The 51,890-nt window shown below is 59.0% G+C and carries 39 protein-coding genes (1 of these 39 only partly in view); 24 read left to right on the top strand and 15 right to left on the bottom strand.

What is annotated here, in order from left to right; all coding sequences use genetic code 11:
* Positions 1-284 precede the first annotated feature (284 nt).
* Positions 285-2,177 carry a penicillin-binding protein 2 gene (mrdA, locus tag ACP7BN_RS11495; RefSeq protein ID WP_426204145.1) on the top strand — a complete coding sequence of 631 codons (1,893 nt, stop codon included), beginning with the start codon at positions 285-287 and terminating at the stop codon, positions 2,175-2,177.
* Between the two features lie 59 nt (positions 2,178-2,236).
* Here the strand turns inward: mrdA and ACP7BN_RS11490 are convergent, their stop codons facing one another.
* Both ACP7BN_RS11490 and ACP7BN_RS11485 read right to left on the bottom strand, forming a co-directional pair.
* Positions 2,237-2,641, bottom strand: coding sequence for a lysozyme inhibitor LprI family protein (locus ACP7BN_RS11490; protein ID WP_426204143.1), 405 nt, complete (start codon positions 2,639-2,641; stop codon positions 2,237-2,239).
* A 151-nt stretch (positions 2,642-2,792) separates the two neighbouring features.
* Complete coding sequence (locus ACP7BN_RS11485) at positions 2,793-3,713, bottom strand: ADP-ribosylglycohydrolase family protein (RefSeq protein ID WP_426204140.1); 921 nt, start codon at positions 3,711-3,713, stop codon at positions 2,793-2,795.
* 197 nt (positions 3,714-3,910) lie between these two features.
* Between ACP7BN_RS11485 and ACP7BN_RS11480 the strand changes: the two genes are divergently transcribed.
* The gene (locus ACP7BN_RS11480) at positions 3,911-4,393 is read left to right on the top strand and encodes an SRPBCC family protein (protein ID WP_426204138.1); all 483 of its coding nucleotides are present in this window, start codon (positions 3,911-3,913) and stop codon (positions 4,391-4,393) included.
* Between the two features lie 7 nt (positions 4,394-4,400).
* Positions 4,401-5,201, top strand: a complete 801-nt coding sequence (locus tag ACP7BN_RS11475; protein ID WP_426204158.1) for an aminoglycoside phosphotransferase family protein — start codon at positions 4,401-4,403, stop codon at positions 5,199-5,201.
* A 289-nt stretch (positions 5,202-5,490) separates the two neighbouring features.
* Here the strand turns inward: ACP7BN_RS11475 and acnA are convergent, their stop codons facing one another.
* Positions 5,491-8,232, bottom strand: coding sequence for an aconitate hydratase AcnA (gene acnA, locus ACP7BN_RS11470; protein WP_426204136.1), 2,742 nt, complete (start codon positions 8,230-8,232; stop codon positions 5,491-5,493).
* Positions 8,233-8,454: 222 nt separating this feature from the next.
* Between acnA and rlmM the strand changes: the two genes are divergently transcribed.
* Both rlmM and tusA read left to right on the top strand, forming a co-directional pair.
* A complete protein-coding gene (gene rlmM, locus ACP7BN_RS11465; protein ID WP_426204134.1) occupies positions 8,455-9,528 on the top strand; it encodes a 23S rRNA (cytidine(2498)-2'-O)-methyltransferase RlmM in 1,074 nt (357 codons plus the stop codon).
* A 65-nt stretch (positions 9,529-9,593) separates the two neighbouring features.
* Entirely contained in the window at positions 9,594-9,845 is a 252-nt protein-coding gene (gene tusA / locus ACP7BN_RS11460; RefSeq protein ID WP_426204132.1) for a sulfurtransferase TusA, read from the top strand.
* Positions 9,846-9,895: 50 nt separating this feature from the next.
* Here the strand turns inward: tusA and ACP7BN_RS11455 are convergent, their stop codons facing one another.
* Positions 9,896-11,302, bottom strand: a complete 1,407-nt coding sequence (locus ACP7BN_RS11455; protein WP_426204130.1) for an MATE family efflux transporter — start codon at positions 11,300-11,302, stop codon at positions 9,896-9,898.
* A 161-nt stretch (positions 11,303-11,463) separates the two neighbouring features.
* Here ACP7BN_RS11455 and pdxB point away from each other — a divergent pair, with 161 nt between their 5' ends.
* Complete coding sequence (gene pdxB / locus ACP7BN_RS11450) at positions 11,464-12,606, top strand: 4-phosphoerythronate dehydrogenase PdxB (RefSeq protein WP_426204128.1); 1,143 nt, start codon at positions 11,464-11,466, stop codon at positions 12,604-12,606.
* A 58-nt stretch (positions 12,607-12,664) separates the two neighbouring features.
* Here pdxB and ACP7BN_RS11445 read toward each other — a convergent pair whose 3' ends face one another.
* Positions 12,665-12,844 (bottom strand): PA1571 family protein, encoded by a 180-nt coding sequence (locus ACP7BN_RS11445; RefSeq protein WP_420650636.1) that lies wholly within the window; start codon positions 12,842-12,844, stop codon positions 12,665-12,667.
* A gap of 257 nt (positions 12,845-13,101) precedes the next feature.
* Here ACP7BN_RS11445 and ACP7BN_RS11440 point away from each other — a divergent pair, with 257 nt between their 5' ends.
* Both ACP7BN_RS11440 and ACP7BN_RS11435 read left to right on the top strand, forming a co-directional pair.
* Positions 13,102-14,877, top strand: coding sequence for an ABC transporter transmembrane domain-containing protein (locus tag ACP7BN_RS11440; protein WP_426204127.1), 1,776 nt, complete (start codon positions 13,102-13,104; stop codon positions 14,875-14,877).
* A gap of 66 nt (positions 14,878-14,943) precedes the next feature.
* Positions 14,944-15,969: a Fic family protein gene (locus ACP7BN_RS11435; RefSeq protein ID WP_426204125.1), complete on the top strand. Its 1,026-nt coding sequence runs from the start codon at positions 14,944-14,946 to the stop codon at positions 15,967-15,969.
* A gap of 84 nt (positions 15,970-16,053) precedes the next feature.
* Here ACP7BN_RS11435 and ACP7BN_RS11430 read toward each other — a convergent pair whose 3' ends face one another.
* Positions 16,054-17,982: a transglycosylase SLT domain-containing protein gene (locus ACP7BN_RS11430; RefSeq protein WP_426204124.1), complete on the bottom strand. Its 1,929-nt coding sequence runs from the start codon at positions 17,980-17,982 to the stop codon at positions 16,054-16,056.
* Between the two features lie 216 nt (positions 17,983-18,198).
* Here ACP7BN_RS11430 and ACP7BN_RS11425 point away from each other — a divergent pair, with 216 nt between their 5' ends.
* On the top strand, positions 18,199-20,112 hold the full coding sequence (locus ACP7BN_RS11425) for an ATP-binding cassette domain-containing protein (RefSeq protein WP_420650639.1): 1,914 nt from the start codon (positions 18,199-18,201) through the stop codon (positions 20,110-20,112).
* 70 nt (positions 20,113-20,182) lie between these two features.
* Here ACP7BN_RS11425 and ACP7BN_RS11420 read toward each other — a convergent pair whose 3' ends face one another.
* The gene (locus ACP7BN_RS11420) at positions 20,183-20,620 is read right to left on the bottom strand and encodes a universal stress protein (RefSeq protein WP_426204122.1); all 438 of its coding nucleotides are present in this window, start codon (positions 20,618-20,620) and stop codon (positions 20,183-20,185) included.
* 105 nt (positions 20,621-20,725) lie between these two features.
* Between ACP7BN_RS11420 and ACP7BN_RS11415 the strand changes: the two genes are divergently transcribed.
* From ACP7BN_RS11415 to ACP7BN_RS11385, 7 genes are all read left to right on the top strand, one after another.
* Entirely contained in the window at positions 20,726-21,163 is a 438-nt protein-coding gene (locus ACP7BN_RS11415) for a hypothetical protein (RefSeq protein ID WP_426204120.1), read from the top strand.
* A 503-nt stretch (positions 21,164-21,666) separates the two neighbouring features.
* Positions 21,667-23,814 (top strand): fatty acid oxidation complex subunit alpha FadB, encoded by a 2,148-nt coding sequence (fadB, locus tag ACP7BN_RS11410; protein WP_426204118.1) that lies wholly within the window; start codon positions 21,667-21,669, stop codon positions 23,812-23,814.
* Positions 23,815-23,846: 32 nt separating this feature from the next.
* Positions 23,847-25,022: an acetyl-CoA C-acyltransferase FadA gene (fadA, locus tag ACP7BN_RS11405; protein WP_426204116.1), complete on the top strand. Its 1,176-nt coding sequence runs from the start codon at positions 23,847-23,849 to the stop codon at positions 25,020-25,022.
* 98 nt (positions 25,023-25,120) lie between these two features.
* A complete protein-coding gene (locus ACP7BN_RS11400) occupies positions 25,121-25,357 on the top strand; it encodes a DUF1653 domain-containing protein (RefSeq protein WP_095165329.1) in 237 nt (78 codons plus the stop codon).
* Positions 25,358-25,471: 114 nt separating this feature from the next.
* Positions 25,472-28,117: a type I DNA topoisomerase gene (topA, locus tag ACP7BN_RS11395; RefSeq protein WP_426204114.1), complete on the top strand. Its 2,646-nt coding sequence runs from the start codon at positions 25,472-25,474 to the stop codon at positions 28,115-28,117.
* 169 nt (positions 28,118-28,286) lie between these two features.
* Complete coding sequence (locus tag ACP7BN_RS11390; RefSeq protein ID WP_420650644.1) at positions 28,287-28,811, top strand: DUF6586 family protein; 525 nt, start codon at positions 28,287-28,289, stop codon at positions 28,809-28,811.
* A gap of 105 nt (positions 28,812-28,916) precedes the next feature.
* Positions 28,917-29,150, top strand: coding sequence for a hypothetical protein (locus ACP7BN_RS11385; protein ID WP_420650694.1), 234 nt, complete (start codon positions 28,917-28,919; stop codon positions 29,148-29,150).
* A gap of 74 nt (positions 29,151-29,224) precedes the next feature.
* Here the strand turns inward: ACP7BN_RS11385 and sulA are convergent, their stop codons facing one another.
* Positions 29,225-29,698, bottom strand: a complete 474-nt coding sequence (gene sulA / locus ACP7BN_RS11380; RefSeq protein WP_426204113.1) for an SOS-induced cell division inhibitor SulA — start codon at positions 29,696-29,698, stop codon at positions 29,225-29,227.
* A gap of 10 nt (positions 29,699-29,708) precedes the next feature.
* Positions 29,709-30,317, bottom strand: coding sequence for a transcriptional repressor LexA (gene lexA / locus ACP7BN_RS11375; RefSeq protein ID WP_420650646.1), 609 nt, complete (start codon positions 30,315-30,317; stop codon positions 29,709-29,711).
* A 229-nt stretch (positions 30,318-30,546) separates the two neighbouring features.
* Between lexA and ACP7BN_RS11370 the strand changes: the two genes are divergently transcribed.
* The 4 genes from ACP7BN_RS11370 (at position 30,547) to ACP7BN_RS11355 (ending at position 36,526) form a co-directional block, all read left to right on the top strand.
* Complete coding sequence (locus ACP7BN_RS11370) at positions 30,547-31,254, top strand: TetR/AcrR family transcriptional regulator (protein ID WP_420650647.1); 708 nt, start codon at positions 30,547-30,549, stop codon at positions 31,252-31,254.
* A 159-nt stretch (positions 31,255-31,413) separates the two neighbouring features.
* Positions 31,414-32,424, top strand: coding sequence for a beta-N-acetylhexosaminidase (gene nagZ, locus ACP7BN_RS11365; protein ID WP_426204110.1), 1,011 nt, complete (start codon positions 31,414-31,416; stop codon positions 32,422-32,424).
* A 12-nt stretch (positions 32,425-32,436) separates the two neighbouring features.
* Positions 32,437-33,174: an S-methyl-5'-thioinosine phosphorylase gene (locus ACP7BN_RS11360; RefSeq protein WP_426204108.1), complete on the top strand. Its 738-nt coding sequence runs from the start codon at positions 32,437-32,439 to the stop codon at positions 33,172-33,174.
* A 58-nt stretch (positions 33,175-33,232) separates the two neighbouring features.
* Positions 33,233-36,526 (top strand): SNF2-related protein, encoded by a 3,294-nt coding sequence (locus ACP7BN_RS11355; protein ID WP_426204106.1) that lies wholly within the window; start codon positions 33,233-33,235, stop codon positions 36,524-36,526.
* A gap of 149 nt (positions 36,527-36,675) precedes the next feature.
* On the opposite strand, the gene ACP7BN_RS11350 is transcribed toward ACP7BN_RS11355, so the two are convergent.
* The 3 genes from ACP7BN_RS11350 to mfd are packed head-to-tail and all read right to left on the bottom strand — an operon-like array spanning position 36,676 to position 43,404.
* Positions 36,676-39,366: an SNF2-related protein gene (locus tag ACP7BN_RS11350; protein WP_426204104.1), complete on the bottom strand. Its 2,691-nt coding sequence runs from the start codon at positions 39,364-39,366 to the stop codon at positions 36,676-36,678.
* An 11-nt stretch (positions 39,367-39,377) separates the two neighbouring features.
* Positions 39,378-39,944: a CsiV family protein gene (locus ACP7BN_RS11345; protein WP_426204102.1), complete on the bottom strand. Its 567-nt coding sequence runs from the start codon at positions 39,942-39,944 to the stop codon at positions 39,378-39,380.
* A 10-nt stretch (positions 39,945-39,954) separates the two neighbouring features.
* Positions 39,955-43,404 (bottom strand): transcription-repair coupling factor, encoded by a 3,450-nt coding sequence (mfd, locus tag ACP7BN_RS11340; RefSeq protein ID WP_426204101.1) that lies wholly within the window; start codon positions 43,402-43,404, stop codon positions 39,955-39,957.
* Between the two features lie 354 nt (positions 43,405-43,758).
* Here mfd and ACP7BN_RS11335 point away from each other — a divergent pair, with 354 nt between their 5' ends.
* A complete protein-coding gene (locus tag ACP7BN_RS11335) occupies positions 43,759-45,222 on the top strand; it encodes a glyceraldehyde-3-phosphate dehydrogenase (protein WP_426204098.1) in 1,464 nt (487 codons plus the stop codon).
* A 172-nt stretch (positions 45,223-45,394) separates the two neighbouring features.
* Here the strand turns inward: ACP7BN_RS11335 and ACP7BN_RS11330 are convergent, their stop codons facing one another.
* Complete coding sequence (locus ACP7BN_RS11330; RefSeq protein ID WP_426204096.1) at positions 45,395-46,693, bottom strand: MFS transporter; 1,299 nt, start codon at positions 46,691-46,693, stop codon at positions 45,395-45,397.
* Positions 46,694-46,747: 54 nt separating this feature from the next.
* Here ACP7BN_RS11330 and ACP7BN_RS11325 point away from each other — a divergent pair, with 54 nt between their 5' ends.
* The gene (locus ACP7BN_RS11325; RefSeq protein WP_426204094.1) at positions 46,748-47,797 is read left to right on the top strand and encodes an FAD:protein FMN transferase; all 1,050 of its coding nucleotides are present in this window, start codon (positions 46,748-46,750) and stop codon (positions 47,795-47,797) included.
* 196 nt (positions 47,798-47,993) lie between these two features.
* The gene (gene sthA / locus ACP7BN_RS11320) at positions 47,994-49,388 is read left to right on the top strand and encodes a Si-specific NAD(P)(+) transhydrogenase (RefSeq protein ID WP_103305077.1); all 1,395 of its coding nucleotides are present in this window, start codon (positions 47,994-47,996) and stop codon (positions 49,386-49,388) included.
* A 42-nt stretch (positions 49,389-49,430) separates the two neighbouring features.
* Here the strand turns inward: sthA and ACP7BN_RS11315 are convergent, their stop codons facing one another.
* Complete coding sequence (locus ACP7BN_RS11315) at positions 49,431-50,153, bottom strand: glycerophosphodiester phosphodiesterase (RefSeq protein ID WP_420650657.1); 723 nt, start codon at positions 50,151-50,153, stop codon at positions 49,431-49,433.
* Between the two features lie 14 nt (positions 50,154-50,167).
* A complete protein-coding gene (locus ACP7BN_RS11310; RefSeq protein ID WP_420650658.1) occupies positions 50,168-50,749 on the bottom strand; it encodes a PilZ domain-containing protein in 582 nt (193 codons plus the stop codon).
* Between the two features lie 94 nt (positions 50,750-50,843).
* On the opposite strand from ACP7BN_RS11310, the gene ACP7BN_RS11305 reads away from it, so the two are divergent.
* A protein-coding gene (locus ACP7BN_RS11305) for a lipoprotein-releasing ABC transporter permease subunit (RefSeq protein WP_426204091.1) crosses the window boundary here: on the top strand, positions 50,844-51,890 show its 5' portion. The gene runs 204 nt beyond the window's last position; only the first 1,047 of its 1,251 coding nucleotides appear in the window; it begins with the start codon at positions 50,844-50,846; its stop codon lies beyond the right edge, outside the window.

Here is a 51,890-nt window from a genome sequence, read left to right as displayed (position 1 = left end):
CAGCAGTGAAACGATGCATCGCCGATGGTAGTGTGGGGTTTCCCCATGTGAGAGTAGGTCATCGTCAAGATTAAATTCCGAAACCCCAATTGCGAAAGCAGTTGGGGTTTTGTTTTGCCTGCGAAAAAGTGCTCGAATTCCATCCTCCCGCCGTCGCCACTCCAACCATTCAGGGAATTCTCTCTGTAGGACTGCCGGGTTTTTGGTATGGTGCAGCTCGTTTTTTAACGGACTGACGTCATGCCCAAGGATCGGCGTTCATTTTTCAAAGAGTTGCTGCAGAAATGCCTGAACCAATACCCATCAAGGATCACGAGAAAGAGACGCGGCTGGTCAACAAGCGGCTGATCGCTTGCGCTTTACTCGTCTTCGCGATCAGCTGTGCGCTGGTGGTGCGTCTTTACATCCTGCAAGTTGTGGAATTCGACTACCACTCAACCATCTCCGAGAACAATCGTGTTCATGTCCTGCCGATTCCCCCGACACGTGGCCTGATCTACGATCGCAACGGCGTGCTGCTCGCGGATAACCGCCCAAGCTACAACCTGACCATCACCCGCGAGCGCGCCGACAACGTCAATCAAGAACTGGACGAAGTCATCAGCCTGTTGCACCTCCCGAGTGAAGATCGCTCGGTGTTCGACAAGGCCATGAAGCAATCGCGCCATCCGTTCACGCCGGTGACGTTGTTCTATGAACTTACCGAAGAGCAGATCGCTGTGTTGGCGGTCAACGAGTTTCGTCTGCCAGGTTTGGACGTCGAGCCGCAGTTCGTTCGTAACTACCCACTGGGTGCGCACTTCGCGCATTCCATCGGCTACGTCGGCCGCATCAACGAAAAAGAATCCAAGATCCTCGACTCCGTTGAATACCGCGGCACCCAGTCCATCGGCAAAACCGGTATCGAAAGATTCTACGAGCCTCAGTTGCACGGCCACGTCGGTTACGAAGAAGTAGAAACCAACGCGCAGGGCCGCGTACTCAGAGTGCTCAAACACACCGACCCGATACCCGGCAAAAACATCGTCCTGAGCCTTGACGTCAAATTGCAGCAAGCCGCTGAAGCTGCGTTGGGTGATCGTCGTGGATCGGTAGTCGCGCTGGATCCTTCGACCGGCGAAGTGCTGGCCATGGTCAGCAATCCAAGCTTTGATCCGAACCTTTTTGTCACCGGCATCAGTTCGAAGGAATATTCGGCACTACGCGATTCCATCGACCGTCCGCTGTTCAATCGCGTGCTGCGCGGCCTTTACGCGCCGGGTTCGACCATCAAGCCAGAGGTCGCGATTGCCGGACTTGATTCTGGTGTTGTCACCCCGCAGACCCGCGTCTTCGATCCAGGCTATTACCAACTACCGGATTTCGATCACAAGTACCGCAACTGGAACCACAGCGGCGACGGTTGGGTGGATATGGACGCAGCGATCATGCGCTCCAACGACACCTACTTCTACGACTTGGCGCACAAGCTCGGCATTGACCGTCTGCATGACTACATGGCGATGTTCGGTCTAGGTGAAAAGGTCTCGCTGGATATGTTCGAAGAGTCTTCCGGTCTGATGCCGTCCCAGGCCTGGAAACGCGCAACCCGTCGCCAAGCCTGGTTCCCCGGTGAGACGGTGATTCTCGGCATCGGTCAGGGCTACATGCAAGTCACACCGCTACAACTGGCCCAGGCCACCGCTCTGATCGCCAACAAAGGCGTGTGGAACCGTCCACATCTGGCGAAAACCGTCGACGGCGTAGCGCCAGTGGACGAACACCCGATGCCGAACATCCTGCTCAAGGACCCGCGCGACTGGGAGCAGGTCAACCACGGTATGCAGATGGTCATGCACGACGCCCGCGGCATTGCACGAGCGGCAGCGGCCGGCGCGCAATATCGCATCGCTGGCAAGAGCGGTACCGCGCAAGTGGTGGCGATCAAGCAGGGTGAGCGTTACAACCGTGCGAAAACCCTCGAACGTCACCGCGACAACGCCTTGTTCGTTGGGTTTGCCCCGGCCGAGCATCCGAAGATCGCAATATCAGTGATGATCGAAAACGGCGAGGCGGGTGGTCGTGTTGCCGGCCCCGTCGTGCGAAAGATCATGGACGCCTGGCTGCTCGACCAGGATGGTCACCTCAAGCCGCAATATGCAGCCCCTGCCAAAGCACCCGGTGATCCTCACGTTTAGCTCTGAACGTCATGCAGAGTGAGGCACGCCTGAGGCAGGCCCTCGAGCAGTAGCGATGATCAGGCGCCGGGTACCGGGCAGCTCATGTCACCCTCTTCGCACTTCAAATACTGCTTGAGAGCCTCGGTTCTGACCTTGGTTATCCCGGTGATGCAGTTATTGAGGATCAGCGGGTAAACACTCCCACCTTCAACTCCCGATGCGGAAAACTTGCATTCGGCATCCCGAAATCCAATCCACGCCTTCTGTGCGCTTACCAGCAGCTTTTTGCTGTCTGGATTGTCCTTCAATCGCGCGATGATCTGCTGATACACCGTGTTCAGTTCCTTGTCCGCCGCTTTGTTTTCCTGCGATGCACACTGATTCATGGTCGCCTGATCACTGGCATGGGCGCAGTCGAAGGCTGCATGGGCGAGGGGGGTCAAGAATAATGGTGTCAAAATCAGCAGCAGGCGTGGGGACATGGAACATCTCTCTGTCAAAGTCTGGAAAGGCATGCATGGCAGGCTCAGCAGCGCCAAGCACAAGCTGGTATTTCGCTAGAGCTGCATGCTCAACTCCGGGGGGATCGTTGGAGTAATCACTGAGTCTACACAAGTCCCGGATTCTGCTTGCTTAACAATGTCCGCGCAGTCTCGATGCGTCGAACAGCTGTTCCGCGATCGCCGCGATGTCTTCACCCTCATGCAATTGTGCCAACCAGTTGGACGGTATTGCGCGGACTCCATAATAAGCCCCCGCCAATTGACCAACGATAGCAGCGGTGGTGTCGGCGTCATCCCCCAGATTGGCCGCTTGCAGGACTGCCTCAGCGAAGCTCTCTGTGTGCTGGAAACACCACAGAGCTGCTTCCAGAGAGTCCACGCTGTAGCCGCTGCCGCGTATTTCACTCAGGTTTTTTTCCAGGTAATCACCATGTGCAATCGCGGCAACTTTTGGTTGGCTGAAGACTGTGTGCGGCAGGCTGCGCAGGTCGGCCTTTGAAGCCCCTTGCAGTGCCTTGCCGATCAGTTCTGCAAACAATTCGCAGCACTCGATAGCCTCGGGCGCGCCGTGCGTGGTTCGCGAACTCTCAGCCGCGAACTGTTTGATTTGCAGCATATCGGGAAAGTAAAACAGAACGACCGGTACCAGACGCATCAGTGAACCATTACCGGCGGTGTCGGGATCGGTGGAGCCAGCGAAAGGCTCTCCCGTATTTTGATAGCGGGCCAGCGCCCGGCTCACTGTCATACCGATGTCGAAGCATTCGCCGGTCGAACTCAGATAACCCCACTGCCACCAATTGAGATAACGCCCCATCTGATCAGATGCGTCGAACGCGTTTTTATTCAACAGACTTTCTGCGAGGCATAACGCCATCGAGGTGTCATCGGTCCATTGACCCGGCTTCAGGCGGAAGGGCCCACCACCGACCATGTCGGTCAGCGGCTGGAACGAACCGCGCGGCTGGAATTCGACAGTGGTTCCCACTGCGTCGCCGCAAGCCAGCCCGAGCAGGGCGCCACGGTAGCGTTCGAGAAGGGAAGGCTGCATGGTTACATCCTTGTGTTGTGCAAAATCGCTAGAAACGGTAGCAGGTTCGACGCTAAGAATTGCTCACAATCTGCAAAACAGGCGCCAGTTAATGCCGCCAGATGTTTCCTTGAAGCGAGCCTGTTGCACTGGATTGATACAACTTCAGGTTGGACATGTGGTCATACAAGCCTACTGTTCAGAACAGGAGGTGACGTATGAAACCAGTACCGAATAGCTTTGAACGGAAAATCACGCTCAAGTCGCCGCGTTCGCATGTATGGCGCGCGCTGGTGGATGCCGAGGCGTTTGGGCAGTGGTTTGGCGTTGCGCTGGAAGATCGGCGGTTTATTGCGGGGGAGTGGACACAGGGGCAGGTCACGTATCCCGGTTATGAGCATGTGCTGTGGAATGTGCTGGTCGAGCGAGTCGAGCCGCAGCAGTTGTTTTCCTTTCGCTGGCATCCGTATGCGGTGAATCCGAAGATCGACTATTCGCAGGAGCCGACCACCCTGGTCAAGTTCGAACTTGAAGACTACGAGGAAGGCACGCTGCTCAAGGTCTCCGAGTCGGGTTTCGCGCATATTCCCGACATTCGTCAGAAAGAGGCGTACTACATGGATAGCCGTGGCTGGGAAGAGCAATTGAGTCGACTTGAGCATTTCCTGACCGAGAGTGCCCGCGAACGTGAAGGTGGCTGAACTCGATGTGTTTGATGTGTGGCTGAGGCGCTGGGCATTGGTGCCGGACGGCGCGCCGATAATCACACCAGGTAGTCGTCTGTTACCGGTGCGTCAGGGCAATACGCCCGCCATGCTCAAATTGGCAGTGGATGCCGAGGAGAAATACGGCAATCTGCTGATGACCTGGTGGGCAGGCGACGGCACCGCTCGGGTGCTCGCTCATTTTGCGGATGCTTTGCTGCTGGAGCGCGCCACGGGCAAGCGCTCGCTAATGCATATGGCGCTCAACGATCACGATGATGAAGCCACCAGGATCATGTGTATGGCTCTGGCGCGGTTACATGCGCCGCGCCCGACGCCACCCCCGCAACTGGTCGAGCTGGAGACGTGGTTTGCCTCGCTGACCTCCGCTGCGGCTCAACACGGCGGGCTTTACGCCCGCAGCCTGCAAACTGCGGAAGCCTTGCTCGCCAATCCTCAGGACGTTGTCGTGCTGCACGGCGACATGCACCACGACAACGTTCTCGATTTCGGTCCGCGCGGCTGGTTGGCCATCGACCCTAAACGCGTCCGGGGTGAGCGCGGTTATGACTACGCCAACCTGATCTGCAACCCGGAGCTGCCGACCGCCACCGATCCCGAGCGTTTCCTGCGACAAATAAAAGTCATCGTCGAGGCAGCCGCGCTGGATCGTGAAAGGTTGCTGCAATGGGTGCTGGCATTCGCCGGATTATCCGCTGCGTGGTTTCTGGAGGATGATGATCAAAAAGCGGCTGCCGGACAGCTGCAGGTCGCAAAACTCGCGGCTTCGGCGCTTGAGGCCTGACATCCCTAGGGGTTTACGGAAGGAGCGCTATAGCGAATGTCTTACACGCGATGGTAGCTTTGACGACTATTGCCGATTGGATCCAGCGCGTAATCTAGCTACATCAACTGAAGCACAGGGAGTGTTTCAGGATCATGGATGATCGACCATTAGCAAGGATCGCTGCCGACAGGGAGTCGATAATGGTCTTGGGAAAACCCGCTTCGGCGGGTTTTTTTTCGTCTGTCGAAAAGCGTCCGTCCCAAACAACAAACACCGCCAATTGGCGGTGTTTGCGTATCTGGTTGTTTTATGAAGCGATCAATTGGCGCAACACGTAATGCAAAATCCCGCCAGCCTTGAAGTATTCCACCTCATTCAACGTATCAATCCGGCACAACACCTCGACTTTTTCCTGGCGCCCATCTTCGCGGGTGATCACCAGCGGCAGATTCATCCGGGGCGTCAGCTCGACACCTGTCAGCCCCTGAATCTCGAAGGTCTCCTTGCCCGTGAGGTTAAGGCTCTTGCGGTTCTGATCCAGTTTGAACTGCAGCGGCAACACACCCATGCCCACCAGGTTGGAACGATGGATGCGCTCAAAGCTTTCAGCAATCACCGCTTTCACGCCAAGCAGATTGGTGCCTTTAGCCGCCCAGTCACGACTGGAGCCAGTGCCGTATTCCTGGCCGGCAACCACCACCAGCGGCGTGCCCGAGGCTTGATAACGCATCGCTGCGTCGTAAATCGGCAGTTTCTCCCCGGTCGGAATATAGATCGTGTTGCCACCTTCTTCGCCGCCGAGCATCTCGTTACGGATGCGGATATTGGCAAAGGTGCCACGCATCATCACCTCATGATTTCCTCGACGTGAGCCGTAAGAGTTGAAGTCGCGCGGTTCCACACCTTTCTCGCGCAGGTAACGCCCGGCCGGACTGTCAGCCTTGATGTTACCGGCAGGAGAAATGTGGTCGGTGGTCACCGAGTCGCCGAGCAGCGCCAGTACGCGTGCACCTTGCACATCCTTGATCACCGGCAACGGTCCGCCAATGTCATCGAAAAAAGGTGGGTGCTGGATGTACGTCGAATCGTCCTGCCACACATAGGTCGCCGCTTGCGGCACTTCGATGGCTTGCCACTGTTCGTCGCCGGCAAACACTTCGGCATATTCCTTGTGGAACATCGCGGTGCTGACCTGGCTGACCGCATCGGCGATCTCTTTACTGCTCGGCCAGATATCGCGCAGATACACCGGATTGCCCTGTTGATCATTGCCCAGCGGTTCGCTGCTGATATCAGTGCGCACGCTGCCGGCCAGGGCGTAAGCGACTACCAAGGGTGGTGAGGCCAGCCAGTTGGTTTTCACCAGTGGATGCACTCGACCTTCAAAGTTGCGATTACCGGACAGCACCGAAGCCACGGCGAGGTCGGCTTTCTGGATAGCTTTCTCGATCGGCTCCGGCAGCGGCCCGGAATTGCCGATGCAGGTGGTGCAGCCGTAACCGACCAGAGAGAACCCCAACTGATCGAGATACTGCGTCAGCCCGGCTGCCTTGTAGTAATCGGTCACCACTTTCGAACCCGGCGCCAGCGAAGTCTTGACCCACGGTTTGCGCGTCAGGCCTTTCTCCACGGCTTTTTTCGCCAGCAGACCGGCGGCCATCATCACGCTCGGGTTCGAGGTGTTGGTGCAGGAAGTGATCGCGGCGATCACCACCGCGCCGTTTTTCAGGCGATAGGTGCGCCCTTCAGACTCGTAATCAGTTTCGCCGACCAGATCGGCATTACCCACCGCGACACCGCCGCCGCCTTCGCTTTCCAGGCGTCCTTCTTCTTTGCTGGTCGGTTTGAATTGCAGGTCGAGAAAGTCGCTGAAGGCTTGTGCGACATTCGGCAGCGAAACCCGGTCCTGCGGACGTTTCGGCCCGGCGAGGCTGGCCTCGACGCTGCCCATGTCCAGTGCCAGGCTGTCGGTGAACACCGGCTCTTGACCCGGTAGACGCCACAGCCCCTGCGCCTTGGTGTAAGCCTCAACCAGTTTCACCACTTCAGCCGGCCGGCCGGACAGGCGCAGGTATTCCAGGGTGACGTCGTCGACCGGGAAGAAACCGCAGGTGGCGCCATATTCCGGGGCCATGTTGGCGATGGTCGCGCGATCCGCCAGCGGCAGGTCGGCCAGACCGTCGCCATAAAACTCGACGAATTTTCCGACCACGCCTTTCTTGCGCAGCATCTGGGTGACGGTCAGCACCAGATCGGTGGCGGTGATGCCTTCCTTGAGCTTGCCGGTGAGTTTGAAACCAATCACCTCCGGAATCAGCATCGACACCGGTTGCCCGAGCATCGCCGCTTCCGCTTCGATCCCGCCCACACCCCAGCCGAGCACGCCGAGGCCGTTGATCATGGTGGTGTGCGAGTCGGTGCCGACCAACGTATCGGGGAACGCATAGGTGCGGCCGTCTTCTTCTTTGGTCCAGACGGTGCGCCCGAGGTATTCAAGGTTGACCTGATGGCAGATCCCGGTGCCCGGCGGCACGACGCTGAAGTTGTCAAAAGCGCTCTGTCCCCAGCGCAGGAAGGCGTAGCGCTCGCCGTTGCGCTGCATCTCGATGTCGACGTTCTGCTCGAACGCACTGGGACTGGCGAACTTGTCGACCATCACCGAGTGGTCGATCACCAGATCCACCGGCGACAACGGATTGATTCGTTGTGGATCGCCACCAGCCTTGGCCATGGCGGCGCGCATTGCGGCCAGATCAACCACGGCAGGAACGCCGGTAAAATCTTGCATCAATACGCGAGCAGGGCGGTACTGGATTTCGCGGTCGGAGCGGCGCTCCTTGAGCCACGCGGCAATCGCCTTGAGGTCGGCGCCGGTGACGGTTTTTTCGTCCTCCCAGCGCAGCAGGTTTTCCAGCAGAACTTTCAGCGACATCGGCAGTTTGTCGAGGTGGCCCAGGCTTTTGGCGGCCTCCGCTAGGCTGAAGTAGTGGTAGGTCTTGGCATCGATTTGCAGGGTTTTAAGGGTTTTCAGGCTATCGAGGGACGGCATTGAAATGACTCCTTTCGAATCCGCACGGCTACGGATTGAGGGCTCGGACTGAGGCTTAAACCTAGTCCCGTTTGGCGCTTAAGGCTAATTACTGGACTCTATGGGCAAGTCCAAGGTTCCGACATCGGCTATCATGCGCCGGTTTTCGTGACAGGCTTTGCTTCAACGCAAGTCTGGGCATCGCGCAGGGGCCGAATGTCCGCCCTCTGCCCAGGAGTAAGAATGAACACCCTATTCATGCATTGCCGGCCAGGTTTCGAAGGCGAAGTCTGTTCGGAAATTTCCGATCTCGCCGCACAGTTGAACGTGTCCGGCTACGCCAAGGCCAAAGCGGTCAGCGCTTGCGCCGAATTCGTCTGCACTGAAGCCGATGGCGCCGAGCGCCTGATGCGCGGCCAGCGTTTCGCCGAGCTGATCTTCCCGCGTCAATGGGCGCGCGGATTGTTCATCGATCTGCCGGAAACCGACCGCATCAGCGTGATCCTCGCGCAGATGGCCGATTTCCCGGTGTGCGGCAGCCTGTGGCTGGAAGTCGTCGATACCAACGATGGCAAAGAACTGTCGAACTTCTGCAAGAAATTCGAAGGCCCGCTGCGCAAGGCCCTGACCGGCGCCGGCAAACTGGTGGACGACGCCAGCAAGCCGCGTCTGCTGCTGACCTTCAAGAGTGGCCGCGAAGTGTTTCTCGGTCTGGCCGAGCCGGGCAATTCGGCGATGTGGCCGATGGGCATTCCGCGCCTGAAGTTTCCGCGCGAGGCGCCAAGCCGCTCAACCTTGAAGCTGGAAGAGGCGTGGCACCATTTCATCCCGCGCGATCAGTGGGATGAGCGTCTGCACAGCGACATGACCGGCGTTGACCTTGGTGCCGCGCCGGGCGGCTGGACCTGGCAACTGGTCAACCGTGGCATGTTGGTGACTGCCATCGACAACGGCCCGATGGCTGAAAGCCTGATGGACACCGGTCTGGTGCAGCACTTGATGGCCGACGGTTTCACCTTCAAACCGCGTCAACCGGTGGACTGGATGGTCTGCGACATCGTCGAGAAACCTGCACGCAACGCGGCGATGCTCGAAGAGTGGATCGGCGAGGGCCATTGCCGTGAAGCGGTGGTCAATCTCAAGCTGCCGATGAAACAGCGTTATGCCGAAGTGAAGCGTCTGCTCGAACGCATCGCCGATGGTTTCAAGGCGCGCGGGATCAAGGTCGATATCGGCTGCAAGCAGCTGTATCACGACCGCGAGGAAGTGACCTGCCATCTACGTCGGCATGACATGAAGAAACCGAAAACCCGCTGAGGGTGCGACAGGTGACCAAACACCCGGCAATGCGCGACAATGCCGGCCAGTTTCAGGAGTGAATCATGAGTGAAATGCTTGATACGCCGGTCGATGGCACCCTCGACGCCACCGGGCTCAACTGCCCGGAGCCGGTGATGATGCTGCACCAGCACATCCGTGACCTGGTGCCTGGTGGGCTGCTCAAGGTGATCGCCACCGATCCCTCGACCCGCCGCGACATTCCCAAGTTCTGCGTGTTTCTCGACCACGAACTGGTCGGCCAGCACGAAGATGCCGGCACCTATCTGTACTGGATTCGCAAGAAGTCCGGTTGATCGCAAGGCAAAAAAAAGACCTGCATCTGCAGGTCTTTTTTTATGCCCGATCAGCCCGGCGAACGGCTGACTCGAATGCGCTTGCGAGCGCTGCGGGCGAGGCGGATCGACAGCATCACCGCCGCGCAACTCAGCCCAACGATCAAGCCTTGCCACAAACCGCTCGGGCCGCGTGGCTCGCCGAGCCAGTCGGTGAGGCCGAGGGCGTAACCCACCGGCAGCCCGATGCCCCAATAAGCGAACAGGGTCAGGATCATCGTCACGCGGGTGTCCTGATAACCACGCAGGGCGCCAGCGGCGGTGACCTGAATCGCATCGGAAAACTGGAACAGCGCCGAGTACACGATCAGCATCGCGGCGATGTGAATGACCGTCGGATCGGCGGTGTAGATCGCAGCGATGGGCTCGCGCATCAGCAGCATCATGCTCGCCGACAGGCAGGCGTAAGCCAGCGCGGTGCCCATGCCGACACCTGCGGCAAACCGCGCTTCACGCGGCTCTTCACGGCCCAAAGCCTGGCCGACGCGTACGGTGACCGCCATGCCCAGCGAATACGGAATCATGAACACCAGCGAACTGACATTCAGTGCGATCTGGTGCCCGGCAACCACGGTTGCACCGAGGCTGCCGATTAGCAGCGCGATCACCGCGAAGATGCTCGACTCGGCAAACACCGCGATGCCGATCGGCAGACCAATCGCCAGCAGGCGCTTGATCACCGCCCATTGCGGCCAGTCGAAACGGCTGAACAGCTCACTGGATTTGTAGGCCGGCGCCCAGCGCTCATAACCGGCCAGACCCAAGGTCATCACCCACATCACAATCGCCGTGGCCCAGCCGCAACCGACGCCGCCCATGGCCGGCACGCCGAAGTGGCCATAAATGAACACGTAGTTCAGCGGAATATTCAGCGCCAGACCGCACAGGCCCAACACCATCGCCGGACGGGTGCGACCGAGGCCATCACTGAAGCAGCGCAGCACATGGTAGAAAGCCACCGCAGGCAAACCGCTAGCGATGCCATGCAGATATTGCATGCACGGGCCGATCAGCTCGGGATCGACCTTCATCAAATGCAGGATCGGTTCGGCGCAAATCAGCATCGCGGTGGCGATCAGGCCGACCACCAGCGCAAGCCATAACGCCTGGCGCACAATCGGGCCGATCTCGCCGTGGGTGCCGGCGCCAAAACGCTGGGCGACTTTCGGCGTGGTGGCCAGCAGGGTGCCGGTCATCAGCAGAAACACCGGCACCCAGATCGAGTTGCCCAGCGCGACTGCCGCCAGATCTTTGGGCCCGACGCGGCCGGCCATCACCGCATCGACGAAGCCCATGGCGGTGGTCGCCAGTTGCGCAATCATGATCGGCAGCGCGAGGGTCAGCAGCGTCTTCAGCTCGAGGCGAATTCGGGCGGGGCGATTCAGGGCAACGGCAGGTTGTTCAGTTACGGAATTCACAGGCAAAGCGTCCACTAGGGGTTGATACGCAAGGCGGGGCATTCTACGCCGCTGACGCCATGGTCAGGAAAAATCCTCTGTTGCGCATTTGTAATCGTATAGCCTGCTGGCTCATCAACGGATCTGCACCTAAACTGCCGATCCGCCCAAGGAGCCCCGCCATGCTGATTGTTGCCGACGAAAACATCCCGCTGCTCGATGCCTTTTTTGCCGGTTTCGGCGAGATCCGCCGCGTGCCGGGCCGCTCCATCGACCGCGCCACGGTTGCCGAGGCCGACGTGTTGCTGGTGCGTTCCGTGACTAACGTCAACCGCGCGCTGCTTGAGGGCAGCCAGGTGCGTTTTGTCGGCACCTGCACCATCGGCACGGATCATCTGGACCTCGACTACTTCAACGAGGCCGGCATTACCTGGTCCAGTGCGCCCGGCTGCAATGCGCGTGGCGTGGTCGATTATGTGCTTGGCAGTTTGCTGACGCTGGCCGAAATCGAAGGCGCCGATCTGAATCAGCGCACCTATGGCGTCGTGGGTGCCGGTGAAGTCGGCGGGCGATTGATCACGGTCCTGCAAGGCTTGGGCTGGAACGTAAAAGTCTGCGATCCGCCGCGTCAGGCCGCCGAGGGGGGCGACTATGTCAGCCTTGAGCAGATCATCGAGCAGTGCGACGTGATCAGTCTGCACACCCCGCTGACCCGCAGCGGTGAAGGCGCGACCTGGCACCTGTTTGATCAGCAGCGTTTGCAGCAACTCAAGTCCGGAACCTGGCTGATCAACGCAGCTCGCGGCCCGGTGGTGGATAACGCCGCACTGCGCAAAGTCTTGCTGGAGCGCGAAGACTTGCAAGCGGTGCTCGATGTCTGGGAAGCAGAACCGGAAGTCGATGTGGCGCTGGCCGATCTCTGTGTGTTGGCGACGCCGCACATTGCCGGTTATAGCCTCGACGGCAAACAGCGCGGGACAGCGCAGATCTATCAGGCGTACTGCGAATTCGTCGGCCAGCCAGCGAACATTCAATTGAGCGATTTGCTGCCGGCACCATGGTTGTCAGAAGTTTCCCTGCATGCCGATACCGATCCGGCCTGGGCGCTGGCGATGTTATGCCGTGGCGTGTACGACCCGCGCCGTGACGACGCGGATTTTCGCCGCAGTCTTGTAGGCAATGTCGGTGAACAGCGTGCGGCGTTCGATGTGCTGCGCAAGCAGTATCCGGCACGGCGCGAGATTGAAGGTCTGAAAGTGCGAATCGAAGGTGAGTCGTCAGCGTTGCGCCAGATCGTGGCGGCGCTGGGCGCGGTAGCGATCTAAAAACGCAGGCAGAAAAAACCCGGCCAAAAGGGGCCGGGTCAGGAAGACGTTGGCTATATCACTCTTGTTCGGCAGGCTTGACCAATCGCTTCTCCAGTTCGCTGCATGCTTGCTGGATCATGTCTTCAGTGATCGGTACTTCGCGCCCATGCTCATCGATAATCGAGCAACCCAGAGTCTGGCCGGGTTTGGTGCGGATCACTTCAATCTTGTCTTCGCTGCTGTGTTGCAAGGACATGGCCTGTCTCCTCATCAGGTTGTGCGCCTAGGTTAAAACCGTCAGGTGACCGGGCTGTGACAGCTCCCTGCGGTCGTTCCCAACGGCATCTCCACTCAAACAGAAATGACCGTTTGTCTCAACCGGGGCTTTAGACCAATAGCATCTAGGCCCTAGTCTTGACGGTCATAATTAACCTGACTCATTGTGATTTACAGAGTTCCACCCCATTTAGATGGTCTAGGCTGGCCTATTCCTCAACATGGATGTGAACCTGAATGATCTCGTTGCTTACTCCCCGACACCGTCGCGCCATCCGCCTGACGAGCCGTTTTCTCGCGCCATACCGGTGGCAAGCGCTGTGGGCGCTGCTCGCGCTGATTGTCACTGCTGCCATCACGTTGTCGATGGGGCAGGGCATCAAGCTGATGGTCGATCGCGGGTTCATGACCCAATCGCCGCATTTGCTCAACCAGTCCATCGGACTGTTCATGTTGATGGTGGTCGGTCTGGCGATCGGTACGTTCGCGCGATTTTATTGGGTGTCGTGGATTGGCGAACGCGTTGTGGCCGATATTCGTCGGCAAGTGTTCAATCATCTGGTTTATCTGCATCCCGGGTTTTATGAAGATAACCGCAGCTCGGAAATTCAATCGCGTCTGACTGCCGATACCACGCTGCTGCAATCGGTGATCGGTTCGTCGCTGTCGATGTTCCTGCGCAATCTGTTGATGGTCATCGGCGGGATCGTCCTGTTGTTCATTACCAACCCGAAACTCACCAGCATTGTGGTGATTGCGTTACCGCTGGTGGTCGCGCCGATTCTGATTTTCGGACGCCGTGTGCGCAACCTGTCGCGGCTGAGCCAGGATCGGGTGGCCGACATCGGCAGCTATGTTTCCGAAACCCTCAGTCAGATCAAAACCGTTCAGGCCTACAACCATCAGGTGCAGGATGAGCAGCGTTTTGCGACGACGGTCGAGCAGGCTTTCGACACTGCACGCAAACGCATTTATCAGCGCTCGTGGTTGATCACCATGGTCATCGTGCTGGTGCTCGGCGCTGTCGCTGTAATGCTTTGGGTCGGTGGCATGGACGTCATCGCCGGACGCATTTCTGGCGGTGAGCTGGCGGCGTTCGTGTTTTACAGCCTGATCGTCGGCAGCGCTTTCGGCACCTTGAGCGAAGTGATTGGTGAGCTGCAGCGCGCCGCGGGTGCGGCGGAGCGGATCGCCGAACTACTGCGTTCGGAGAACATCATTCAGCCGCCGGCCAGTGGTCTGGTGAAGTTGCCGGAGCGGGTCAGAGGCGAACTGGCATTGCATGACGTGCGTTTTTCCTACCCTTCGCGTCCAGAAAGATACGCCGTTGACGGCTTGAATCTGACGATCAATGCGGGCGAAACACTGGCGCTGGTCGGGCCGTCCGGTGCGGGCAAGTCCACGGTGTACGACTTGCTCCTGCGGTTCTATGATCCAAGTGAGGGGCGGATCCTCATCGACGGCGTGCCGCTGACCAGCCTTGATCCGCTGGATTTGCGCCGTTGCTTTGCACTGGTCTCACAGACCCCGGCGCTGTTCTTCGGCAGCGTCGAAGAAAACATTCGCTACGGCTGCCAAAACGCGACGCTGGAGCAAGTAGTGGAGGCGGCGAAGATCGCCCACGCCCACGACTTCATTGAACAAATGCCCAATGGCTACCAGACCCATCTGGGTGACGGCGGCCTCGGCCTGTCCGGCGGTCAACGCCAACGCCTGGCCATCGCTCGCGCATTGCTGGTGGACGCACCGATACTGCTGCTCGACGAAGCCACCAGCGCCCTCGACGCGCAGAGCGAACACCTGATTCAGGAAGCGCTGCCGAGCCTGATGCAAAACCGCACCACCCTGGTGATCGCGCATCGCCTGGCCACGGTGAAAAACGCCGACCGCATCGCGGTGATGGATCAAGGCAAGTTAGTGGCCATTGGTACGCACCAGGAACTGATCGCAAGCAATCCGCTGTATGCGCGGTTGGCGGCGTTGCAGTTCAGTGATGGGCCGCAAACCCACTGAATAAGGCTGCCGTGCTCAGTCGCTTCGGGCATTATGGCGGCCATTGTGCAACGCCTGGATAAGGACATGAGTCGCTACCAACCTCCATTGACCCTGACCCCCCGAATGCTCGCTTTGATCGCCGAAATCAGCGAGCAGATCGGTCAGCTTTCGGCTACGGACAGCAGTCGGCAGACACCGCAATTGCGGCGAGGCAATCGTATCCGCACGATTCAAGCGTCCTTGGCGATTGAAAACAACACGCTCAGTATCGAGCAGGTGACTGCAGTGCTGGCCGGGCAACGTGTGTTGGGTCTTCCCAAGGAAATTCAGGAAGTACGCAATGCCTTCGCGGCGTATGAGTGCATGCCTGACTGGAAGCCTGGCAGCCGCGTCGATTTGCTGAAAGCGCATGAGTTGCTCATGCGCGGCCTTATTGATGAGTGCGGGCACTTTCGCCGGGCGGGCGTGGGTATTTATCGTGGTGAGCGCCTGGTGCACATGGCTCCGCCGCCAAGCCGCATCGCGCATTTGATCGACGATTTGTTGGCTTGGCTCGATACGTCGGACTGGCACCCGCTGATCACGAGCTGTGTATTCCATTATGAGTTCGAATTCATCCACCCATTCGCTGATGGAAACGGTCGCATGGGCCGGATTTGGCAGACGTTGATCCTTAGCCAGTGGCGACCGGTGTTGGCGTACTTGCCTGTGGAAGCGGTGGTTCGCGAGCAACAGGATGAATATTACGCGGCGCTCTCTGCGGCTGATCAAATGGCAGAATCGACGCCGTTTGTGGAGTTCATGCTCAATGCATTGAACGTGGCCCTGCATGAAGCGATCAACAGTGAATCACTGATCGACCCAGTAACCGACCCAGTAACCGACCCAGTAGAGCGACTTCTGCGAGCGCTAGACGGGCGATCTCTGAGGATCAGTGATTTGATGGCTGCAATGGGTTTGACGCACAAAGCAACATTCCGGGCGAACTACCTCAAGCCTGCGTTGATTAGCGAGATGATTGAGATGACGGATCCTGAGACGCCTAGCAGTCCGGCCCAGAAGTACCGTCTGACCGAGAGCGGAAAGCGTCTGGTTTCGAGATGGAAGTGAGCTCACTGCACTGAAAACAAAAAATGCCCGCATCTCTCGATGCGGGCATTTTTTTGCGTAAGCAGTCAGCAAATCACTGCGTACTTACTGATCATCAAAATACCGCTCATGCCAATCCACCAGCGGCTGCGGCGAGTTGAGTTTCTGGCCGTAGATCACCGAGTACGACAGCACGTTCTGCACGTACTGGCGGGTTTCGTCGAACGGGATGCTTTCTACCCAGACATCGAAACTCAGATGATCGGCGCCGCGCAGCCACTGACGCACGCGGCCGGGGCCGGCGTTGTAGGCGGCGGAGGCGAGCACGCGGTTGCCGTTGAACTGGCTGTGCACCTGACTCAGGTAAGCGGCGCCGAGCTGGATGTTCTTGTCCGGGTCGAGCACTTGCTGTGGTGAGGCGAGCGGGATGCTGAACTTGCGCGCGGTTTCCTTGGCGGTGCCGGGCATCAGTTGCATCAGGCCGCTGGCGCCGACACCGGAGCGGGCATCGTCCATGAACGCGCTTTCCTGACGCGTGATAGCAAACACCCAGCTCGAATGCAGGCCACGCACCTTGGCTTCGCGTACCAGCGTCTCGCGGTGGGCCATCGGGAAGCGGATGTCCAGGTCGTCCCAGTACTGCGCCTGACTGATGGTGCGGATTGCCGGGAAATACCATTTCAGGTCGTAAGCCAGTTTGGCTTGGGCAACCATTTCATCGCGATTGAAATGGCGGCTGACGTGGTACCACTCGCGGCGGCCATCTACGATCTGCCCCCGTGCGTGAAACTCCAGCGCTCGGCGTACGCCCGGCGTGTTGCGAACTTTGTTGATCAGCGCCTGGCTGAGCACCAGCGGTTTGTTGTTCAACGAGTACGGCGATTGCGAGCGATCGGCGGCGAGGAATCCGTAGAAATCACGCTCGCGGGACAGGTTTTTGTACAGGGTCTGGGCTTCCGGGTTCTGCGGCTGCGCCAGTTCGAGGCTGCGCGCCTGCCAGTAGCGCCAGCGATTGGTGGTGGCCAGATCCTGTGGCAGACGGCGGGTCAACTGATAGGCATCGTCCCAACGCGCCAGACGCAACAGCAGACGCAGGCGCCATTCGGAAACGGTGTTGTCGCGCAGTTCCGGGTCGTACTTGGTCATCACGTCCAGCGCGCGACTGTCAAAACGCCGGGCCAGAGTCAGGCCCATTTCCCGGGCGATCGCGACTTTCTCATCGCGAGAGAAATGCATGCTGCTGGCGTAACCGTCGAGCAGGGCCATGGCCTTGTCCGGGTCCTGGCGCGCGAGACGGCGCAGGCCGAGGCTGACCACGTCGGACATCGGCTCATCGGCCGGGGTGAAGCGCGAAGGCTGGTTGAGCAGCTCAGGTTTCTGCGCTACATCCACCAGCAAGCGACCGCGCGGGGCTAGGGTGGTCAGACCGTTGACCAGACTGTTGGCCAGCGGATAGTTGCGATTCTGCGCAGCAAGTTTGGTGCGCTCCCAGCGTTTCTGTTCGGTCAGTTGACCTTCGGCGGCCCAGATGCCGAACAGTGCATCGCACGCGGCCGGCTGCGATTTGCCGGTCAGCCAAAGCTTGTCGGCATTGGCGTAGCCTTGAGTCTTTTGGTTGTGGCTGATCTGGTACTGCGCGTTCAGGCAGTCGAGTTCGGTGAAATTGAGTTTCGGGTCGTAATACTTGACGAAAGTCGCCCAGTCGCCGCGATCGGCCAGCCAGCGCAACCAGCGCAACTTCATCCAGTTGGCCTGAGGCAGGTCACCGTGTTCGGCGAGGAATTTCTCGATTTCCGCGTTGCTCGCGGTTTTCAGGCGAGCGGTCAGTTCGTCGTAGGCCAGATAGGGTTCGAGCGGGTAATCGGCCAAAGCCTGGCTGTAACGGAAATACGGGCCGGTATCGCCCTTGGCCAGAGCGCGTTTGGCTTCATCGTAATACTGACGCTGGGTGGACAGGTCCACCGCCTGGGCGGATTGAACGGCAGCGGCGGAAAGTAGCAAACAGGACAAAACACTGAAAAGGCGACTGCGCATGAGACATCCGGGCAGAGAAATCATGACAAGCACCGGCGATCAAACCGGCACTGAATTGTCTGTAGCTTAGCCTTTTGCCAGCAAGCGGCGAAAGCTTTGCCGGCCTTGTTGCACAAGATCGCAACAAATGTTGTGCAGAGTGCTTCAGCGGTGAAATTGCCGGCCTGTTCGGGTCTCGATTCAGGTAGAATGCGCCCCCGGTTTTTGGAGAAGCTCATGACCCTGCTCAAATTCAGCGATGTGTCCCTTGCATTCGGCGCGATGCCGTTGTTGGACAAGGTGTCCTGGCAGATCGCCCGTGGTGAGCGGGTGTGCATCATCGGCCGCAACGGCACTGGCAAGTCCAGCATGATGAAACTGGTCAAGGGCGACCAGAAGCCCGATGACGGCTCCGTTTGGCGTGCCCCCGGTCTGAAAATCGGCGAATTGCCGCAAGAATTGCCCGTGGCCGACGAGCGGACAGTATTCGACGTGGTGGCCGAGGGCCTCGACGGCGTTGGCGCGCTGCTCGCCGAATACCATCACCTGAGCCAGAACATCGTCACCGACGCGGATCTGGACAAGCTGATGCACGTTCAGCACGACCTCGAAGCCCGTGACGGCTGGCGCTTGCAGACCCTGGTCGACAGCACCCTGAGCCGCCTGCAACTGCCCGCTGACAAGACCCTCGCCGAGTTGTCCGGCGGCTGGCGTCGTCGCGTGCTGCTGGCGCAGGCGTTGGTGTCCGAGCCGGATCTGCTGTTGCTCGACGAACCAACCAACCACCTGGATATCGGTGCGATTGCCTGGCTTGAAGAAGCGCTGAAGGATTTCCAGGGCGCCGTGCTGTTCATCACGCACGACCGTTCCTTCCTGCAAAACCTTGCCACGCGCATCCTCGAACTGGATCGCGGCGGCCTGATCGACTGGAACGGCGACTACGCCAGTTTCCTCGTGCACAAAGAAGCCGAACTGGCTGCCGAAGCCACCGCCAACGCGCTGTTCGACAAGCGTCTGGCTCAGGAAGAAGTGTGGATCCGTCAGGGCATCAAGGCTCGTCGTACCCGTAACGAAGGCCGCGTGCGCGCCCTGAAAGCCCTACGCGTTGAGCGCAGTGAGCGTCGCGAGCGCACCGGCAAGGCCAACATTCAGCTGGACACCGCTGACAAGTCCGGCAAGCAGGTGATGGTGCTCGATAACGTGAGCTTCGCGCACCCGGGCGGCCCGTTCCTGATCAAGGATTTCTCCATGGTCCTGCAGCGCGGCGACCGTATCGGTCTGCTCGGCGCCAACGGTACCGGCAAGACCACGCTGCTGAAACTGATGCTCAGCGGCTTGCAGCCAACCAGCGGCAAAGTGGAAGAGGGCACGCGGATCGACGTCGCGTACTTCGACCAGTTGCGCCATCAGCTGGATTTGGAAAAAACCGTGATCGACAACGTTGCCGAAGGTCGCGACTTCATCGACATAGACGGCCAAAGCCGCCACGTGTTGAGCTACCTGGGCGACTTCCTGTTCAGCCCGCAACGTGCACGGACTCCGGTGAAAGCCCTGTCCGGTGGCGAGCGTGCGCGTCTGCTGCTGGCCAAGCTGTTCAGCAAACCGGCGAACCTGCTGGTGCTCGACGAACCAACCAACGACCTCGACGTGGAAACCCTCGAACTGCTTGAAGAAGTGCTGTTGACCTTCAACGGCACCGTGCTGATGGTCAGCCACGACCGGGCATTCCTCGACAACGTGGTGACCAGCACGCTGGTCTTCGAAGGTGAAGGCAAGGTTCGCGAGTACGTCGGTGGTTATCAGGACTGGCTGCGTCAGGGCGGTTCGCCGCGCCTGCTCGGCGTGACTGAAAGCAAATCCGGCAAGGCTGACTTGAACTCGGCCGTAGTCACCGCTGCGCCGGCTCCGGCCGCTGCTGCCGCGCCTGCTGCCAAGAAGAAGCTGAGCTACAAGCTGCAGCGCGAGCTGGAAGCGTTGCCGGGCGACATCGATGCCAAGGAGCAGCAGATTGCTGCAGTCGAAGCCGAGATGGCCGATGGCGGTTTCTACCAGCGTCCTGCGGCCGAGACCGCCAAGGTAATTGCTTCGCTGGAGCAGTTGCAGGCTGAGCTGGAAGTACTGGTCGAGCGTTGGGCCGAGCTGGATGCCTGATTGATCGCGCCATAAAAAAGCCCGGCCTCATTCGCGTGAGGCCGGGCTTTTTGCAAGCGCAGCTGAAATATCAGCGCTTGACCAGATGCACCGCCAGCACATCGCAAGGTGCGCCGTGCAGCACATCGTTGGCGGTCGAACCGAGCAGCAGTGCCAGGCCGTGACGACCATGGCTGCCGACCACGATCAGATCGCAGCTTTGCTCTTTGGCGAAGTGGTGGATCTCCTGACGCGGCTGGCCGTAGGTCAGGTGGCAATTGGCGCCCACAAGCTCAGGGTACTTTTGCTTCAAGCGCTCAAGCCGCTCCTTGGCCTGATCGAACTGCTGTTGTTGCAGTTGTGACAGATCCATTGGCACATCGCCGCCGAACGCCATGGCCATCGGCTCGACGATATGCACCAGCGACAGCTTGGCCGTGTTGCTCACCGACAGCTCGCGGGCGCGGTGGATCACAGGGTCGCACTCTTCAGTCAGGTCTACGGCGACCAAGATATGGTGGTAGGGCATGAGGTGCTCCTCGTGAGGGTTCAATATTGTTAAGTATGGCTGGTTTCAAGCGCATTGGTTCCAAAGTGACGCAATGCGCTCATTCGAAAAATCGGGAGTAGAGATATGACGGTCTGGTTAGTGGTGTCAATCCTGCTGGTGGTCTTGAGTCCGCTGGCATGGTTGCGCCCCTCGCGCGCGCAGAGCGGGCGGATCGCCCTGAGAGCGGAGGCGCGACGGATCGGGCTGACCATGCAACTGGCGAAGCAGGAGTGGCCGCACTGGCTCGCTCAGGAGCCGCCGAACCCGTGTGCGCAGTACATTCGGCCACGGCGCGGCAGTCGGCCGGCGTGCTGGAGCTACTGGCAGAAATCTCCGGGTTTGTGGGTCAATCAATGGCAGGAGCCATGTGAAGATCCGGCGTTGCTCAATCATTTCGAAAAATTGCCGGACAACGTGTTCAAGGTCGAAGCCGACAAGCAAATGATCGCCTTGTACTGGAGTGAGAAGGGCGAGGCGACGGTTTTGCAGAATATCGATGCCACTCTGAAAGCGCTGGCATGACTCGCGGACATTTCGCACTGCAACGGTGCGAAACGTCCGGCAGACGCGCAATAAAAAGCCCGACATGATTCATCGGGCGGGGTAGGCCAGGCAGGCCGGTAAATCTGTTGGGCGTTTTTCTTTGTAGTCCTGCCAGCGTAGCCTGTTAAACAAGCCCCGCCGCGAATTAGGGCGACATTTCTAACAATTGATCTTATGAATGGCTTTGCATGCGGCGAGGTGTCGCAGGGCTGCGTCCTACGGAAATGACTGCAAAGTCGCATTTCAACCCGTATTTCGGGCGATTGACAATTGTCGGAAATTCCGTGAAGGTGACGTACCCAAATCAAACGGGCGTATGAATTGAGCGTTTGTATTGCAGACCGCTCCTACAGAATCCCGACTATCGCGTTGGCGGGTGTGCCGGGTGGATTGGTGTCAGCAGCGACGAAACAACGTCCTGCCGAGCCATTCGCCTGCGTCCGACGTGTACTGTTCAGCTTCCATATCGTGGAGATCAGTTGATGATTTACGAAGGTAAAGCCATCACGGTTAAAGCTCTTGAAAGTGGCATCGTCGAATTGAAATTCGACCTCAAGGGTGAGTCCGTCAACAAGTTCAACCGTCTAACCCTGAACGAACTGCGTCAGGCCGTAGACACCATCAAGGCAGATGCTTCGATCAAGGGCGTGATCGTCAGCAGTGGCAAAGACGTATTCATCGTCGGCGCCGACATCACCGAATTTGTCGAGAACTTCAAGCTGCCGGATGCGGAGCTGGTTGCTGGCAATCTCGAAGCCAACAAGATCTTCAGCGATTTCGAAGACCTCAACGTTCCGACTGTCGCCGCGATCAACGGCATCGCCCTCGGTGGCGGTCTGGAAATGTGTCTGGCGGCGGACTACCGCGTCATGTCCACCAAGGCCAAGATCGGTCTGCCGGAAGTCAAACTGGGCATCTACCCGGGCTTCGGCGGTACCGTGCGTCTGCCGCGCCTGATCGGTGCCGACAACGCCATCGAGTGGATTGCCGCAGGCAAGGAAAACCGTCCTGAAGACGCGCTGAAAGTCGGCGCAGTCGATGCCGTAGTTGCTCCCGAGAAGCTGCAAGAAGCTGCCCTGGAGCTGATCAAGCGCGCCATTTCCGGCGAGTTCGACTACAAGGCCAAGCGCCAGCCGAAGCTGGAAAAGCTCAAGCTGAACGCAATCGAACAAATGATGGCTTTCGAAACCGCCAAAGGTTTCGTGGCCGGTCAGGCTGGCCCGAACTACCCGGCGCCAGTTGAAGCGATCAAGACCATCCAGAAAGCTGCGAACTTCGGTCGCGACAAAGCGCTGGACGTCGAAGCTGCCGGTTTCGTCAAACTGGCCAAGACCTCTGCCGCGCAGAGCTTGATCGGTCTGTTCCTGAACGATCAGGAACTGAAGAAAAAGGCCAAGGCCTACGACGAAATCGCCAAAGACGTGAAGCAGGCCGCCGTACTGGGCGCTGGCATCATGGGTGGCGGTATCGCTTATCAGTCGGCCTCCAAAGGCACGCCGATCCTGATGAAGGATATCAACGAGCACGGTATCGAGCAGGGTCTGGCTGAAGCCGCCAAACTGCTGGTTGGCCGCGTTGATAAAGGTCGCATGACTCCGGCGAAAATGGCTGAAGTGCTCAACGGCATTCGTCCGACCCTGTCTTACGGCGACTTCGGTCACGTCGACCTGGTGGTTGAGGCCGTGGTAGAGAACCCGAAGGTCAAGCAAGCGGTACTGGCTGAAGTTGAAGACAAGGTCAAAGAGGACACCATCCTCGCGTCCAACACGTCGACCATCTCCATCAGCTTGTTGGCCAAAGCCCTCAAGCGTCCGGAAAACTTCGTCGGCATGCACTTCTTCAACCCGGTGCACATGATGCCGCTGGTGGAAGTGATCCGTGGCGAGAAGTCCAGCGAGCTGGCTGTCGCCACTACCGTTGCCTACGCCAAAAAAATGGGCAAGAACCCGATCGTCGTCAACGATTGCCCAGGCTTCCTGGTCAACCGCGTACTGTTCCCGTACTTCGGTGGTTTCGCCAAATTGGTCAGCGCCGGTGTGGACTTCGTCCGTATCGACAAGGTCATGGAGAAATTCGGCTGGCCGATGGGCCCGGCATACCTGATGGACGTGGTCGGCATCGACACCGGTCACCACGGTCGTGACGTGATGGCTGAAGGCTTCCCGGATCGTATGAAGGATGACCGTCGTTCGGCCATCGACGTGCTGTACGAAGCCAAACGCCTCGGTCAGAAGAACGGCAAGGGCTTCTACGCCTACGAGACCGACAAGAAGGGCAAGCAGAAGAAAGTCGCTGACCCATCGGTTCTGGAAGTGCTCAAGCCGATCGTTTACGAGCAGCGCGAAGTTACCGACGAAGACATCATCAACTGGATGATGATCCCGCTGTGCCTGGAAACCGTGCGTTGCCTGGAAGACGGCATTGTCGAGACCGCCGCCGAAGCCGACATGGGTCTGGTCTACGGTATCGGTTTCCCTCCATTCCGTGGCGGTGCGCTGCGCTACATCGATTCCGTCGGTGTTGCCGAGTTCGTTGCCCTGGCTGACCAGTACGCTGATTTGGGCGCGCTGTACCACCCGACCGCGAAGCTGCGTGAAATGGCCAAAACCGGCCAACGGTTCTTCGGTTAAGCGTCCCAACTTTTGAGCGAGAGTGAAATTTTATGAGCTTGAATCCAAGAGACGTCGTGATTGTCGACTTCGGTCGTACTCCGATGGGCCGCTCCAAGGGCGGCATGCACCGCAACACCCGCGCCGAAGACATGTCGGCGCACCTGATCAGCAAATTGCTGGAACGCAACGTCAAGGTTGATCCTAACGAAGTCGAAGACGTGATCTGGGGCTGCGTCAACCAGACCCTGGAACAGGGCTGGAACATCGCGCGCATGGCGTCGCTGATGACCCAGATCCCGCACACTGCTGCCGGCCAGACCGTCAGCCGCCTGTGCGGCTCGTCGATGAGCGCTCTGCACACTGCTGCGCAAGCAATCATGACCGGTAACGGTGACGTGTTCGTGGTGGGTGGCGTCGAGCATATGGGCCACGTGAGCATGATGCACGGTGTCGATCCGAACCCGCACATGTCGCTGTACGCGGCGAAAGCCTCGGGCATGATGGGCCTGACCGCGGAAATGCTCGGCAAAATGCACGGCATCACTCGCGAGCAACAGGACGCTTTCGGCGTGCGCTCGCACCAGCTCGCTCACAAGGCGACCCTGGAAGGCAAGTTCCAAGACGAAATCATCCCGATGCAGGGCTACGACGAGAACGGTTTCCTGAAACTGTTCGACTACGACGAAACCATTCGTCCGGAAACCACCCTGGAAAGCCTGGCGGCGTTGAAGCCAGCCTTTAATCCAAAGGGCGGCACCGTGACTGCCGGTACTTCGTCGCAGATCACCGATGGTGCTTCGTGCATGATCGTGATGTCGGCGCAGCGTGCGCAGGATCTCGGCATTCAGCCATTGGCGGTAATTCGTTCGATGGCGGTGGCGGGTGTGGATCCGGCAATCATGGGCTATGGTCCGGTACCGGCTACCCAGAAAGCACTGAAGCGTGCGGGCCTTGGCATCAACGATATCGACTTCTTCGAGCTCAACGAAGCTTTCGCTGCACAGGCTCTGCCAGTGCTGAAAGATCTGAAAGTACTCGACAAGATGAACGAGAAGGTTAACCTGCACGGCGGCGCGATCGCCCTGGGTCACCCGTTCGGTTGCTCCGGTGCACGGATTTCCGGCACTTTGCTCAACGTGATGAAGCAGAATGGCGGCACCTTCGGGGTTGCTACCATGTGCATTGGTCTCGGCCAAGGCATCTCCACCGTCTTCGAACGCGTCTAAGCGTCTTGTCGATGGAAGCCGGGGCCAAGTGCCCCGGTTTTTGTTTTTGTGGATTTATTTTGTTTTTATTTTGAAAAAAATTGAGGGAGGGCCAAACCATGCCGATACAACCTGGGCTCTACCAGCATTACAAAGGTCCGCAGTACCGCGTTTTCAACGTCGCGCGGCATTCCGAGACTGAAGAAGAAGTAGTGTTTTACCAAGCCCTGTATGGCGATTACGGCTTTTGGGTGCGTCCCTTGAGCATGTTTCTGGAGTCCGTCGAGGTTGACGGCGAGCAGGTCCCACGCTTTGCTTTGGTGCAAGCCGAACCAAGCCTTTTTTCCAGGCCATAAGGCGAGTGCGCGCAATACCCTGCGCTTGACCTCACCTTGTAGCCACTATATATAGCGGTGCCGCGTCAGGCGCCAACCGCCTTTCACTTCTAGAATTCAGGAATTTTCTGATCCATGGGCAAATCGCTGGTCATTGTGGAATCCCCGGCTAAGGCCAAGACCATCAACAAGTATCTGGGCAACCAATACGTGGTGAAGTCGAGTATCGGCCATATCCGAGACCTGCCCACCAGCGGTTCGGCTAGCGCCAGCAAAGAGCCAGCCGCCAAGCGCGGCAAGGCTGCCGCAGGTGAAGCGCCGGTGCTCACGCCGAAAGAGAAGGCGCGCAAGCAGCTTGTCTCGCGCATGGGTGTCGATCCCGATCAGGGCTGGAAAGCCCAGTACGAGATCCTCCCGGGCAAGGAAAAGGTCATAGAAGAGCTGCGCCGGCTCGCCAAAGATGCTGACACCATCTATCTCGCAACCGACTTGGATCGCGAGGGGGAAGCCATTGCCTGGCACCTGCGCGAAGCCATCGGTGGTGATGACAGCCGCTACAAGCGCGTGGTGTTCAACGAAATCACCAAGAAGGCGATTCAGGAAGCCTTCTCCAAGCCAGGCGAACTGGACATTGACCGCGTCAATGCTCAGCAAGCGCGTCGTTTCCTCGACCGCGTTGTTGGCTACATGGTTTCGCCGCTGCTCTGGGCCAAGATCGCTCGTGGTCTGTCCGCCGGTCGCGTGCAATCGGTAGCCGTGAAGCTGGTGGTTGAGCGTGAGCGTGAAATTCGCGCGTTCAACCCGGAAGAGTACTGGGAAGTGCATGCCGATCTCGGCACCACCAAAGGCTCGACCGTACGTTTCGAAGTGGCACGTGAGAAGGGTGAAGCCTTCAAGCCGCTCAACGAAGCGCAGGCCATGGGCGCGCTGGAGAAGCTCAAGTCTTCCAGCTACAGCATCGTCAAGCGCGAAGACAAGCCGACCAGCAGCAAGCCGTCGGCACCTTTCATCACCTCGACTCTGCAACAGGCCGCGAGCAACCGCCTGGGCTTCGGCGTGAAGAAAACCATGATGATGGCTCAGCGTCTGTACGAAGCCGGCTACATCACTTATATGCGTACCGACTCGACCAATCTCTCGGCTGATGCCGTGACGATGGCGCGCGAATACATCGAAACCGAGTTCGGCAAGAATTACCTGCCGGAAGCGCCGAACGTCTACAGCAGCAAGGAAGGCGCACAAGAGGCTCACGAAGCAATTCGTCCATCCGACGCCAACACCACGCCAAGCAAGCTGGCTGGTATGGAGCGCGATGCTGAGCGCCTCTACGAGCTGATCTGGCGCCAATTTCTGGCTTGCCAGATGCTGCCGGCGCAATACCTGTCGACCACCGTCACTGTTGCTGCCAGCGAGTTCGAGCTGCGCGCCAAGGGCCGCATCCTGAAGTTCGACGGTTATACCCGTGTCATGCCGCAAATCGCCAAACCGGGCGATGATGACGTTCTGCCCGACATGGCGCAGGGCGATGTGATGAAGCTGATCAAGCTTGATCCGACCCAGCACTTCACCAAGCCGCCGGCGCGTTATTCGGAAGCCAGCCTGGTGAAAGAAATGGAAAAACGCGGCATCGGTCGTCCTTCGACCTACGCAGCGATCATTTCAACCATTCAGGATCGCGGCTACGTGACCCTGCACAACCGTCGTTTCTATTCGGAAAAGATGGGTGACATCGTCACCGAGCGTTTGTCGGAGAGCTTCTCCAACCTCATGGACTACGGCTTCACCGCTGGCATGGAAGAGAACCTCGATGACGTGGCTCAGGGTGAGCGCGACTGGAAGAATGTGCTGGACGAGTTTTACGGCGACTTCAAGAAGAAGCTCGAAGTAGCCGAAAATCCGGAATCCGGCATGCGTGCCAACCAGCCGGTAATGACCGATATTCCGTGCACCACTTGCGGTCGTCCGATGCAGATTCGTACCGCATCGACCGGCGTGTTCCTCGGTTGCTCGGGTTATAGCCTGCCGCCGAAAGAGCGCTGCAAGGCTACCGTCAATCTGGTGCCGGGCGATGAAATCGCTGCGGACGACGAGGGTGAGTCGGAATCGCTGGTACTGCGCGGCAAGCATCGCTGCCCGATCTGCAGCACGGCGATGGACGCTTACCTGCTCGATGAGAAGCGCAAGCTGCACATCTGCGGTAACAACCCGGACTGCGCTGGCTACGAAATCGAAGAAGGCAGCTACCGGATCAAAGGCTATGAAGGCCCGAGCCTGGAATGCGACAAGTGCGGTAGCGAGATGCAGCTCAAGACCGGCCGTTTCGGCAAGTTCTTCGGCTGCACTAACGCGACCTGCAAGAACACCCGCAAACTGCTGAAAAGCGGTGACGCAGCGCCGCCGAAGATGGATCCGGTGAAGATGCCTGAGCTGAAATGCGAAAAGGTCAACGACACCTATATCCTGCGCGACGGTGCTTCTGGTCTGTTCCTCGCTGCCAGTCAGTTCCCGAAAAACCGCGAGACGCGTGCTCCGCTGGTGCTCGAGATTCTGCCGCACAAGGACGAGATCGATCCGAAGTATCACTTCCTGTGTGACGCTCCGCAGAAGGATCCTGATGGTCTGCCAGCGGTAATCCGCTACAGCCGCAAGACCAAGGAGCAATACGTGCAGACCGAAGTCGACGGCAAGCCTACCGGCTGGAAGGCTTACTTCGATGGTGGCAAGTGGACCGTTGACGACAAACGTACCGCCGCGAAACCCGCGAAAGCCGCCAAGGAATGATCGGTTGATCTGATCATTGGCCGATCAAATCGGCCAGCGCTAAAAAAGCCGCATGACGACCCTCGGGTTTTCATGCGGCTTTTTGGTTTTGTGCTTGCGGTCGGATTGGCTGATCCCCGACACTGTCCGGCCTGTGTGAAGCAATTATTTCGTTGTGGAGGCTGCCGTCATGGCCCACGAGCTCTATACCCGCACCAACCAGAAAATCTACTTCGCCGGCCTGTCGCTCGAAGCCTTGGCCAGAGCCGAAGACGGGCGGGCGATGAATTCACCGGCGCTGATGCAGGCCGGGCGTGAATCGGCGCTGTTTCATCTTTATGGGGCGTTGCTGGGCCTGTGTCATGAAATCGCCGGGTTCTACCGGCTACCGCAGGCCAGTGCGCCGCGCGCCGAAGCGTTGTTGAACCGTGAAGTGCTGGAGTCGATCGCGATTCCGGAACTGGCCGAGATGATCGAGTTGGCGGGCAATCGGGAAACCTGGCTGGCGCAATTGCTGGCCGCCCACTCAGCGTTGTTTCAGCCGCCGCGCGCGCCACGCAAGCCCAAGGGTGATGTAACGCAGCCGTTGATTCAGGCGGTTAACCTGGATGAGGAAAACACGCCAGAAGAGTTGAGTCGCGAAGAACTGGAGAGCTGGCGGCAGAACCTCAAGGGTCTGGCTCTGCGTTTTCGTGAAGGCTTGAACGAGTGCTGAGGAGGCGTGGCCAGAGCCGACGAGATGCATGCTGCTGGTCAAGATCCTGAGCGAAGCCTGAACGATGTCTATATAATCGCTGCCTTTCGTGGAGAACAGACCTACATGCCAACGTCCTTTCTAGAAATTGTCGAATTACCAGACGGCCGAATCGAGCTGCGCAGAGCTGAGGACGAAGGTACTTTGGTGACTCTGGATTTCTCCGAGGATGCCAAGGCATTCCTGCAAGGTCAGCACGTGGAAATCGCCAAGGCGATGTTGAGCGTCGGCGTGCAGATGGCAGGTCGTATGGTTGAAGGCGAGTTTGACAAGGATGAGGGGACGCGGGTTCTTCACTGATTCCCGACCCAGTAGATCGGCTTCTCTGTCCCTTGAGAAGCCATGCGCTTCACACAGCGCGCTTTATTGCTGAATCAACCCAAACGAATATTCAAACTCTGAGCGTCCCCAGTACGGGCGGCGCTGATCAGTTGTTGCCGTGAGCCTGAGTTCAATGGGTTCAACCAGGTCACCACAGTGTGGCTGCGACCCAGACGCAATGCTTCACAAGCCAGTTGCTGGGCAGTCTGCGTGCCGCGCGGTTGCAGCAGCAGGATGCGCTCGCGATTCAATCCGGCTTCGCGCAGCCAGGTCTGGGTCAGACTGGCCGGTGGAGCGATCAGGGTGAGCCAGCGAGCGTCCTGATTGTCACTCAGTTCGCGCAATATCGGGGCTAGCAGGTTCAGGCAGTTCCCGGCAGCACCGCGCAGTGACAGCTCACTGAACACTTCGGGTTCGGCGATCCATGGACGCTCGACCACATCTTTCAGGATCGGCGCCATGGGTTGTGCCAGAAACACTTCGAACAACGGCAGTTGTGTTTGCTGAGGTGTGTGTGGGAACTGCATAAAGCCTCCTTTAGCGACGGATTACGCCGACACTCAAGCCTTCGATCACCAGTTCCTGATCTTTCAGGTTGACTTCGATAGGGGCGAACTCAGGGTTTTCGGCAATCAACCAGACCTTGCTGCCGTCACGCTTGAAGCGTTTGACCGTCACTTCATCGCCAATGCGGGCAACGACCACCTGGCCGTTACGCGCTTCGCGTGTGGTGTGAACAGCAATCAGGTCACCGTCGAAAATCCCGATATCCTTCATGCTCATACCATGAACGCGCAACAGGTAGTCGGCGCGCGGATGGAAGAAGGCCGGGTTGATGTTGCAGGATTCTTCGATGTGCTGTTGGGCGAGAATCGGCGCACCGGCGGCGACCCGGCCGATGATTGGCAAGGTCGAGTCGTCGGCCTTGGCTTCGAAGCCCGGAATGCGAATCCCGCGGGAGGCGCCGGGAGTCATCTCGATAGCGCCCTTGCGCGCCAACGCTTTCAAGTGTTCTTCGGCGGCGTTGGGCGATTTGAAGCCCAGTTCCTGAGCGATCTCCGCGCGGGTAGGCGGGTAGCCGTTGTCTTCAAGGCAACGTTTGATGAAGGCCAGAATTTCGGCTTGGCGTGGCGTCAGTTTAAGCATATTGATCGCTCTGTCTTTTTATACAGTGACTGGGATTATATACAGTGAAGCGGTCTTGGCAATGGCCGTTTTTTACCATGCCGCCGGACGGTCGATGACGGCGCAGATTCCAGTGTCGTCCTTATATGGTTAAATAACTGACCGACCATTCCCAAAACGAACACGCAGGGTTGACAAGGCATAGGCTGAAACGTATGTTTCAAACAAGTGTTTGTCAGGCGGAGTAGCCATGGCCCAGTCGGAAACCGTTGAACGCATTCTTGATGCTGCCGAGCAGTTGTTCGCGGAGAAAGGTTTCGCTGAAACCTCATTGCGTTTAATCACCAGCAAGGCCGGGGTCAACCTGGCGGCGGTGAACTATCATTTCGGCTCGAAGAAAGCGCTGATTCAGGCGGTTTTCTCTCGCTTCCTTGGACCGTTCTGCATCAGCCTCGACAAAGAGCTGGAGCGGCGTCAGGCCAAGCCTGAGAACAAACCGACGCTTGAAGAGCTGCTGGAAATCCTCGTCGAACAAGCCTTGGTGGTGCAGCCACGCAGCGGCAACGACTTGTCGATTTTCATGCGGTTGCTCGGTCTGGCATTCAGTCAGAGCCAAGGCCACTTGCGGCGTTATCTGGAAGACATGTACGGCAAGGTGTTCCGTCGCTACATGATGCTGGTCAATGAAGCCGCGCCGCGTATTCCACCGATCGAGCTGTTCTGGCGTGTGCACTTCATGCTCGGTGCCGCAGCGTTCAGCATGTCCGGCATTAAAGCGTTACGTGCGATTGCTGAAACAGACTTCGGCGTCAACACTTCCATCGAGCAGGTGATGCGCTTGATGGTGCCGTTCCTCGCCGCCGGCATGCGCGCCGAGACCGGCGTCACCGATACTGCCATGGCCAGCGCACAACTGCGTCCGCGCAGCAAAACCGCTCCGGTGCCTGCCAAGGTTTGAAACGTAAACGAGTGGGCGCGGCTGTGGACATCCGCTAAGCTAGCCGCCCATGCCAACTCTCGTTCTGAACCCGCTTACCATTGAAATCGCCGTCCTGCCGGGCCATGTGCCCGGCGGCGATTTTTTGTGGGGCGGGTTTTTTGTTATCAAGGAATTTTTATGACTGCTGGCCTGCAAGGCTCGTTGATGGTGGACGTCGCCGGTACCTGGCTGACGGCCGAAGATCGCCAATTGTTGCGCCAGCCCGAAGTGGGCGGCCTGATCATCTTTGCGCGCAACATCGAGCATCCGCGTCAGGTGCGCGAACTCAGCGCGTCGATCCGTGCGATTCGTCCTGACCTGCTGCTGGCGGTGGACCAAGAGGGCGGCCGCGTCCAGCGTCTGCGTCAGGGCTTCGTGCGTCTGCCGGCCATGCGCGCAATTGCCGACAACCCGAATGCTGAATACCTCGCCGAGCAGTGCGGCTGGATCATGGCCACCGAAGTGCTGGCCGTCGGACTCGACCTGAGCTTCGCCCCGGTGCTGGATCTGGATTACCAGCGCAGTGCCGTGGTCGGCACCCGCTCGTTTGAGGGCAACCCGGAGCGCGCCGCAACACTTGCTGGCGCATTCATCAAGGGTATGAACAGCGCGGGCATGGCTGCCACCGGCAAACATTTCCCCGGTCACGGTTGGGCCGAAGCCGATTCCCACGTAGCTATTCCTAACGACGAGCGCAGCCTCGACGAGATCCGCGCCAACGATCTGGTGCCATTCGCCAGGCTGAGCAAACAATTGGCCGCCGTGATGCCGGCCCACGTTATCTACCCGCAAGTCGACCCACAGCCTGCCGGTTTCTCCCGGCGCTGGTTGCAGGACATTTTGCGCGGCGAGTTGCAGTTCGACGGTGTGATCTTCAGCGATGACCTGTCGATGGCCGGCGCGCATGTGGTCGGCGATGCCGCCAGTCGTATCGAAGCGGCCCTCAGCGCCGGTTGCGACATGGGTCTGGTATGCAACGATCGCGCAGCGGCCGAACTGGCCCTGAGCGCGGCTCAACGCCTGAAAGTCACACCGTCTCCGCGCATTGCGCGGATGCGCGGCCAGGCTATCGCCAGCACCGAATACCGTCAGGATCCGCGTTGGCTGACCGCTGTCGGCGCGCTCAAAGACGCTCAACTGATTGATTAAGGATTTTTCGCTATGACGGTTTACGCAATCATCGGTGGCACCGGCCTGACCCAACTCGAAGGCTTGAGCATTCGTCAGTCGCTGGCAGTGGACACCCCCTACGGCGCGCCATCGGCCGAGGTGCAGATCGGCGAATACGCCGGCAAGGAAGTACTGTTCCTCGCCCGTCATGGCCATCCGCACCGCTTCCCGCCGCACAAGGTCAACTACCGCGCGAACCTTTGGGCGCTGAAGCAGGCCGGGGCCGAAGCGATCATTGCAGTCAACGCGGTCGGCGGGATTCACCCGGCGATGGGCACCGGACATTTCTGCGTCCCGCACCAGATCGTCGACTACACCAGCGGTCGCGAACACACCTATTTCGCTGATGATCTGGAGCACGTCACACACATCGACTTCAGCTTTCCTTACAGCGAGCCGTTGCGCCAGCAATTGATCGCCGCATTGGCTGCCGAGGGTTGCGAATACAGCGATCAAGGCGTGTACGCCTGCACCCAGGGTCCGCGTCTGGAAACGGTGGCCGAAATTGTGCGTCTGGAGCGTGACGGCTGCGACATCGTCGGCATGACCGGCATGCCGGAAGCGGCGCTGGCGCGTGAGTTGGAGCTGGATTACGCCTGTCTGTCACTGGTGGTCAACCCAGCGGCCGGCAAGACCACCGCGGTGATCACCATGGCCGAAATCGAGCAGGCACTGCATGACGGCATGGGCAAGGTGAAATCGACCTTGGCGCGCGTACTCAAGGGCTGAGTTTCAGCGGCTCGAAACGGACTTCATCATTCACCCGCGATCAATCGGCGTAGATTCCATGATGACAATCACTGAACACCTGGATGCGCAACCTTGGGCAAATATGTTCAGTAACCGCACTTTGGACAAGGCGCGTCTCTACGCCGACGAGCGACGGGTGGAGATTCGTCAGATCGATGAGCAGGTGATTTTCGCGACGTGCCTTGGCTCCGAGCGGCAGAGATACGATCAGATCATTGAACTCGTCAAAAGTCCGACCGGACGCTGGGAGCTCATGTGTTCATGCACCTGCCCGATGGAGTCCGATTGCAAGCACTGCGCCGCCACCATCTATCACCTGCAGGATCAGCCCGTAACGGCCACTGAAAGCATCCCGCAGGTTCATTTGAACCGTGAATTGGAACGCTGGCTCGCCGATATCCCTTCTGCAAACAAGTCTGACGCTGAGCCTGCGCAAGCAGCGGGCACGCGTCTGGTGTACCAGCTCAGGCCGACGTCCGTCGCGGGCAAGTGGGCGCTGGAAATTTACCGCGCCCAGCAGCTCAAGACCGGTGAATTGAAAGACATCAAGCAGATGTACTCGCTGTCGGACATGCTGATGCGCGAGCCTGGTTACCTGACGGAGCTGGATCTGCGGATTGCCCGACTGTTGGTCGCTGTCTATTCCCATCACGCCTATCACGGCGGCTACATGTTGCAGGGCAGCAGCGGTGCTGAACTGCTTGAAATGCTGGTGAAAACCGCGCGACTGTTCCTCGATCTCAAGCGTTCGCAGCCATTGAGATTCGGCGAGAAGAGAGCAGGGCAGTTCGCTTGGGCCGAACAATCCAACGGCAGCTTCCGCCCGCAGTGGAGCAGCGAAGAAGCGGCGGTGGAAACGGTATTTGCCCTTGAGCCGCTGTACTACCTGGATCGCGAGCGCCTGCAAGTCGGACAGTTAGTCACTGGACTTGATGAAAAACTCGCGTGTCACCTTTCGTTGGCGCCGGATATCCCGGCCCACCAGGCGATGCAGTTCAGTCATCGAATGAGCGCGACCACTCAAGTTATCCCGCCGCATGTTTTGACCGAACGGATCGTCGAGGGAGTCATGCCTCAGGCGCACCTGACACTCGCCAGCGGCAAGCGCTACGTGAACTGGAAATATGAGCCGGAGCATCGCGCAGCATTGGCCTTTTCCTATAACGGTCATCCCGCCGTGGACAGGAATCCGGAAGTGTTGGTCCTGTCGGGTAACGAAACCCAGCGCATCCAGCGTAATCCCGTCGCCGAGAAAGTCCTGCGCCAACTCATGCAGAAGCACGGCTTCAAGAAAGCCACGCGCAAGAGCAACCTGGATCGTCCTGGCGAAATGTTCACACTGCCCGACGATCCAGCGTGGCTCGCGTTCATGCAGGACGGCCTGGAAGTTTTGCGCGAGGCGAACTGGCAGGTCGAGATCGCCGACGGTTTCCAATTCAACGTGCAGCCAGTCGAGCACTGGTACGCAGAAGTCGAGGAGGAGGCCGGACACCAATGGTTTGATCTGCAATTGGGCATCGTCGTCAATGGTAAACGTCACAGTCTGTTGCCGATTCTGCTGCACCTGTTGCGCACGCAACCGAAATTGCTCGAGCCTTCCAGCCTGGCTGAGCGCGACGATGACGAACAACTGTTGATCGAACTGGGTTTCGGCCGCTGGGGTTCCACCGACACCACCAAAGTCGCCCTGCCTTACGGCCGGATCAAACCGCTGATGGCCACGCTCGGTGAGTTGTATCTGGGCAATCATCAGGGCGATGCATTGCGCCTGAGTGCTCCGGATGCTGCGCGTCTGAGCGTGTTGGAGGGTGTTGATCTGGTCTGGCAGGGCGGCGAGCGCCTGCGCAGTTTTGCCCAGAAACTGCGCGAATCGACCTACGCGCAAGTCGCTGCTCCAAAGGGCCTCCAGGCAACCTTGCGGCCTTATCAACTCGAGGGGTTGAACTGGATGCAGACCCTGCGCGAGTTGGGCGTCGGTGGCATTTTGGGCGATGACATGGGGCTGGGCAAAACCCTGCAAACCCTGGCGCATCTGCTCACTGAAAAGCACGCCGGACGGCTCGATCGTCCGGCCCTCGCTGTGATGCCCACCAGCCTGATCCCCAACTGGCTCGACGAGGCGCTGCGCTTCACTCCGCAGCTCAAAGTGCTTGCGCTGCATGGCGCGGCGCGGCAAAAAGATTTCGCCAGCCTGGCGCAATACGATCTGGTGTTGACCACCTACGCACTGCTGCCGCGGGATCTCGAGGTATTGCAGGCGCAGATGTGGAGTGTGCTGATTCTCGACGAAGCGCAGAACATCAAAAATCCGGTCAGCAAAGCGGCTCAGGCTGCCCGCGATTTACACGCGGACCAACGTCTGTGCCTGAGCGGCACACCGCTGGAAAACCACCTCGGCGAACTCTGGTCGCAGTTCCATTTTCTGCTGCCCGGCTGGCTCGGTGACAACAAAAGCTTCAATCGCGACTACCGCACGCCGATCGAGAAACATGGCAACGCCGAGCGCATGCACCATCTGACGGCGCGGATTAAACCCTTCCTGCTGCGGCGCAAGAAAGATCAGGTGGCAACCGAGCTGCCACCGAAAACCGAAATCGTGCATTGGGTTGATCTCAGCGACGGGCAGCGCGATGTTTATGAAACCGTGCGCGTGGCTATGGACAAAAAAGTCCGCGACGAAATCAGCCGCAACGGCGTTGGCCGCAGTCAGATCATCATTCTCGATGCGCTGCTCAAGCTGCGCCAAGTGTGTTGCGATCTGCGCTTGCTGAAAATGCCGCTCACGGCAAAAGCGCTGCGGGCCGGTAGCGGCAAACTGCTCAGCCTGATGGAAATGCTCGAAGAGTTGCTCAGCGAAGGGCGCAAGATTCTGCTGTTTTCGCAGTTCACATCGATGCTGGCGTTGATCGAGGAAGAGTTGCAACAGCGGGGGCTTGGCTACTCGTTACTGACCGGTGAAACCACGGATCGGCGCACGCCGGTCAAGGATTTCCAGAGCGGTAAGGTGCCGCTGTTCTTGATCAGCCTGAAGGCCGGCGGGACGGGTCTGAATCTCACTGCTGCGGACACCGTGATCCATTTCGATCCGTGGTGGAACCCGGCGGTGGAAAATCAGGCGACCGACCGTGCCTACCGGATCGGGCAGAACAAACCAGTGTTCGTCTACAAACTGATTGCTCGCGGCACGGTCGAGGAAAAGATCCAGGCATTGCAGCAAGAGAAAGCTGCATTGGCCGGCGCGGTCCTTGAGGGCGGGACCACTGGCGGCTGGAAGCTCGAGCAGAGCGACATCGAGGCCTTGTTCGCGCCGCTGCCTGTTTCAAAAGATTGATGGCCTGAGTCTGAGGCCATCATCTGATGGCCCCATCGCTGGCAAGCCAGCTCCCACAGGTATTGAGTTGAATCACGGTTTTGTGTACGACTGATAACTCTGTGGGAGCTGGCTTGCCAGCGATAGCTATCTAACAGACGACAAAAATCTCAGCGTTTTTCGAGTTTGTCCGGCAGCGGTGCAAAAAGCGCTTCAATATCGTCGTTCTGCAACTTCCAGTCACCGGCCTTGCGCCCATCCAGCACGCCTGCGGCCAAGTCAGATTTTTCCCGCTGCAAGTGCTGGATTTTCTCTTCCACGGTGCCGCGCGCGATCATCTTGTAGACGAATACCGGTTTCTCCTGACCGATGCGATACGCGCGGTCGGTTGCCTGATTCTCGGTTGCCGGGTTCCACCATGGATCGTAGTGAATCACCGTGTCGGCCTCGGTCAGGTTCAATCCGACGCCGCCAGCCTTCAGGCTGATCAGAAAAATCTGACGAGTGCCGCTCTGGAATTCCTTCACCGGCGTGCGCCGATCGCGGGTCTGACCGGTCAAAAGCGCGTAGGAAATTTTGCGCTTCTTCAGCTCGTCTTCGATCAGCGACAACATCGAAGTGAACTGCGAGAACAACAGAATCCGTCGACCTTCTTCAAACAATTCCTCAAGCATCTCCATCAAGCTGTCGAGCTTGCCCGAGGTGCTGCCACGCGCGGGCAGGGTGGCGCCGCTGACCAAACGCAAATCGCAGCACACCTGACGCAGTTTCAGCAGCGCTTCCAGAATGATGATCTGGCTACGCGCCACGCCTTTGCGGGTGATCTCGTCGCGGACTTTCTTGTCCATCGCCAGACGCATGGTTTCGTACACGTCGCGCTGCGCTTCGTTGAGATCGACCCAATGGATGATCTCGGTTTTCGGCGGCAGTTCGGTGGCGACCTGCTCTTTGGTGCGGCGCAGCAGGAACGGTTTGATCCGACCGTTCAGGTGCTGAAGTCTGACTTCACTGCCGCGCTTTTCAATCGGCACACGGTAATCGGCGTTGAAGCTTTTCACGTCGCCGAGCCAGCCGGGCAGTAAGAAGTGGAACAGCGACCACAGTTCACCCAAGTGGTTTTCCAGTGGCGTACCACTCAGGCACAGGCGCTGGCGCGCGTTGAGTTCGCGCGCAGCCTGCGCGGCTTTGCTGTTGGGATTTTTGATGTATTGCGCTTCATCCAGCACCAACACGTGCAGCGGTTGCTGCGCGAGACGTTCGACGTCCTTGGGCAGCAGCGCATAGGTGGTGAGGATCAAGTCGTATTCGGCCAGATGCTCAAAGTGCTTTTTACGCGTGGCACCGTACAGCGCGACAACCTTCAACTGCGGCGTGAAATGCGCCGCTTCGTCGAGCCAGTTGGGAATCAGGCTGGTCGGCATTACCACCATGCACGGCCGATCCAGGCGTCCGGCGATCTTCTCGCTGAGAATATGCGCCAGGGTCTGCAGGGTTTTGCCCAGCCCCATGTCGTCCGCAAGAATCCCACCGACTTCGAGCTGGCGCAGTGATTGCATCCAGCTCAAACCTTCAAGCTGATAAGGCCGCAGAACCGCGTTCAGGCCTTCCGGCGCCACCGCGCTGTAATCGCGGATGTCGCGCAAGCGCTGGGCGAAGCCGCGAATCTGCTCGCCGCCCTCCCACAGCAGTGGAATGCCCTCCAGCGAATTCAGGCGCGTCGCGTCAGCCTTGCTCAGGCGTAACGTGGTTTCGCCCGGTTGCTGCAAATAAAACTCGCCAAGAGTGGCCAGCACCGGTTTCAAACGACCGAGCGGCAGGGCTACTTGCAACGGCCCGTTCTCGATCGTTCGCTGCGGAATATTTACCAGAATCAGTTCGTCGTCACGCCGACGGGCGAGGCGTTCCGGGTTGAGGATTTCGGCGTGCGAGCGCATCAGGTTGAGTAGGATTGGCAGCAAGCTCAGGCGCTCACCGTTGACGATGATCCCCAGCTCCAGATCGAACCAGTCGCGCTCTGGCGCCTGCTCGACAGTGGCGTACCAATCGTCGACGACCGTCAGATCAAAGCCGAACTCCTCGTCGATCTGCAATTCCCAGCCCTGCGTGCGCAGCTTCTGCAGTTCATTCAGGGTGAAGGTCAGCCATGCGCTGTCATTGACCATCTCATAGAGTTCGCCGGCGCTTTCCGGCAGGGCTTTGCTCTGGCGGGTGGCGATGCGGAAACCGAGGATGCGCAGTTGCTCGCGGTAAGTCTGTTCGACGTCCGGGTGACGTTTGATTCGCAGGGTCTGGGCTTCCTGACGAATCAGGATGTCACTGTTTTTCTGCCCGCTGACGTATTCGTCCAAGTAGCTGAACGACAGCGCTGCGCGGTGCTGAATGTAGCGTTGCATCTTGCCATTGCGCGGTTCGAACGCGCTGAACTCGACGCTGGCCAGCCACAGGCGCGGCACCGGTTGCACGTTATCCACCAGCACTTGCGGCGGCGCTGTCGGGCTGCGGTTTTCCAGTACGGCCGAGAGTTTTTCCAGCAGCTCGGCGTCTTTCGCCGCGGCCGGGTATTCGAGGGTTTCCTGGACTTGCAGCAACACCGCTGCGCAGTGTTTGCAGTTGCTGTGCACCGGACAGGTGCAGGTGGCGTCGACCATCAGCAGCGTGCCTTTGGCCGACTCGCGCAGGCGAATCGTCTGCCGGTAGACGTTACCGCCAGAGCCTTCGCAACTGGCGGTAATGGTTGCGTCGCCAACCTGGACGATGCGTACGCGGTTTTCCAGGGCGTAGCGGCGACCACGCTCCAGGCTCTGTTCCTTGAATCGGCTGACCCAGGAGGGTGCCAACGGTTTGCTCAGGGGCGAGGACATGAGGACTTCGATCAGTCCGGAATGGCTTCAGGCGCTTCGCGAGGCGCTGGCGCCGTCAGGGAAGTGATCTTGATCAGCAGGCCGAGGTGGCCGTTATCCAGAAAATTGAGTTGACCGTTTTTGGTGTGGCTCTCTTGCTTGAGGCGTTCGCTGGCGGTGACCAGGCCATTGGCGTCAATCTGATTGACCCAGAAATCCGCGTTGACGTCGGTGAACCGGCCGAGCTTCATCTCCAGAGTGCCCTCGATCGGGAACTGTCCGAACTGCTCCGCACCTTCACTGACCGCAACTTTAACCGGCACTTCGCCAAGGTTTTGCTGCCAGGCTTTGTGCATCAGTACGCTGTACTCGCCGCTGGCCGTCAGCTTGCTTGCAACGTCACCCAGCGCTGGCGTGCGTTGGCTGTCATTGCCCAGGCGCTGGGCACCAGCGGCCCAGTCTTCCGGTGCGGCGCGGCTGACAATCGCCGGCACAGCGTTCTGACGGACCAGAATCATTTCGACTTGATACAAGTCATCGGCAAATGCCGACGGGGCGACCAGAGTCAGCAACAAAGTCAGTGAGCGAAACAGGCGCATGCGGCGTCCTTCAAGCAGTTTTCGGAATGAGGCGCTCGAACAGCGCCTCTACAGTATTAAAGCGCTCTTCCGGGCGCTCCATCGGCACCATGAATTTGAATACCGTGGCGCCCTCGAATTTGTAGCGTTTTGGCTGACCCTGAATCAGTTTGATCAGGGTCAGCGGATCGACCGGCGTCTGCGCGGCGAACTCGATGCGCCCACCTTGCGGGCCGCCATCGACTTTCTTGATGCCCAGTTGCTCGGCCTGCAATTTCAGCGCAGTGATGCGCACCAGATTCTTGGTCGGTTCCGGCAGCAAGCCAAAGCGATCGATCATCTCGACTTGCAGATCTTTCAAACCTTCTTCATCGGTAGCCGAGGCGATGCGTTTGTACAGAATCAGGCGCGCGTGCACATCCGGCAGATAGCTTTCCGGAATCAACGCCGGGACCCGCAGATTGACCTCCGGGCCACCGCCGAGCGGTTGATCGAGATTTGGTTGCTCGCCCTTGCGGATCGATTTCACCGCGCGTTCAAGCATCTCCATGTACAGCGTGAAACCGACGGCCTGAATCTGCCCGCTCTGACCGTCGCCAAGCAATTCGCCGGCGCCACGGATTTCCAGGTCGTTGGTCGCCAGCACGAAACCGGCGCCGAGATCCTGGGTGTTGGCAATCGCTTCCAGGCGCTTCTCGGCGTCGCCGGTGATTTGCTGGCGCGGCGGTGTCAGTAGGTAGGCGTAAGCCTGGTGGTGACTGCGACCGACGCGGCCACGCAATTGGTGCAATTGCGCCAGACCGAACTTGTCGGCACGCTCGATGATGATGGTGTTGGCGCTCGGCACGTCGATGCCGGTCTCGATGATGGTCGAGGCGATCAACACGTTGAAGCGCTTGTGGTAGAAGTCGCTCATCACTTGTTCGAGATCGCGTTCGCGCATCTGTCCGTGACCGATGCCGATGCGTGCTTCTGGCACCAGTTCGGCCAGATCAGCAGCGCATTTCTCGATGGTTTTGACGTCGTTGTGCAGGTAGTAAACCTGACCGCCGCGCAGCAACTCACGCAGCAACGCTTCCTTGACCGTGCTCTTGTTCTGCTCCATGACGAAGGTACGCACTGACAAACGGCGCGCCGGCGGCGTGGCGATGATCGACAGATCGCGCATGCCCGACACCGCCATGTTCAGCGTGCGCGGAATCGGTGTGGCGGTCAGCGTAAGGATGTCGACTTCACTGCGCAGGGCCTTGAGCTGTTCTTTCTGGCGCACACCGAAACGGTGTTCTTCGTCGATGATCACCAAACCAAGATTTTTGATCTTCACATCGTCGGAGAGCAGTTTGTGCGTGCCGATGACGATGTCGATTTTGCCTTCGGCCAGCTCGGCAATCGCCGCGTTGACTTCTTTGGCCGACTTGAAGCGGCTCATCACTTCCACGGTTACCGGCCAGTCGGCGAAGCGGTCGCGGAAACTGTTGTAATGCTGCTGGGCGAGCAGGGTGGTCGGTACCAGAATCGCCACTTGGCGACCGCCATGCACGGCGATGAACGCGGCACGCATCGCCACTTCGGTCTTGCCGAAACCAACGTCGCCGCAGACCAGCCGATCCATCGGTTTCGGCGCGAGCATGTCGGCGCGCACCGCTTCGATGGTGGTTTGCTGGTCGGGCGTTTCTTCGAACGGGAAACCGGCGCTGAACGTAGCGTAATCGGCTTTCGGATCGGCGAACGCATAACCTTCGCGCGCAGCACGACGCGCATAAATGTCGAGCAGTTCGGCGGCGACGTCGCGCACCTGTTCGGCGGCCTTGCGCTTGGCTTTCTGCCAGGTTTCCGAACCGAGACGGTGCAGCGGAGCCAGCGCATCGTCGCTGCCGGTGTAGCGCGCGATCAGATGCAGGTTGGCCACCGGCACATACAGCTTGGCGCCTTCGGCGTATTGCAGCGTGAGGAATTCAGCGGCCTGATCGTCGATTTCCAGTGTCGCCAAGCCGAGGTAACGACCGACACCGTGATCGATGTGCACCACCGGCGCGCCTTCGCGCAGCTCGGTGAGGTTCTTGATTACCGCATCGTTGTTGGCGTCGGCGCGTTTCTCGCGGCGACGGCGCTGCATCACGCGCTGACCGAACAACGGACTTTCCGCAATCAGTGCCAGCGCCGGGTCGTCGAGCATCAGGCCTTCGTCGAGCGGGGCGATGGTGATCGCCAGGCGCTCTTTTGATGCAACAAAGTCCGGCCAGCTGTCGACGGTTTTCGGTCGCAGCTTCAAGCGTTCAAGCAATTCCAGCAGCACTTCGCGACGGCCCGCAGATTCGGCGGTAAACAGCACGCGCCCCGGGAATTCGTCGAGGAAACCTGCCAGCGCCGCCAGCGGCTGCGTGGCTTTGGCTTCAATCGCCAGATTCGGCAACACCTGCGCCGGGAAGCGCTCGCGGCCGGCGCCGCTTTCCACATCCTGCTGACTCGCGACCACGCGCGGCCAGTTCTTCAGGCGCGCGAAGCAGTCTTCGACCGGCAGAAACAATTCGGCTGGTGGCAATAAAGGACGTGATGGATCGACGCGGCGCTCTTCATAACGATTGCGCACGTCGTTCCAGAAGTTTTCCGCCGCTTGCTCGATGCCCGGCAGCGAGAACACTTGGGTGTCTTGCGGCAGGTAATCGAACAGGGTCGAAGTTTCGTCGAAGAACAGCGGCAGGTAGTACTCGATGCCGGCCGGGGTAATCCCGCTGCTCAGGTCCTGAAAGATCGGGCAGCGGCGGAAGTCGACGTCGAAACGCTCGCGGAAACGCGCCTTGAACCGGGTGACCGCGTCTTTCTGCAGCGGGAATTCGCGGGCCGGCAGCAGCTTGACCGAATCGACCTTGTCGATGGAGCGCTGGTTTTCCGGATCGAAGGTGCGCAGGGTTTCGATTTCGTCATCGAACAGATCGATGCGAAACGGCAGTTTGCTGCCCATCGGGAACAGGTCGATCAGCGAGCCACGTACGGTGAATTCGCCGTGCTCGTAGACCGTGTCAACGTAGCGATAGCCGCTGGCTTCGAGCCGCGTGCGCATCTGCTCGACATCGAGTTTCTGGCCGACATCCAGCACCAGACTGCTGCCGAGCAGGAATTTGGTCGGCGCCAGGCGATGCAGGGCAGTGGTGATCGGCACCACCAGCACGCCATGTTCCAGCTCCGGCAGCCTGTACAAGGCAGCGATGCGCTGGGAAATGATGTCTTGATGGGGCGAGAACAGATCGTAGGGCAGGGTTTCCCAGTCCGGGAAATGCAGCACCGGCAAATCCGGGGCGAAGAAGCCCAGCTCCTGTTCCAGCCGTTCGGCACTTTGGCTGTCGGCGGTCAGGAGCAGTGTGAAGCGCTTGGCAGCGCTGGCAGCCTCGGCAATCGCCAGGCTCAGGGCGGCACCGGGCAAATTGCCCCAATGCTGTTTACCTGCCGCAGCAGGGAGTTGCGGTAGACGCAGGACGGGCACGGAAGGTTGAGCTCCAGGCGGTGCGACAAAGTCGGTAATTGTAGCGGCGTCGGGTGCCGCCTGTCAGTTGCGGTGTGCGTCTATCTGCACCGTTCGGGAAAAATGTAGTGGTAACAACAAAAAACCGGGTTTTTTAAAGCATTATGTAGTGCCGAAAGCGGCCGGTGTTTCGGAGGGTTACAGACATCGTCTGACAGTCGTCGAAAAATTGACTGCGCTGCAAGCCCCGGTTTTACTGGGCTGGAGAAGGGCGTAATTTTTTTGAACAGGATTTTGTTACTGATTGCGCGACAGGCGCGCATTGCTACAAGTGCTTTCGAGCGGCATAATGTAGCCCCTTTTTTCTGCCCCTACATGTGGAAGGTTACCGTGACTCAGAAGCCCGACCAGTGTCTTGGTGAATGGATCGACCGTGAAGCTCTCGCAGAAGCGATGATTCCGCTTATCGGTCAGCTCTACCGCAATAACAACGTGGTGAGCTCGATCTATGGCCGCAGCCTGATCAACCAGTCTGTCATCGCGATTCTCAAAGCCCACCGCTTTGCGCGTCACCGTTCTTCCGACGACAGCGAACTCTCCGTCCACGAAACATTCCCTCTTCTTAAAGCCATGAGCGAGCTCAAGCTCGGCGCGGCTTCGGTGGATCTGGGCAAGTTGGCGTATAAATTCCGCAACGAAGGCAATGGCCGCAGCGCCGAGCAATTCGTTCGCGAAGAGATGGCCGATGTAGTTGGCCAGCAGAACGCTTCCGCACGTAAAGGCACCGACGTTGTGCTCTACGGCTTCGGTCGTATCGGCCGTCTGCTGGCGCGCATCCTGATCGAAAAAACCGGTGGCGGCGACGGTCTGCGTCTGCGTGCCATCGTCGTGCGTAAAGGCGCCGATAACGACCTGACCAAACGCGCCAGCCTGCTGCGCCGCGATTCGGTGCATGGTTCGTTCAATGGCACCATCACCATCGACGAAGAAAACAACACCATCACCGCCAACGGTAACCTGATCCAGGTGATCTACGCGAAGAACCCGACTGAAGTGGATTACACCCAGTACGGCATCAAAGACGCGCTGCTGGTGGACAACACCGGTGTATGGCGTGACGCCGAGGGCCTGGGTCAGCACCTGGCATGCCCGGGTATCGACCGCGTTGTTCTGACCGCGCCTGGCAAAGGCAAGCTGAAGAACATCGTGCACGGTATCAACCACGGTGAAATCACCGCTGACGACAAGATCGTGTCTGCCGCTTCCTGCACCACCAACGCCATCGTGCCGGTGCTGAAAGCTGTGAATGACAAGTTCGGCATCATCAATGGTCACGTCGAAACCGTTCACTCGTACACCAACGACCAGAACCTGATCGACAACTTCCACAAGGGCGATCGCCGTGGTCGTAGCGCCGCGCTGAACATGGTTATCACCGAGACCGGTGCTGCCACTGCTGCTGCCAAGGCTCTGCCTGAGCTGGCCGGCAAGCTGACCGGTAACGCGATCCGTGTTCCGACGCCGAACGTGTCGATGGCCATTCTCAACCTGAACCTTGAGAAAGCCGCCACCCGTGAAGAGATGAACGAGTACCTGCGCTACATGGCGCTGCACTCCGATCTGCACAAGCAGATCGACTTCGTCAATTCGCAGGAAGTGGTTTCGACCGACTTCGTTGGTTCGCGCCACGCCGGTGTGGTCGACGCTGAAGCGACCATCACTCAGGATAATCGCGTTGTTCTGTACGTCTGGTACGACAACGAGTTCGGTTACAGCTGCCAGGTAATCCGCGTGATGGAAGACATGGCCGGTGTAAACCCGCCAGCATTCCCGCGCTAAGCCTTAGCTGCAAATGAAAACGCCCCGACTTATGTCGGGGCGTTTTTGTTTGTGCAGCATTTAGAGCAGTGTTGTCAGTACCGGCCTCATCGCTAGCAGGCTAGCTCTCACATTGGATTTGCGTCGTTCACAAATTCCCTGTGGGAGCTGGCTTGCCAGCGATGGCGTCCTGTCAGGCGCCGCTGACAACAGCGGCTTGCGCGGTTCGCAGTTCGTGCTTATTGCCCCGGAACAGCACCAGCGTCGCGATCAACCCCAGCACCGCCGCGCCACTGAGCCAGATCCCCGGCGCAGCCTTGTTATCCAGCACATGGATCAGATAAGTACAGGCTACCGGAGTGAAGCCGCCAAAGGTTGCGGTCGCCAGGCTATAGGCCAGAGAGAACCCGGTTGTACGCACTTCCACCGGCATGATCTCGGTCAGCGCCACCACCATAGCGCCGTTGTACGACCCGTACAGGAACGACAACCACAGCTCGACGATCAGCAGATGGCTGAAACTCGGATTCGCCACCAGCCACGACAGCGCCGGGTAAGCCGTGAGAATCGCCAGAATCGTCGCCGCCAGCAGCAGCGGTTTGCGGCCGATCTTGTCAGACAGCGCGCCCATTACCGGCAGCCAGAAGAAGTTCGACAGGCCGATGCACACCGTCACCAGCAGCGCATCCAGATCCGACAGGTGCAGCTCGGCTTTACCGAAGGTCGGCGTATAGGCGGTGATCAGGTAAAACGAAACCGTGGTCATCACCACCAGCGCCATGCCGGCGAGGACAATGCCAAAGTTCTGAGCGATCGAGCGGACGATTTCGCGCAGAGTAGGGCGATGCTTTCTGGCCTCGAACTCAGGCGTTTCCTCCAGCGAGCGACGAATAAAGAAAATCACTGGCACGATCATGCAGCCAATCAGGAACGGCACACGCCAGCCCCAGTCACCCATTTGTTCCGGACTCAGCCAGTGATTGAGGCCGACGCCCAGCAAACCGGCGAAAACCACCGCTGCTTGTTGGCTGGCAGACTGCCAACTGACAAAGAAACCCTTGCGGCCCGGACTGGCAATCTCGGCCAGATACACCGAGACTCCGCCCAGTTCCACGCCGGCCGAGAAGCCTTGCAGCAATCGACCGAGCAGTACGATCAGCGGCGCGGCCACGCCCAACGTGGCGTAACCCGGCACACAGGCAATCAACACCGTACCGGCAGCCATCATTGCGAGAGTGATAATCAAGCCTTTGCGGCGGCCGTGGCGGTCAATGTAGGCGCCAAGGAAAATCGCGCCCAATGGACGCATCAGGAACCCGGCGCCAAAGGTCGCAAGGGAGAGCATCAGGGAGGCGAAGGCGCTGTCGGTCGGGAAGAAGGTTTTGGCGATGGCCGTGGCGTAGAAGCCGTAGACCATGAAATCGAACATTTCGAGGAAGTTGCCGCTGACAACACGAAAGATCGCCTTGCCTTTGCCGGTCGTGGAGGACATGTCTGGTTACTCACTTTTAAATCTTGTAAGAAAGCGTTTCACGCGTGGCCCATAATGGCTGGCGGGCTTTTGCGGGGAGATGAAGATTTGTTCATTGGACGGTTTGGCGCAGTCGTGATGCTTGGGGCTTTTTTGGCTGGCTGCGGCAATGGCGAGACCATGGAGAGCTTCGGCGGGCCGACCATGGGCAGCACTTATTCGATCAAATACGTGCGCCATGCCGATCTGCCCGCGCCTGCACAGGTGCGTAGCGAGGTGGAGAAGATCCTCGCTGAGGTCGATCAGCAGATGTCCACCTACCGCGCCGATTCGGATATCTCGCGCTTCAACGCTTTACCGTCAGATCGCTGCCAGAGCATGCCCGCGCCGATCCTGGAATTGGTCCGCGTAGGCGAGCAGTTATCGCAACAAAGCCAGGGCTCCTACGACCTGACGGTAGAACCGCTGATGGACTTATGGGGTTTTGGCCCACAAGGTCGCGAGACGAAACTCCCGAGTGACGCTGCACTGGCAAAAGTGCGACAGCGGGTCGGCCATCAGCATCTGCACATTGAAGATGAACAGTTATGCAAAGACGCGGCGGTCGAGGTCGACTTCAACAGCATCGCTGCCGGCTACGCGGTGGACGCCATTGCGGCGCGGCTGGAAGCGTTGGGCATCCATGACTACCTCGCCGAAGTCACCGGCGAACTCAAGGCCTCCGGCAGAAAACCCGACGGCTCAGCGTGGCGCATTGCGCTGGAAGAACCGCGCGACGATCAGCAGGTCGCCGAACGCGTCATTGATGTCGACGGCTACGGTGTTTCCACCTCCGGCGACTATCGCAACTATTTTCAGCAGGGTGGCCGGCGCTATTCCCACACCTTCGATGCGCGCAGCGGTGCACCTGTCCTACACAACCTGGCGTCAGTCACGGTGATTCATCCTTCAGCGTTGATGGCCGATGGACTATCGACGCTGTTGCTGATTCTCGGGCCGGAAAGGGCTTGGGACTATGCCGAAAAACATCGGATTGGTGCATTCTTTGTGATTCGTGCCGATACAGGTTTCATCACCCGCACCACGCTGACTTTCGAGCGCCTCAGCGGCGCGAAAACTGAGTGAATGCTCACGAAAACTGGCGTTGTAGCGCAGGCAAAAGTAGCCTACGACGCGACCAAGGGTTAATGTGCGCGGCGTTGACGCTTCTATAGACTGTGTCCGGGTTCTGCACTGACCCCCAATTGTTCCTTCACGCCGTCGTTCGGCGTGATTTAGCCGCCGGTGCTGCTGGCATCGCGGCCTGTTCTGAGGAGTACGCATGGCTGTCTACAACTACGACGTGGTGGTATTGGGTTCCGGCCCGGCGGGAGAAGGCGCGGCAATGAACGCCGCCAAAGCGGGGCGCAAGGTCGCGATGGTCGACAGCCGTCGCCAGGTCGGCGGTAACTGCACCCACCTGGGCACCATCCCGTCCAAGGCCCTGCGTCACTCGGTGCGGCAGATCATGCAGTTCAACACCAACCCGATGTTCCGGGCGATTGGCGAGCCACGCTGGTTCTCCTTTCCGGACGTGTTGAAGAGCGCCGAGAAAGTCATCTCCAAGCAAGTCGCTTCGCGCACCGGCTACTACGCGCGTAACCGCGTCGATGTGTTCTTCGGCACTGGCAGCTTCGCCGACGAGCAAACCATCGAAGTGGTCTGCGCCAACGGCGTGGTCGAAAAACTGGTGGCCAAACACATCATCATCGCCACCGGCTCGCGTCCTTATCGCCCGGCGGACATCGATTTTCACCACCCGCGTATCTACGATAGCGACACCATCCTCAGCCTCGGCCACACCCCGCGCAAACTGATCGTTTACGGCGCCGGCGTGATCGGTTGCGAATACGCCTCGATCTTCAGCGGTCTGGGTGTATTGGTTGAACTGGTGGATAACCGTGGCCAGTTGCTGAGCTTCCTCGACTCGGAAATCTCCCAGGCGTTGAGCTACCACTTCAGCAACAACAACATCACCGTGCGCCACAACGAAGACTACGACCGTGTCGAAGGCGTCGACAACGGCGTGATCCTGCACTTGAAGTCGGGCAAGAAGATCAAGGCCGACGCCTTGCTCTGGTGCAACGGTCGTACCGGTAACACCGATCAGTTGGGTCTGGAAAACATCGGGGTCAAGGTCAACAGCCGTGGCCAGATCGAAGTCGACGAGAACTACCGCACCTGCGTACCGAACATCTACGGCGCAGGCGACGTGATCGGCTGGCCGAGCCTGGCCAGTGCCGCCCACGACCAAGGTCGTTCGGCTGCCGGCAGCATCGTCGATAACGGTAGCTGGCGCTTTGTGAATGACGTGCCGACCGGCATCTACACGATTCCGGAGATCAGCTCGATCGGCAAGAACGAGCAAGAGCTGACTCAGGCCAAAGTGCCGTACGAAGTCGGCAAGGCGTTCTTCAAGAGCATGGCGCGAGCGCAGATTGCCGGCGAGCCGCAAGGCATGCTGAAGATCCTGTTCCACCGTGAAACCCTGGAAGTGCTGGGCGTTCACTGCTTCGGTTATCAGGCGTCGGAGATCGTGCACATCGGTCAGGCGATCATGAGTCAGCCAGGCGAACTGAATACCCTGAAGTACTTCGTCAACACGACGTTCAACTACCCGACCATGGCCGAAGCCTATCGGGTAGCGGCGTACGACGGCCTCAACCGGCTTTTTTGACGGGCTCCGGCCGGTGGCCTGAGCCGGCCGGGGAGACCGATTTCAGCAATTCCCGAGCGTGGCAGTGGCCAAACCGGGAAAGTCTGTAATCAGGCTGTCAACGCCGAAGTCGGCGAGTCTGCGCATCAGTGCAGGCTCGTTGACTGTCCACACCGACACATGCAGACCCTGACGCTGGGCTTTTTGCAGACGCTCAGGCGTACACAGTGTCCAGTTCAGTGCGAGCATCTCGCAGCCGTAGCTTTGTGCGACCTTCAACGGGTCGAGCCAGGCATATTCGGCCACCAGTCCGCGCGACACGTCCGGCACCAGATCCAGCGCAGCCTTCAACACTTCCCGTGAACTCGAGGTGATCGTCACCTTGTCGAGCAGGCCGTGTCTGACCGCCATTTCGCGGATCGCCAGCACCGTGGTTGCGGCGCGCGTGCGTGAAGCGCTTTTGACTTCGAGCTGCCAATGCTCGAAAGCACATTTCTCGAACAGTTCTTCCAGTGTCGGAATCGGGCACGGTTTGATCCAGCCCGGCCCACCCTTGCGTGCGTCGTAGGTCACCAGATCGGCAGCCATGTGCTCGACGACTTTGCCGCGACGCTCGGTGGTGCGCTTGAGCGTCGGGTCGTGGATGACCATCAACTCGCCGTCCTTGGACAGATGCAAGTCCAGTTCGCAGCGGCGCACGCCGTGTTTGAGACATTCCTGAAAACTGGTCAGGGTGTTTTCCGGTGCTTCGCCCTTGGCGCCGCGGTGGCCGTAGATAAGGGTCACGATTCTTCCTTAATTTAAATGCCTGATTCGTTCTGTTCGCGGGCCAGACGTCGTTCCTGAGCCTGCTTCTGCAAGATATAGCGGGCGAGCAACTGGCGCTGGGCATCGGTCAAGTGTTCGAACTCGGTGCCGACGTCATAGCCTTCACCTTTGCGGTCGCAATGCGTGACACGCGCGCGCAACAACAGGCCGAGGGCCTGCGGCATCAATACCAGTTTGACCGACAGGTGCGCGCCGGCAGCGATGGGTGTCGGATACTGAAAGTCGATGCCACCCTCGGAAATGATCACCGGTTGCGGCTCGCCGATCTGGCCGAGCACGGTCAGCGCAACCACCTGGCTGAGCAAGTCGATACGCTTGTTCTGGGATTTCAGGAACGCAGCAATCGCCCGGTCGCGCTCACTGATCTGGCGCAACAGGTGCTGCGACTCGAATTCGCTCAGGTGCAGTTCGCTGAGCAGATTGAAAAGGGGAGAAGCATCCTGCAACACTTCCTCGCCTGCGGCTTCGGGAGCGGACAGGGGCCGAATTTCCAGTGCGATCGTGTCCTCGATACGGTAGTATTCGCGGCGATCTTCTTCATCTAATGTCGACATGGCGAACCCATGGTAGCGGCGGTGGTCTGAGTGTAAAGCTGGTTACCGACCCCCGCCACAAGGACGTTCCTTTTCCCTCCGAACAAGCCCCGACATGTTCAGACCTCTCTTCGTATTTATCGGCACGCGTTATACCCGTGCAAAGCGTCGCAATCATTTTGTGTCATTCATTTCCCTGACTTCGATGATCGGGCTCGCCCTTGGCGTGGTCGTGATGATCGTAGTGTTATCGGTGATGAATGGCTTCGATCATGAGATGCGCACCCGCGTGCTGGGCATGGTGCCCCACGCGACCCTCGAAACCGGTGAAGCCATCAACGACTGGCAAAGCCTGGCCGACAAGGTCAAACAGAACCCGCAGGTGACGGCGGTTGCGCCGTTTATCCAGATGCAGGGCCTGCTGACCAACAACGGTCAGGTGTCCAAGGTGTTGCTCAATGCCATCGATCCGGCGCTCGAGCGCAAGGTTTCGATCATCGACAACTTCATGCAGCAGGGCAAACTCGACGACCTGACACCGGGCAGCTTCGGCATCGTTATCGGTGACAAGGCCGCGACCAAGCTTGGCGTCGGCATCGGCGACAAGGTTACTTTCGTCGCACCGGAAGTCAGCGTGACCCCGGCCGGGATGTTCCCCCGCATGAAGCGCTTCACCGTAGTCGGCATTTTCCATGTCGGCGCCGGCGAGCTCGACGGTTATCTGGGCGTGACCAACCTGCAGGATCTGGCGAAGATGCGCCGCTGGAAACCTGATCAGGTGCAGGGCCTGCGCCTGAAGTTCGACGATCTGTTCGAGGCTCCGCGCGTTGCGTGGAATATCGCCCAGCAGCTCGGCGAAGACCGTTACTACGCCCGCGACTGGACTCGTACCCACGGCAATCTGTATCAGGCGATCCGTATGGAAAAAGCCATGATCGGCCTGCTGTTGTTGCTGATCGTCGCAGTCGCTGCGTTCAACATCATTTCCACGCTGGTGATGGTGGTCAATGACAAGAAGGGTGACATCGCGATCCTGCGCACCCTCGGCGCCACGCCGGGCACGATCATGCGCACGTTCATGGTTCAGGGTACCGTTATCGGTGTGGTCGGTACGGCCATCGGCGCTGTGGTCGGGATCTTCGCCGCGCTCAACGTCAGCGCC

Origin of the sequence: Pseudomonas sp. TWP3-1, assembly GCF_049896625.1 — a bacterium.
In the GTDB taxonomy this organism is placed as follows: domain Bacteria; phylum Pseudomonadota; class Gammaproteobacteria; order Pseudomonadales; family Pseudomonadaceae; genus Aquipseudomonas.
The sequence above is the reverse complement of the archived record's forward strand: the minus strand, read 5'-3'. Positions and strand labels throughout refer to the sequence as shown.

Coding starts and splice junctions, on each gene's coding strand:
- ACP7BN_RS11425 (WP_420650639.1), top strand. CDS start 18,199: ATGACCCTGCTCAAATTCAGCGATGTGTCCCTTGCATTCGGCGCGATG.
- ACP7BN_RS11330 (WP_426204096.1), bottom strand. CDS start 46,693: ATGTCCTCCACGACCGGCAAAGGCAAGGCGATCTTTCGTGTTGTCAGC.
- ACP7BN_RS11325 (WP_426204094.1), top strand. CDS start 46,748: ATGGCTGGCGGGCTTTTGCGGGGAGATGAAGATTTGTTCATTGGACGG.
- ACP7BN_RS11355 (WP_426204106.1), top strand. CDS start 33,233: ATGATGACAATCACTGAACACCTGGATGCGCAACCTTGGGCAAATATG.
- ACP7BN_RS11390 (WP_420650644.1), top strand. CDS start 28,287: ATGGCCCACGAGCTCTATACCCGCACCAACCAGAAAATCTACTTCGCC.
- fadA (WP_426204116.1), top strand. CDS start 23,847: ATGAGCTTGAATCCAAGAGACGTCGTGATTGTCGACTTCGGTCGTACT.
- ACP7BN_RS11435 (WP_426204125.1), top strand. CDS start 14,944: ATGAGTCGCTACCAACCTCCATTGACCCTGACCCCCCGAATGCTCGCT.
- ACP7BN_RS11415 (WP_426204120.1), top strand. CDS start 20,726: ATGACGGTCTGGTTAGTGGTGTCAATCCTGCTGGTGGTCTTGAGTCCG.
- ACP7BN_RS11430 (WP_426204124.1), bottom strand. CDS start 17,982: ATGCGCAGTCGCCTTTTCAGTGTTTTGTCCTGTTTGCTACTTTCCGCC.
- sulA (WP_426204113.1), bottom strand. CDS start 29,698: ATGCAGTTCCCACACACACCTCAGCAAACACAACTGCCGTTGTTCGAA.
- rlmM (WP_426204134.1), top strand. CDS start 8,455: ATGAACACCCTATTCATGCATTGCCGGCCAGGTTTCGAAGGCGAAGTC.
- ACP7BN_RS11440 (WP_426204127.1), top strand. CDS start 13,102: ATGATCTCGTTGCTTACTCCCCGACACCGTCGCGCCATCCGCCTGACG.
- ACP7BN_RS11490 (WP_426204143.1), bottom strand. CDS start 2,641: ATGTCCCCACGCCTGCTGCTGATTTTGACACCATTATTCTTGACCCCC.
- acnA (WP_426204136.1), bottom strand. CDS start 8,232: ATGCCGTCCCTCGATAGCCTGAAAACCCTTAAAACCCTGCAAATCGAT.
- ACP7BN_RS11420 (WP_426204122.1), bottom strand. CDS start 20,620: ATGCCCTACCACCATATCTTGGTCGCCGTAGACCTGACTGAAGAGTGC.
- sthA (WP_103305077.1), top strand. CDS start 47,994: ATGGCTGTCTACAACTACGACGTGGTGGTATTGGGTTCCGGCCCGGCG.
- ACP7BN_RS11385 (WP_420650694.1), top strand. CDS start 28,917: ATGCCAACGTCCTTTCTAGAAATTGTCGAATTACCAGACGGCCGAATC.
- topA (WP_426204114.1), top strand. CDS start 25,472: ATGGGCAAATCGCTGGTCATTGTGGAATCCCCGGCTAAGGCCAAGACC.
- ACP7BN_RS11445 (WP_420650636.1), bottom strand. CDS start 12,844: ATGTCCTTGCAACACAGCAGCGAAGACAAGATTGAAGTGATCCGCACC.
- pdxB (WP_426204128.1), top strand. CDS start 11,464: ATGCTGATTGTTGCCGACGAAAACATCCCGCTGCTCGATGCCTTTTTT.
- ACP7BN_RS11335 (WP_426204098.1), top strand. CDS start 43,759: ATGTGGAAGGTTACCGTGACTCAGAAGCCCGACCAGTGTCTTGGTGAA.
- tusA (WP_426204132.1), top strand. CDS start 9,594: ATGAGTGAAATGCTTGATACGCCGGTCGATGGCACCCTCGACGCCACC.
- fadB (WP_426204118.1), top strand. CDS start 21,667: ATGATTTACGAAGGTAAAGCCATCACGGTTAAAGCTCTTGAAAGTGGC.
- ACP7BN_RS11310 (WP_420650658.1), bottom strand. CDS start 50,749: ATGTCGACATTAGATGAAGAAGATCGCCGCGAATACTACCGTATCGAG.
- ACP7BN_RS11350 (WP_426204104.1), bottom strand. CDS start 39,366: ATGTCCTCGCCCCTGAGCAAACCGTTGGCACCCTCCTGGGTCAGCCGA.
- mrdA (WP_426204145.1), top strand. CDS start 285: ATGCCTGAACCAATACCCATCAAGGATCACGAGAAAGAGACGCGGCTG.
- ACP7BN_RS11400 (WP_095165329.1), top strand. CDS start 25,121: ATGCCGATACAACCTGGGCTCTACCAGCATTACAAAGGTCCGCAGTAC.
- nagZ (WP_426204110.1), top strand. CDS start 31,414: ATGACTGCTGGCCTGCAAGGCTCGTTGATGGTGGACGTCGCCGGTACC.
- ACP7BN_RS11370 (WP_420650647.1), top strand. CDS start 30,547: ATGGCCCAGTCGGAAACCGTTGAACGCATTCTTGATGCTGCCGAGCAG.
- ACP7BN_RS11480 (WP_426204138.1), top strand. CDS start 3,911: ATGAAACCAGTACCGAATAGCTTTGAACGGAAAATCACGCTCAAGTCG.
- ACP7BN_RS11345 (WP_426204102.1), bottom strand. CDS start 39,944: ATGCGCCTGTTTCGCTCACTGACTTTGTTGCTGACTCTGGTCGCCCCG.
- ACP7BN_RS11360 (WP_426204108.1), top strand. CDS start 32,437: ATGACGGTTTACGCAATCATCGGTGGCACCGGCCTGACCCAACTCGAA.
- ACP7BN_RS11485 (WP_426204140.1), bottom strand. CDS start 3,713: ATGCAGCCTTCCCTTCTCGAACGCTACCGTGGCGCCCTGCTCGGGCTG.
- lexA (WP_420650646.1), bottom strand. CDS start 30,317: ATGCTTAAACTGACGCCACGCCAAGCCGAAATTCTGGCCTTCATCAAA.